Raw genomic sequence first — 57671 nt, 5'->3', positions numbered from 1 at the left:
CGCAGCAGGTGCAGCCTCGGATTTTTCTTCCTTCGGTGCTTCTGCCTTTGCCTCAGCCTTGGCCGGGGCGGCATCACCACCCTTGGCCGCAGCCGCTACATCTTCACCTTCTTCGGCAAGAATGGCGATCAGTGCGTTGACCTTGACCGCATCGGTTCCAGCTGGAACCACGATCTTGGCAACAACGCCTTCATCGACAGCTTCCACTTCCATGGTTGCCTTGTCGGTTTCGATTTCGGCAATCACGTCGCCGGGAGCAACCTTGTCGCCTTCCTTGACCAGCCACTTGGCGAGATTACCCTCTTCCATCGTGGGAGACAGGGCAGGCATTGTAATGTTGATAGGCATCGAAACGCCCTCCCCTTATTTGTAGCAGACGGTTTTGACGGCCTGTACGACTTCATCCACGTTCGGCAGAGCCAGCTTCTCGAGATTGGCCGCGTAAGGCATTGGAACATCCTTACCGGTAATCGACAGGATCGGCGCATCCAGATAGTCAAATGCAGCGCGCTGAACCTGGTTGGCAATGAAGTCACCAACCGATGACTGCGGGAAGCCTTCTTCAACGGTTACCAGACGGCCGGTCTTCTTGACGGATTCGATAACGGCAGGAAGGTCCATCGGACGGATGGTGCGCAGGTCGATAAGTTCAACGTCGATGCCGAGCTTTTCGAGTTCAGCAACAGCCTTGACCGCATAGGTCATGCCGATACCGAAGGAAACGATGGTCGCATCCTTACCCTGGCGGTGAATGCGTGCCTTGCCGATTGGCAGCACGAAATCATCCAGCTTCGGAACATCGAAGCTCTGACCGTACAGGATTTCGTTTTCAAGGAAGATGACCGGGTTTGGATCGCGGATAGCAGCCTTGAGCAGACCCTTGGCGTCAGCAGCCGTGTACGGCATGACGACCTTGAGGCCCGGAATATGGCTGTACCATGCGGCATAGCACTGCGAGTGCTGTGCACCAACGCGCGCAGCAGCGCCCGACGGACCACGGAACACCATTGGCGCGCCCATCTGGCCACCAGACATGTAGAGCGTCTTGGCAGCAGAGTTGACGATCTGGTCAATGGCCTGCATCGCGAAGTTGAAGGTCATGAACTCGACGATTGGCTTCAGGCCAGTCATCGCGGCACCAACACCGATACCGGCAAAGCCGTGTTCGGTGATTGGCGTATCGATAACGCGCCTTGCACCAAATTCCTGCAGAAGACCCTGGGTGATCTTGTAGGCGCCCTGGTATTCGGCAACTTCTTCACCCATGACGAAGACTTTTTCGTCAGAGCGCATTTCTTCGGCCATCGCGTCACGAAGAGCTTCGCGAACAGTGGTGGACACAAATTCTGTACCAGCCGGAATATCCGGATCAGCAGCAACTTCAATCTTCGGCGCGGCCGGAACCTTGGCAGCTTCCTTGGAAGCAGATGGCTCTTCGCTTGCTTCGCGTGCCTTGCCGCCAGCAGCGTCAGAGGCAGCAGCCTCAGCCTTCGGCTCTTCCTTCTTCGGTGCGGAAGAAGAAATGGCGTCAGCGCTTTCGCCATCCTGCAGCAGAACTGCAATGGCCGTGTTGACCTTGACGTTTTCAGTGCCGGCATCGATCAGGATCTTGCCGATAACACCTTCGTCAACGGCTTCCACTTCCATGGTCGCCTTGTCGGTCTCGATTTCAGCGATCACGTCACCGGAGGTAACCTTGTCGCCTTCTTTCTTGAGCCACTTGGAAAGCGTGCCTTCCTCCATGGTCGGGGAAAGTGCAGGCATAAGAATTTCAATAGGCATGGATTCTTTCTCCCCGGATCAGAGCAGAATATCGGTGTAGAGCTCGGATACATCCGGCTCCGGATCGTTCTGGGCGAAGTCGGCACTGTCGGCAACGACGTCACGGACATCCTTGTCGATAGCCTTGAGTTCGTCTTCGCTTGCCCAACCCTTTTCAAGGAGACGTGCCTTGACCTGTTCGATCGGATCCTGCTCGGAGCGCATCTTCTGCACTTCTTCCTTGGAGCGATACTTTGCAGGGTCAGACATCGAGTGACCACGGTAACGGTAGGTCAGCATTTCAAGAATGATCGGACCCTTGCCGGAACGGCAATGTTCAAGCGCTTCGTCAGCGGCAGCCTTCACGGCGCGAACGTCCATGCCGTCAACCTGGATACCAGGAATACCGAAGGATTCACCACGCAGCGAGTAGTTGGACTGTGCCGTTGCACGGGCAGTCGATGTACCCATGGCGTAGCGGTTGTTTTCCACGATGTAGACGATCGGGAGTTTCCACAGAGCTGCCATGTTGAAGCTCTCGTAAACCTGACCCTGGTTGGCAGCGCCGTCACCGAAATAGGTCACGGAAACATTGCCATTGCCACGGTAGTGGTTTGCAAATGCAAGGCCAGTGCCGAGCGAAACCTGCGCACCAACGATACCATGACCACCGTAGAAATGCTTTTCCTTGGAGAACATGTGCATGGAGCCGCCCTTACCCTTGGACAGACCACCACGACGGCCGGTGAGTTCGGCCATAACACCACGGGCACTCATGCCAGCTGCCAGCATGTGACCGTGGTCACGGTAAGCGGTGATAACCTGGTCGCCTTCCTGCTGGGACATCTGCATGCCGACAACGACAGCTTCCTGACCGATGTAAAGGTGACAGAAGCCGCCGATGAAGCCCATACCGTAAAGCTGGCCAGCCTTTTCTTCGAAACGGCGAATCAGCAACATTTCCTTGTAGGCATGAAGCTCTTCGTCTTTGCCGAATTCGGCTGCATTTTTTCCGGTGAAGTCCTTTGCGGCGGCTTTCGCCGTCGTCTTACGGCCGGATACGGACGCGGTTTTACGTGGCGCCATTGATCCCTCCCTGAGTTGCCGGTTGCTTGTTCATGTGGCGCGTACAATATGCAAGAAAGCGCGCCACAGCAATGCCATAAATGCATGGCTCGTATTCAAATTAAATAGCTGATTTTCAACAGGAAAAGTTGATTAACTTGAATTGAGTTAATCAAAAATATCCGTTCAGGATGACAATTTCGTCGGTGCGGGACACATTCAGTTGATAGCGCGCAATTTCGTCAATCATGTCCCGCTCGAGCGAACCATCGCTCAATGCTTCAACCTGACGTTCAAGGGCAACACGGGTTTCGGTCAGGCGTGAAAGCTCACCGCTTCTGGCCAGGCGCTGGCGTTCAAAACGCTCTGTCGCAATCAGTCCATATTCACCGTGGATGCAGTGATAGCCAAAATAAGAGAGAAAAGCGACTGTGATAGCGGGCACGACGAAACGCCCGAATTTTCTTTTCTTGTGATGTCGTGTCCACATTCCGGAAAAAGCCTTGAAACGCATTACCTTTTCGCAACAGTAACGCGGATTGCTTAACCATCCGTTGACCATAGAGCCGAGTTTGGCCTGATATTTTCAAGCCAGACGGGAACAAAAAAACCCGCACCAAGAGGCACGGGCTTTTTAAAATCATGTCACCAGACGCAGATATTAGCCGCGCAGGATCGAACGACCTGCGTAGGACGCCTGTGGACCGAGCATTTCTTCAATGCGGATCAACTGGTTGTACTTGGCAAGACGGTCGGAGCGCGACAGCGAACCGGTCTTGATCTGACCGCAGTTGGTGGCAACTGCGAGATCGGCAATGGTCGAATCTTCGGTTTCACCGGAGCGGTGAGACATCACAGCCGTGTAACCGGCCTTGTGTGCAGTCTCGACCGCGTCGAGCGTCTCGGACAGCGAACCGATCTGGTTGACCTTGACGAGGATCGAGTTGGCAACGCCCATCTTGATACCGTCACGCAGACGCGCAGAGTTGGTCACGAACAGATCGTCGCCAACCAGCTGAACCTTGGAGCCGATCTTGTCGGTGAGGTATTTCCAGCCATCCCAGTCGTCTTCGGCCATGCCATCTTCGATCGAGATGATCGGATATTTGGCAGCCAGTTCAGCGAGATAATCAGCCATGGCTTCCGGCTCGAGCGTGCGGCCTTCGCCTTCCATCTCGTATTTGCCGTTCTTGAAGAATTCGGTCGATGCGCAGTCAAGACCAAGGAAAACGTCGTCGCCCGGCGTATAGCCAGCCTTTTCAACCGACTTCATGATGAAATCGAGAGCTTCAGGCGCGCTCTTGAGGCCCGGTGCGAAACCGCCTTCGTCACCAACGTTGGTGTTGTGGCCCTGTGCTGCCAGTTCCTTTTTCAGAACGTGGAAGATTTCTGCGCCCATACGGACAGAATCACGAATGTTGTCGGCGCCAACTGGCAGAATCATGAATTCCTGGAAGTCGATCGGGTTGTCGGCATGTGCGCCGCCATTGATGATGTTCATCATTGGCACCGGCAGAACATGAGCGTTCGGGCCACCAACATAACGGTACAGCGGCAGGCCGGACGATTCGGCAGCAGCCTTGGCAATCGCCAGCGAAACGCCGAGAATGGCGTTGGCGCCGAGGCGCGACTTGTTCGGTGTGCCATCGAGAGCGATCATCATCTGGTCGATCTGGATCTGGTTTTCGGCGTCGAAACCGCCAATAGCATCAAAGATTTCGCCATTGACTGCATCAACAGCCTTTTCAACACCCTTGCCCAGGTAACGCTTGCCGCCATCACGCAGTTCTACAGCTTCGTGTGCACCTGTCGAGGCGCCCGACGGAACAGCAGCGCGGCCCATGGAGCCGTCTTCGAGGTAAACATCGACCTCAACGGTCGGGTTACCACGGCTGTCGAGAATTTCACGTGCAATGATATCGGTAATAGCGGTCATGGTCTCTCCCTTGGGAATGGAACAGTCGTTCTGAGCCTGTCTTAGCGGATGGGCAAGAAATTACAATGACGGCAATCCCGATGAGGGACGCCGCCACGCAATTAAGCTCAATTTTAAGTTAAAGTGCAGCAAAAGCTGGGCATATCAGGCCTTTGCGATAGCATCGAAGGCCAGAAGCTTTTCCAGCAGACGTGGCATATCCTTCAGATGCACCATGTTCGGGCCGTCGGACGGCGCATTATCTGGGTCTTCATGGGTTTCAATGAACACGCCGGCAACACCAACGGCAATCGCCGCACGCGCCAGTGTTTCCACGAATTCACGCTGGCCACCGGTGGAGCCACCCTGCCCGCCCGGCTGCTGCACGGAGTGAGTCGCATCAAAGATAACAGGTGCGCCAAGCGATGCCATGATTGGCAGCGAGCGCATGTCTGACACCAGCGTGTTGTAACCGAACGACGCACCGCGTTCACACAACATCACATTGGGGTTGCCGCTTTCATTCAGCTTGGACAGAACATTCTTCATGTCCCAAGGCGCCAGGAACTGGCCCTTCTTGACGTTGACGACACGGCCGGTCTTGGCGGCCGCCACCAGCAGGTCCGTCTGGCGGCTAAGGAAAGCAGGTATCTGCAGCACATCGACAACAGGTGCCACGATGGCGCATTGTTCTTCGGTGTGGATATCGGTCAAAACAGGAAAGCCGAATTCTTTTTTCAAGTCGGCAAACACTTCGAGTGCCTTATCAAGGCCGATGCCGCGCTTGCCCGACAGTGATGTGCGGTTGGCCTTGTCGAAGGACGACTTGTAGACAAGACCGAGACCGAGCTTGGCGCACAGTTCTTTCAGCGTACCGGCAATCATGAAGGCATGATCGCGGCTTTCCATTTGGCACGGACCGGCAATCAGCGAGAATTGTTTGGTGTTGCAAAACACCACCTGTCCCGCGCCTTCACCAGCGACCACGTCCAGTTTGTTTTTCATGACAGACATTACTCCTCGAACGCAAAAAATGCGCCTTGTCCAGAAGCAGGCGCTACCGTTATGCGGCCGCCCGTGCGTGTAGATGCCACGCCATTAGCAGCAAGAAGCGCCTCTGTCACGGCAAGATCGGCAACTGTGTAGACGATACCGGCACCGTATAATTCATGGGGAATGACAACATCCTCCATTCCCGGCAGCGCCTGTGCCACTTCAGTGGTAAGAATGGTGATGCGGGCATTGCGTGTTTCAAACGTCACGCCGTCAGCAAGCAGCTGTGGAGGTTTGCCGAAAACCGCCGTAATCAACTCAGCGTAATCTGCTGGCCGTTTGGCAGACAGGATGATCGTACCAATGCCGCTCACGCCATTGGCATGTTTTTCAAGGGCGGAACGATCGACCGGCAACGCCACCAACCGTTGGCAGGAAAACAGGAAAAATGCCCGCATGCGCGCCTCGGCGGCAAAAGACAGCAGGAAACGTCCCTCACCCGTCGTGCCGTCAGGCTTTTTCATCGGTCGTGAAAATTGCAGCATGCCGCCAGCCGACATGTGGCGAGCCTCAAAACGGGCGTGGTCACTCACCGCATCGGAGGTCTTGGCAACAATGGCGCTGAAACCTTCTGCACCACGGGCGGCGCGAAACAGCTGGTCGCGCCGGGTAAAACTGTTGGTCGCATCAATAGAGGATTTGTAGACCGCCTTGTCGCCGATCGCCAGCGGCTCAAGATAGGTACCATCAGAGAAAAACACACAGGCATTTTCGGTGCCGAACGGATGTCGGGCATCCGCAGCAACGGTAAAACCAAGCGACACCAAACGGTCGCGCGTCGACTCCAGGCCGGAAACCGGCAACACCAGATGGTCGACAGACTGCGTAATCGCAGAATCAGCAGAAAACACGGCATCTCCTAAATTTAAAAAGGGAGAGATCAATTAACTGCCAAGATAGAATACCCATTGGCGACATTTGTATGAACACGTGCTGCGCGCATATCATCGCGTTTCGATTATTTGTGCAATGCAGGATTAACAAAATCCCCGACGCAGGCGCATCGGGGATCCAAAACTGTCAGATTTGTGCGGACTAATCAGCGTGCAGCCGACAGACCAACGATCAGACCGGTCAATGCGTTGACCAAAAGGAACTGGTTATCAACGCGTACCCAGCGCTCGTTTCTCTTTGGCTCGCGCAATTTGTAACGGCGGTATTCGCGCTGGTCGATGTAATGGTTGCGCTGTGCAGACGAGAGCCGCTCGCCACGCTTCCAGTTGCGCTTCTTGACGATGACCTTCTTTTCGACGTGCCGTTCAATGACCACACGCTCATTGCGGCCACGGTCATGACGTGGGCCATTGTCGTAACGGCTCTGTGCCTCTGCAGCCAAAGGCGCGGCCAATACAGTAGCAGCAAGAAGCGTAGCAAAAAGTTTTTTCATTGGGGTTTCCTCAGCGTTTCGATGGTTCGAACCTAAGACCCCAAGGATGAATGAAAACTGAATTTTAAATTACATTTTAGTAATGGTTATTAACACTTGAGAACCATTCCTCAAGCACTGATTGATGTGAAAACGCCCGGATTTCAAGGCCCGGGCGTGCCTATGACTTATTTCTTCAACTCAGCAGATTTGGCCCAAAGGTTGATATCCGCTTCTTTGGCGTGGCTGTCGATGAACGCCAGTTCTTCCGCCGTGAAATCCGGTTTGTCGAGCGCCTTGACGCAATCGATAACCTGTTCCGGCTTGCTGGCGCCAATCAGTGCCGAGGTGATGCGGCCGTTGCGCAGCACCCAGGCAATGGCCATTTGCGCCAGTGTCTGGCCACGCTTTTCAGCCAGCGAATTGAGCGCACGGATATTCTCGACATTCTTGTCGTTGAGGAACTTCGGGTTCAACGACTTGCCCTGTGCTGCACGGCTGCTGTCTGGAATGCCACCGAGATATTTGGTGGTCAGCATGCCCTGCGCCAGCGGCGAGAACACGATGGAGCCAATGCCCAGCTCTTCCAGCGTATCGACCAGACCATCCTCTTCAATCCAGCGGTTGAGCATAGAATAGCTCGGCTGGTGAATGATGCATGGCGTGCCGAGATCCTTCAGGATCGCAGCCGCTTCGCGGGTACGCTTGGAATTGTAGGACGAGATGCCAACATAGAGTGCACGGCCGGAGCGCACGATATGATCAAGCGCACCACAGGTTTCCTCAAGCGGTGTATCCGGGTCAAAACGGTGGGAATAGAAAATATCCACATAATCGAGACCCATTCGCTTCAGGCTCTGGTCGCAGGACGAAATCAGATATTTGCGGCTGCCCCACTCGCCGTAAGGACCCGGCCACATGTTGTAACCGGCCTTGGACGAGATAATCAGTTCATCACGGTAACCGGCAAAATCAGCTTTCAGGATTTCACCAAATGCCGTTTCGGCGCTGCCGGGAGGCGGGCCGTAATTGTTGGCCAGGTCAAAATGGGTAATGCCCAGATCGAACGCCGTGCGGCAGATATCCTGCTTGGTCGAATGTGGGGTATCGTTACCGAAATTATGCCACAGGCCGAGCGAAATGGCCGGTAATTTCAATCCGGTCTTGCCGCAATGATTGTATTTCATGGTTGCATAACGGTTTTCAGCCGGTTGCCAGGCCATGCGCCTCTCCTCCTCTAATGTTCGGTAATCGCCCCCTGTCCGGAAAATGGTAGGGGGCGTCATGAAAATGAACCGATACAAACGGGCACCGGTTCACCCAGTGCAGACTAGTCACAGGCCGTTTTCATTTCAACCTGTGGCGAAAAATTGCTTTCACACGTAGCTGGAATGGAGATCATAAATGCGGAATTGCGGGGTGGAATTATCCTCGCTTTTCCGGGTTGGCGTGAAGATGATCTTGCGCACTTCGCCGGCTGAGAGATCAAACACATTGTCAGAATAACGGCCCGGTACATCGCTTTCCAGCATCACGAACAACGCAAGACCACTGGCCCGCACGCTGATTTCCACCTGACCACTGGCCAGTGTCGCCGTTTCAATTTCCAGCCCGGCCGGTCTGAACTCCAGCATCTTGTAGGTGTCAGGCACGTGATGTCCCTCGCCCGTCATGCCGTTGGAGGCAATGAAGTCCCAGACCAGAATAGCATCGGCCGGAATATCGGACAGTTTCACCTCAAGCAGTGTCGCGGCAGCATCGGTGCCGCATTCACCATTGGCAGAGCGCAGTGGAATGCGTTCGCCATCCAGCCCCATGACATAGACATTCATGTCGATAGCGACATTCTCCGCGGTGTCATTGACCATCGAGAACGCAAGTGTCTGGCCATCATCTCCGGGAATGGCAGCCACCGATACAGGCTGGAAAAACCGTCGGGCCAGATAGTGCAGTGCCTTCCAGCTGCCACCATAATCAAGGCTCGACCATGAGGCCACCGGCCATGTGTCATTCAGTTGCCAGTACAATGTCCCCATGCAGTGAGGTTTCAGCGAACGCCAGAATTCAACGGCGGTCTTGATGGCAAGCGCCTGCTGCACCTGGCTGAGATAAACAAAGTTATCGAAACTCCCAGGGAAACGGAAGTAGCGGAACATGGTGCCGGCAATCCGTTCATTGCCACCGACATTCTTCTGGTGATGCTCAATGACAGGCGACGAGATATTCATGTCCTTGTCATCGGCGTAACTGCGGATGACATTCATCGACGTATAGGACTGGAAACCGAATTCCGAGCAGAAGCGCGGACGGATCGACCGGTAATTGTCGAAGGATTTGTTCTCGTGCCATACCGACCAGTAATGCATGTCGCCGGAACCATCGGCATGCCATGCATCGCCATAATCGAGATAGCCGGATGCCGGGCTGGATGGCCACCAGATTGCCTCCGGCGCAGCTTTCTTCAAGGCGGTCTCGATGGTGCGGTTCAGCCGGTCATAGGCAACCAGATAACGGTCACGGTTTTCCAGCGGCTCCTTGAACCAGGTCAGCGCACCGACCAGTTCATTGTCTCCACACCACAGAACAATGGAGGGATGGGATGACAGGCGGCGCACCTGATAATCGACTTCCTTGTCGACATTTTCGAGAAAATCGTCTGTGCATGGGTAAAGGTTGCAGGAGAACATGAAGTCCTGCCACACCATAAGTCCAAGCCGATCACACAGATCATAGAACCAGTCCGCCTCGTAAAATCCGCCGCCCCAGACACGGATCATATTCATGTTGGCCTCAACGGCCGAGCACAACAAATCCTCTGTCTTGTCCTGCGATGTCAGCGAAAACAGCGCGTCGGCCGGTATCCAGTTGGCACCACGGCAGAAAATCTCGCGGCCATTGATGCGGAAGGCAAACCGGCTGCCCGCCTCATCCTTGTCGGTCAGCAATTCCACTGTGCGCAAACCAATTTGCCTGACAATAGTCTCGTCGGGCAGTTCAACCTTCAACTCGTAAAGAGCCTGTTCGCCACTGCCCGCTGGCCACCACAGCTTGGGATTCTCGACATGGAACACATGCCGCACCACGGTCTCGCCGGCTGAAACGCCAATATCCAGACGCAACCTGTCATCACCCAGTGACAGATGCAGCGGCACGATGACCGGTTCTGCCGCAAACAATGTTACTGCCACATGTACCTCAACGCCGCTGTCGACATGCAACTGGTGTGTCACGACATGTTCGACCCGTGCGGTGTCCAGCTTTTTCAGCGCAATCGTGCCGTAGCAGCCCAAAGGCGCAATGGCCAGGTTCCAGTCCCAGCCGAAATGCGATTGCGGTTTGCGCAGCATGTTGCCGTTGGCAATCGGCGAATTGCCAGTGTGATACGGCACGTAAAACGGCTGTTTTGCCTGCCGTTCCTCACCTGCCCGGATGCTGGAATGGAAATGAATGCGAATGACATTTTCGCCCTGCTGCAGTGCCTTTGAGACATCCGGCCGATACCGGCGGAAACAATTGTCGGCACTCAGCACCGGCGCATCATTCAAAAACACCACGGCCACCGTATCGAGATTATCGATATCCAGATACCAGGATGCATCCACCTCATTGATGGTAAAACGACGCTCCAAAATCCAGTCCTGCTGCGCCACCCATTGCACGTCATTTTCGTTGCGGCCACGATACGGGTCCGGAATGAGATCGGCAGCAAGCAGTGCAGAATGGACGTCTCCCGGCAAGCTCATGATCGTCTTGTGGGCGCCATCAGCGGAGGTCAGAGACCACTCGCCGGAAAGATCGATCATGTTTGCGGATTGGTGCGAAGTCATGGGAAGTCCTGTACTAGAATCATCAACGGATGGCCCGGTGCCAGGTGACTAACAACAGATATGGACATCAAAGCCATCCTACGACGTCCTCCTCATCGTTGGCCAACCGGGCGGAAACGTTACAGATAAAAATGCAAACAGCAAGGACGGGTTCCGCCAACGACCGCGTCCACGAGCGAATATGTGTTGCAAATCAACAGCAACGGCGGACGATCATATCGGTTAGGCGACTGTATATATTTTCAAATTAAAAAAAATATTATACAGTATTTGCAACTGGCCCTGCGAAATATGGGCGGCTTCGGCAAAGCCGAATTTTTCGGGAACAAACAAACCTGTTTTACTTAGCGTCGCGAACCGGAAAATCGGATGATTTTCGGTTTGCCCGAATGCCATACGTCTGAAATGAGGCTTGGCAGTGCGTGATAACAGGCATGGAAATACGTCGCGCCTTGCTCCGCGTTCTCTACTGGAACCGGCTTCATGGCTTCACTCTCATTCAATACCTCTACGGCCACTGATTCCAAATGAACGACAGCGTGACACCACCGGCAGCTATCACACTGGCGCCAAATGAGAGACCCACTCTCAAAACCATCGCCCAGATGACCGGCCTCGGTATAACCACCGTGTCGCGAGCGCTGAAAGACGCGCCGGATATTGGCGCCGATACCAAGGAACGTGTTCGTCTTATTGCCGATCAGATCGGCTACCAGCCAAACCGTGCCGGCGTTCGCCTCAGAACCGGCAAAACCAACGTAATCGCTCTGGTGCTCAGCATCGAAGAAGAGCTGATGGGTTTCACCAGCCAGATGGTGTTCGGCATTTCTGAAGTGCTGGCGGGAACACAATATCATCTGGTGGTCATGCCGCATTCCCACAGCAAGGACCCGATGGGACCGATCCGTTACATTCTTGACACCGGCTCTGCCGATGGCGTGATCATTTCGCGTATCGAGCCGAAGGATGAGCGCGTGCGCTTGCTGACAGACCGCAAGATGCCCTTTTCCACCCACGGCAGAACGGACATGAATATCGTTCACCCCTACCACGACTTCGACAACGAGGCTTTCGCTTACGAAGCCGTCAAGAAGCTGGTCGAAAAGGGTCGCAAACGCATCTCCATCCTGTTGCCACCAAAAAAACTGTCGTTCCACGATCATGCGCGGGGCGGATTTGAGCGAGCAATCAAGGACTTCGGCATCAGCGAAGTGCCGATGGATCACGTGACCATCGAAACCAATCTTGAGGAAACCCGCAACCACGGCGAACAGCTAATGCGCTCAGCCACCCCGCCGGATGGTTTCATCTCGATCAGCGGCAGCTCCACCATCGCGCTGATTGCGGGTTTTGAAGCAGCCGGCAAAAAGCTCGGTGTCGACTTCGACATGATTTCAAAACAATCCGCCGAGTTCCTGAACTGGATACGTCCGGAAATCTACACCATCAATGAAGATGTGCGTGAGGCGGGCCGCGAGCTTGCCAAAGCGGTTCTGGCCAGCATTGCCGGCAATCCACCGGCCCAGCTGCAAAGTCTCAGCAAACCGGTTTGGTCGCGCGCTTTCCCAGACTGAAACCGCGACAGTTCAACATCTTCAAAATCGCAATAAAAATGGCCCGACAAGCGGGCCATTTTTCTATCTAAGCTCGATTTTCCAACAGGTCGTTCTCCTGGAAGCGATAATCGCACCCAGGAGAAATCATATTAGAATATGTCAGCACCGCTGCCCCATGGGCCATGGGGCTTATCCACGCCGTCGGTGCGCTCAAAGCCATGTGCGCCGAAGAAGTCGCGCTGTGCCTGGATGAGGTTTGCGCTGCCGCGGCCACGACGGTAAGCGTCGAAGTAACCAAGCGCCGATGCCAGTGCCGGAACCGGCAGACCAGACAGCGTTGCATAGGATACAACCGAACGCAGCGACTTGTCGGTGTCCTTGACCATCTGCGCGAAGGCAGGTGTCACGATGAGGTTTGCAACATCAGGATCCTTGGTGAAGGCCGATGTGATTTCATCGAGGAACTGTGAACGAATGATGCAACCTGCGCGCCAAATACGGGCGATGGTTGGCATTGGCAGGTTCCAGTTGAACTCCTTGGACGCCGCAGACATGATGGCAAAGCCCTGCGCGTAAGCACCGATCTTGGCGGCCAGAAGCGCGCTTTCCAGATCAGCGATGAACGCCTTTTTGTCAGCAGGTGCTGGCAGAACGTCCGGCAGGCCGAAAATCTTCTCGGCTGCAACGCGCTCGTCCTTCTGCGACGACAGGATACGCGCAGCAACAGCAGCTTCGATAGCCGTGGCAGCAACACCCATGTTCTGCGCTTCGATAACCGACCACTTGCCAGTACCCTTCTGGCCAGCCTTATCGAGGATAAGGTCTACCATCGGCGTGCCGGTGATCGGGTCTGCTGCGCGCAGCACTTTTTCAGTGATTTCGATGAGGTAGGAGTTCAGGCGGCCCTTGTTCCAGGTCGCGAACACGTCAGCGATTTCAGCTGCACTCATCTTGAGGCCATCGCGCAGGATGCCGTAGATTTCGGCAATCATCTGCATGTCGGCATATTCAATGCCATTGTGGATGGTCTTGACGAAGTGGCCTGCGCCATCATTGCCGAGCCATGCAACGCACGGATCATCATTGTACTTGGCGGAGATCGAGGTCAGAACCTTCTCAACGCGCTTCCAGCTGTCTTCCGTGCCGCCAACCATGATCGAAGGACCATGACGTGCGCCTTCTTCACCACCGGACACGCCCATGCCGATAAAGGTCAGGTCAGTGTCTTTCAGGGTGTCGAAGCGGCGAATCGTATCACGGAAATTGGCGTTACCGGCATCGATCATGATGTCGCCATTGGCCAGATGCGGCTTCAGGATTTCCATCTGCTGATCGACCGGGTCACCGGCCTTGATCATGATGATGATCGGACGCGGCGGACGAATAGCAGCGACGAATTCCTCGATTGTTTCGCAAGGAATGATCTGGCCCTGCAATTCGCCGGCTTCAGCGTAAAATTTTCGTGTTGCCTCCGGGGTGCGGTTGAATACGGCAATCTTGTTGCCCTTTTCTGCAATGTTCAGGGCAAGGTTAGAGCCCATGACACCGAGACCGATCAAACCGATTTCTGCCTGTTCCACGGATGTGCCTCCATCTTTCGTTCAATGGCGCATGTTGTGGCACTGTAAATGGAAAACGGCAAGGCTGGACATGAACGAAACGATTATATTTTGATGACGAAAATCATCTTTGCGTTCAAATAAGGCAGGCAAATTTTACTTCGCCGGGTGGTCGTCTCCGTCATCCAGCGCCCGCCAACCGGCCCCATCCATGTCTTCATACTGGCCGCTTTTCAGCGACCAGAGAAACGCGAAAAGTCCCAAACCGCCGAGAAACAAGGCAACTGGAATAAGAAACGAAAGCATGTTCATGCGAAACGCGCTCCTTTTTCCGCGCCATTAGCATCGTCCGTTTTGATATTGCGATTGCTGCTGGCAATATCGGCCTGTGCAGTATTTGCAAGGCTGTTAAGACGTAATGCGTTGGCTACCACGATAATAGATGAGGTCGACATGGCAATGGCGGCAATCATCGGCGTGGCGTAACCGGCAAGCGCAATTGGTACCGCAATGATGTTGTAGCCGATGGCCAGTGCAAAGTTCTCGCGGATCAGCCGTCCGGCCTTGCGCGATGCCTCGACCGCAAACGGCACCGCACTCAGATTGTCCTGCATAAACACGAAATCTGCGGCCTGTCGGCCAATATCCGCCGCCGTTGCCGGCGCAATCGACACATGGGCTGCGGCAAGTGCCGGGGCATCGTTGATGCCATCGCCCACCATCAGCACCTTCCGGCCCTGTTCGGCAAGCTCGGTGCAGCGGGCGGCTTTCTCGGCTGGAGCAAGTCCAGCATTCCACTGCGTGATTCCGATCCGCCGCGCCAGTGTTTCAACCGCTGCCGGACGATCGCCTGAGACAATTTCGCTTTGCATGTGATCGCCAAGCAGTCTCGAAACGGCTTCCGCCGCGCCAGGACGAACGGTATCCTCAAAGCGGAACTGCGCCAGTTCACGGCCATCGAGCGACAGCACCACTTCAGACGATGCAAAGTCACTGTTCGAATCACCTGTCGTGTCAGGCAGCGCAAAACGTCTGCTGCCGAGACGATAGAGACCATCAGCGGTTTCCACCTCAACACCGGCACCGGGAATTTCACGACCACCGGCAAACACCGGCAACGGGCCATCCACCGAGCGGGCCAAAGCCTGCGACAGCGGGTGCCGCGAATTGACGGCAATGCCGGCGGCGGTCTTCATCAGCGAAGGTGTAATCTCACTGGCATTGACCAACTGTGGCCGACCAAGTGTCAGCGTACCGGTCTTGTCGAACAAAACCATATCTGCTTCGGCAAGGCGCTCCATCGCCGAACCATCCTTGACCATGATGCCATGTTTGAACAGCCGACCAGCCGCAACCACCTGCACGACCGGCACCGCAAGACCAAGCGCACAAGGGCATGTGATGATCAGAACGGCAATGGCAATCAGCATGGCCTGTTTCCAGTCGCCGCCGAACACGCCCCAACCAAAAAAGGCCGTCAGCGCCAGCAAATGCACGACCGGCGAATAATATTGGGCAGCCCGGTCAGCCAGACGGCGATAACGCGCCCGACCACCTTCGGCAGCCTCCATCAGGCCGATGATTTCCGACAGGAACGAATCCCGTGCCAGCGCGGTTGCCTCGATTACCAGTGCACCGGTCAGATTAAGCGTACCGGCCTGCACCGCGTCACCCTGACGGACTGTCAAAGGCGCGCTTTCGCCATTGACGATAGACACATCGAGATCGCTGGTACCGCTGAGGATACGGCCATCAACCGGCACGCGGTCGCCGGCAGCAATGGCAATGTAATGGCCCGGCACGATATCCGTCACTGGAAGATATTCACGCGAACCATCCTGCATCAGCACCGTGGCACCACGCGGTGACAGGCGTGCAAGCCCGGCAACGGCCGAGCGCGCCCGGTCGCGCATGACGTGGTCCAGCGTGCGGCCAATCAGCAGGAAGAACAGCAGCGATACGGTAGCGTCAAACCAGGCGTGTGCGCCGCTGTGAATGGTCTCCCAGACCGACACCGAATAGGAAAGCGTGATGGCCAGTGCAATCGGCACGTCCATATTGGTGCGGCCATGCTTCAAGGCATTATAGGCCGACTGGTAGAAAAAACGGCCGCCATAAATCAGCGCCGGGGCCGCAATCAGCCCCGAAATCCAGTGGAACATGTCGCGGGTCGAGGCATCGGCACCCGACCAGACAGAAATCGACAACAGCATGATGTTGACGGCTGCAAAACCGCAAAGGCCAACCGCGCGGATCAACTGGTTGCGCAGCTCATCAGAACTGTCTTGCAGCGATGTGAACAGATGCGTTTCATATCCGGTCGAGGCCACCGCCTGCGCTAGAATGACCGGATCGGTCTTCACGCCGTCAATTTCTTCCTTCCAGACGATGGAAACACGCTTTGAAGACAGGTTGACGCGTGCCTTTTCAACCTCGGCCAACTTTTTCAAAGCGCCTTCGACGGTCGTGATGCAGGCACCACAATAAACACCGGGAACGCCGAGATCGGTCTGGCGCAGCCCCTGCCCCAGGTCCCGGCTTGCCAGGAACAACTCTTCCGATGAAGGCAGGGTTCGGTTGAAACCGGCCTGCTCCAGCGCGCTTTCTGTACCCGGTGCACAGCAGCTCATTGCACGTCTCCCGCTACAGCAATGCGTTCACCCTCATGCACGATGACCTTGCCGTCTTTCATGGCAATCGCCTCAACGATCCAGTGACCGCCGGGAATGTCATGCTGGCCAGAGAATACACCGGTTTCCGCCTTTTGCAGTTCCATGTCGAAATTCTGTTTTTCACCGACCGGACGGCGGAAATGCAAGGTCACGCTGTCGGTATCGATGGCACCGCGTTCAGGATGCGAAATCTCGTAGCGGGCAATATCGTTCTTGACCTCAAGCTTGCCGATGATACCGGAGGCAGCACGCGCCTTGGCAGCCGCCGCCTTGCCGTTGAACTGCTGGCTTGCCACATAGGTATTGGGCACGACAAGACCGCTCCAGCTGGTCACCGCATTCCAGGCCATGGTGACGTTGACCGAGATGATAGTTCCGAAAAACAGAACCATGATTGCAAGCATATGCCAGCCGGTAAAAACGAAACCCTGTTGTTTTTGTTGTTCAGCACTCATTTTTTAGCTCCCGGAGCAATAAAGACGGCCTTGTAATGGGCAGTTTCGTGAATTTCATTGTCAATCGCAATGAAATCGAAGTCTTCTGAGGTTGAAGTGATCGCCTTGCCCGGCAGCGTCACAAACACTTTCAGCGTCGTGACTTCGTCCGGCTCGACCATAACGGTAAAGGAGCGCGATGGCGCATCCTGCACACCGTTGATCTTCATGACCGCTTCCGGCACGCCTTCGATCGACAGCGTGATCTGGCGTGGCTGCGGCACCATGTTCAACAGACGGACCGTGTAGCCGTTACGGATCGAACCATCCGATTCCAACACATATTGCGGGTTTCTGTCATGCAGCACGTTGACCGACAGACGATCACGGGTCGCCAGCGCAAACAGCATGGCCAGACCGACAGCCGACCAGATGCCCATGTAAAGAAGGGTCCGCAGCCGGAAGATGATACGCCAGTTGAAGTGCCTGATGGCATCCACGAACTTGCCATCCTGATCACGAATATTCGATGGCTTGATCGGATGCGTGCTGTTGCCGGTTGCCAGCTCCATATTGGCTTCATATTCGCTGAGTGTCGCATAGGCGATCAGCCCGCGAGGCTTGCCAATCTTGTCCATGACGCTGTCACAGGCATCGATGCACAATGCGCAGGTAATGCATTCCAGCTGCTGCCCGTCCCTGATATCGATGCCCATGGGACAGACGGCAACACAGGCATTGCAGTCCACACAATCTCCCACCGGTTCCCCGGCGGCAATCAGCTTTTTCGAATGGCGTGAGCGTGGTTCACCGCGCCAGTCATTATAGGTCACCACAAGCGAATGTTCGTCGAGCATTGCAGCCTGAATACGTGGCCACGGGCACATGTAGGTGCAGACCTGCTCGCGCATCAGGCCACCGAAAATATAGGTGGTGGCAGTCAGCGTAGCGACGGTCGAATAGGCGACCATGGCGGCTTGGCCCGTCATGAACTCCATCGCAAGTGTTGGCGCATCGGCAAAATAGAAAATCCAGGCACCACCGGTCGCAACACCGATGACAAGCCAGATCGAATGTTTGAGCAGGCGCTTGCGGATCTTGTCAAAGCTCCAGGGCGCAGCATCCAGCTTCATGCGGGCATTTCTGTCACCTTCGACCGCCCGCTCGACCACCAGAAAGAGGTCGACCCAGACGGTCTGGGGACAGGTGTAACCGCACCATGCACGCCCAACTGCCGACGTGATGAGGAACAGCCCGAATCCGGCCATGACCAGCAGGCCAGCCACATAAAAGAATTCCTGCGGCCATATCTCGATGAAGAAGAAGTAGAACCGGCGATTGGCAATATCGATCAGAACAGCTTGATCCGGTGCATAGGCACCACGGTCCCAGCGGATCCATGGCGTCAGATAATAGATGCCGAGCGTGATCAGCATCACGATCCATTTGAAACGGCGAAATTGCCCCTCAACCCGTTTCGGAAAGATCTTCTTGCGGGCTTCATACAGTGGCTGGCGAATTTTGGCGGAATTGACAGGTAAAGCGTCAAGCTGTTCGACATTCGCGGGCCGACTGCTATCCTGCTCGGCGTTGTAGAGGTTCATGGGGCAATATCCAGATTTCTGTATTTGCCTTTTCTCATTTCGCAGCCGTTTCATCCTTGACTTAAGTCAAGCATGGACAAAGTGGCGCATGTGGCAGGTTTGAACGTCGCCCCGCAGCAAGGAGACCGCAATGACCGATAGTATGACCGCAAAGATCGTGCATTTGACGATTAACCGCCCATGGACAGCCGTTTATGCGTTCGCGTCCGATCATTCAAAAATGCCATTATGGGCAGCGGGCCTGGCCAGCGGCCTTACGCCGCAGGGTGACGATTGGATTGCTTCCGGGCCACTCGGTGATGTCACGGTGCGATTCGCAAAACCAAATGATCTCGGCGTTATCGACCATGTCGTCACCATGCCGGATGGCCTGGAAGTCTATAATGCCCTCAGGGTTACGCCAAACGGCGACTGCTGCGAAATCGCCTTTACCGTCCTGCAGTTGCCCGGCATGAGTGATGACGACTTTAAAAATGATGCGGAACTCGTCTACAAGGATCTGATAACGCTAAAAAAATTACTGGAAACAACCTGATTGGAGACCTGCCGTGGCCGGTAAAAACAACACCATCAATTACGTCGAATTCAACGTCAGTGACATCGAAGCGTCCAAGGCCTTTTATGGCACCGTATTCGGCTGGCAGTTCAAGGATTACGGCCCGCAATATTGCGAGTTTTCCGATGGCAACATGACGGGCGGTTTTACCACAACGGCACCGGTCAAGGCGGACGGTGGCGCATTGGTCATTCTTTACGCCGATAATCTGGAACCAACGCTGGAAGCTATCAAAAAAGCTGGCGGCACCATTGTCGAGTATATTTTCGAGTTTCCCGGTGGTCGCCGTTTCCATTTCAGGGATCTGGACGGTTACGAACTGGCCGTCTGGACCGCAAACTAAAAAAGGGCCGCGAAAGCGGCCCTTTTGTCATTGTCTGGACGGGTGGTTATTCACCACCACCCAGCGAGTGCACGAACAGTGCCAGCTGCTTGACGGTGGCGTCGCCAAGGCGCTCGCCCCAGGCAGGCATCACGCCATGCTTTGGTGCGCGGACCTGTGCGGCAATGCCGTCTTCGCCCTCAACCTTCAGCCAGATGGCATCAGCAAGGTTTGGTGCGCCAAACTCGCGGTTGCCCTTGGCATCTTCCCCGTGACACGAAGCACAGTTGTCGGCAAAGATCTGCTTGCCCGGTTCAACCATGCTGGCATCACGCGGGGTGCCGGTCAGGCTGACGACATAGGCCGCAACCTGCTTGATTTCCTGCGACTGCAGCATGTCGGAATAGGCCGGCATTTCCGACAGGCGTGTATCGTCATCATCGGCAAAACGAATACCATGGGTAATCGTTGTGTAGATGTCGTCGGCGCTACCGCCCCACAGCCAGTCGTCGTCGTTGAGGTTGGGGAAGCCTGCGCCACCCGAAGCACCCGAACCATGGCACTGGATGCAGTTGACCTTGAACGCGGCAGAACCGCCGGCAACGGCAAACTGCAGCAGCTCATTGTCGGCCCGAATGTCGGCCAGCGACGATGCGGCAATCTTGTCGAGATAGACGCTCTGCGCCGTCTTGGCTTCCACCATTTCGCCGGCATAGTCAGCGCGGCTGCTCCAGCCAAGCAGACCCTTGGTGTTTTCAGTCAACAAAGGCCATGCCGGATAGGCAATCGTGTAACCGATTGCCCAGATGATCGTCAGGTAAAAGCACCATACCCACCAACGTGGCATGGGGTTGTTCAACTCACGAATACCGTCCCATTCGTGACCGGTGGTTTCCACGCCACTTATTTCGTCAATGTGTTTTTCCGACATATCCTAGTCCTCCTTGAGAGGAATATTGGCTGCGTCCTTGGCCTGCTTTCCGCCGCCGGGACGCAATGTGAAGAGGACGACCGCAAGAAAGAACAGTATCATGGCCAGCAAGCCCCAACTGTCCGCGAAGTGACGCATGGCTGTGTAGGTTTCCATGTCATCTCTCCTTAGCGGTAGCCAGCGGCATCGTCGTAGGTCGAGAAATCGACCAGCGTGCCGAGCATTTGCAGATAGGCAACCAGAGCATCCATTTCCGTCAGCTTGGCAGGGTCGCCGTCGAAGTCACCGAGCTTTGCCTTGGGATAGCGCGCTTCGATACCTGAAGTGTCCGCATTCGGATCAGCCTGGGCGGCAAGATCGGCAGCGGCGTTTTCGATCATCTCGTCACTGTATGGAACGCCCACGGCACGGTTGGCCTTGAGCTCCATTGAAACGTCGGTGATCTTGAGCGGTGTTTCCTTCAGGAAGGAATAGCTGGGCATCACCGATTCCGGCACGACAGAGCGTGGCTCGACCAGATGCTGCACATGCCATTCGTTTGAATAACGGTCACCGACGCGGGCCAGATCTGGCCCGGTGCGCTTGGAACCCCACTGGAACGGATGGTCGTACATCGATTCAGCGGCAAGGCTGTAGTGACCGTAACGCTCGACCTCGTCGCGGAACGGACGGATCATCTGGCTGTGGCAGGTGTAGCACCCTTCACGAATGTAGATGTTGCGTCCGGCCAGCTCGAGCGGCGAGTAAGGCCGCATGCCCTCCACCTTTTCAATGGTGTTTTCGAGGTAGAAAAGCGGTGCGATTTCAACGATACCGCCGATGGAGACCACAACGAGTGATCCCACCAGAAGCAATGTTGCATTACGCTCGATGACGCCGTGTTTATCAAGAATAGACATCGTCAAACTCCTTACTCAGCCGGTTGCAGCGCAGGCGCGGCATCCTGGCGAACACCCTCTTGGCGCTGATGGCCGAGAATGGTTCTGGTAATGTTGTAGGCCATGATGATTGCACCGCTGAGGAACAGCAGACCGCCACCGGCACGCAGCAGATAGTAGGGGAACATGGCCGCTACAGATTCTGCGAACGAGTAAACCAGGAAGCCCTGCGCATCATATTCGCGCCACATCAGAGCCTGCTGGATACCGGCAACCCACATGGCAGCGGCGTAGACAACGATACCCAATGTGGCCAGCCAGAAGTGCCAGTTGACCAGTTGCAGGCTGTACAGACGATCGCGGTTCCACAGCTTTGGCACCATGTAATAAAGGGCACCGAAGGTGATCATGCCGTTCCAGCCAAGCGCGCCGGAGTGAACGTGACCAATGGTCCAGTCAGTATAGTGGCTGAGCGAGTTGACGGCCTTGATCGACATGACCGGACCTTCAAATGTTGCCATGCCGTAGAAGGCAACCGCCATAACCATCATGCGAACGACCGGATCGGTACGGATCTTGTCCCATGCGCCTGACAGCGTCATCAGACCGTTGATCATGCCACCCCACGAAGGCATCCACAGCATGACAGAGAACACCATGCCCAGTGTCTGCGCCCAGTCCGGTAGCGCCGTATAGTGCAGGTGGTGCGGACCAGCCCAGATATACATGAAGATCAGGGCCCAGAAGTGGATGATCGACAGGCGGTAGGAATAGACCGGACGGTTAACCTGCTTGGGAATGTAATAATACATCATGCCCAAGAAGCCGGCGGTCAGGAAAAAGCCCACGGCGTTATGGCCGTACCACCACTGCGTCAACGCATCCTGCACGCCCGAGAAGGCCGAGTAGCTTTTGACACCGAGGAACGACACGGGCACCGCCAGATTGTTGACGATATGCAACATGGCGATGGTGACAATGAAGCCGAGGTAGAACCAGTTGGCCACGTAAATGTGGGGTTCCTTGCGCTTCAGGATCGTGCCCAGAAACGCAATGAGATAACAGACCCAGACAATTGTCAGCCAGATATCGACGTACCATTCCGGCTCGGCATACTCTTTGCCCTGCGTAATGCCGAGAAGGTAGCCGGTGGCGGCCATGACGATGAACAGGTTGTAGCCCCAGAAAACGAACCAGCCGAGGTTACCGCCAAACAGGCGTGCACGCGATGTGCGCTGAACCACATGGAAAGACGTCGCGATAAGCGCGTTACCACCAAAGGCAAAGATAACCGCCGAGGTGTGCAGCGGGCGTACACGACCGAAATTGAACCATGGCTCAATATTCAGGTCGGGAAATGCCAGCTGAAGCGCAACGATCAGACCGACGAGGAAACCGACTACGCCCCAGAACACGGTGGCAATGACACCGTATTTGATGACTTCATCGAAATACTCCGACTGCTGACGCTGCTTGGCGGCGGCATCGATCGGCGCAAAGGATGTGCGTCGCAGCAACACGACCGCGCCGATGAGCAGCACGAAAAACAGCACCCACATATGGGATGCAAACTGATTATCATGGGCGAATGCCGCCCCTAGCAACGCAATAAAGGCTCCCAGAGCCACTATCACGAATTCCAAAGTGTAGTTCATTGTTGGTTTCCCCCAACGTCCTGGCTGATCCGACGCGGCCAGACATCTGCCCTGTGCAGAGTCGTGCGGCATGTCGCGTCATGTGGAGAAGTGCCATTCGCGGGCCAAACTTACCTTGATCCAAATCAAGGCGGACGCGGCAGACTGTGGGAGAAATAGAAACGAACTGGAAATAGCGGCATTTTCGCAACTGGATGCGTCCTTCGGGACATCATGCCGCACGACAGGCGTGGCAGCGCAGCCAGTCTTGCGCTTGAAGGGCAAGAACGAGGTCATGACCATGGCACAGAAAGGCAATCTTTCAGGGCGACCTGAACAGGAAACCATCACCCCGTTATCGCGGGCGGAAAAGGATTTCCCCAAACTGGACTGGCTGCGCCGGGCGCACACGGAACAGCTGGCACTGTGCCGGGAACTCGAGGAGATCGCAGATTCCCTGCCCTCCAACGTCAACCGGCAAAAATGCATCTATGCCGCCAAGGCGCTTGGACCCGTTATCCGCGGCGCCCACCATTATGAGGAAACCGTACTGTTTCCCTGGATCGAACACCGCACCGGTCAGCGGGCTCGTTCTGAAACGCTGGAACGTCTGCGCTTTGAGCATTTCGAGGATGAATGTTTTGCAGAGGAACTGACCGATGCCCTGCTGAAGGTCGGCTCGGGCAATCCGGTCAACATGGAAGCGGTCGGCTACATGCTGCGCGGTTTTTTTGAGGCAACGCGTCGACACATAGCCTTTGAAAGCGACTGTCTTCTCGAAGAACTGGAAAACGAGCAGACGCATTGAAGCAAAAACTTAAGTACCCGATTCAAAATATGAGGAACCAGCCCTTACCCCTTCATTTTAAGGGGTAATCCAGCCGCGATGAAATAAACTTCATTGGCAACTTCGGCCACATTCTGATGCAGACGGCCGGCATGGTCACGAAATTCACGCGCCATGCGATTGTCAGGCACGATGCCAAGCCCAACTTCATTGGACACAAACACCAGCTGCGCCTTTGCCACCGCAATGTGACGGCAAAGAGCCTCGAATTCGGCGGGCATATCCCTATTGTCCATCATCAGGTTTGTGACCCACAATGTCAGGCAATCAATGAGAATGATCCGTTTGGGATCATCGATCTTCTGCAGCAACCCTACCAGATCAACCGGCTCCTCATGGCTGGTCCAGACAGCGCCACGCCGGGATTGGTGCTCACGAATGCGCGCTCGCATTTCATCATCCCAGGCCCGCCCGGTCGCCACATAATGGGCGTCGAGGCCGCTTGCTAGAACCAGTTTTTCGGAGAAGGAAGATTTGCCGGAACGCGCACCACCCAGCACAAGAACCGTTCGATTTTGGTGCGTCATAAAAATCCGCTCTGCAATGTATGAAATTATGTCCGGACCCCAATGCGCGTAGGCGCAGGGCCATTGCATCAAGTCATGAAAAGGGACGATTCGTAGATAGGAGGCGTCCCCCGGTCGATCATGCTCAACACTCCGGTTTGTCTGCCTGCTGTCATTTCCCCGGTTTGCACCATTACAAACCGCAAGGAAACTGAAGGCCAGCAGCAAAAGGTCCGGACAACCAAAATCTAGGATCAGGCTGGGCGCGTGTCAATGATATCTGGGAGTAGATAAAAATCAAAAAGCGCGCGAGCCATCAAGCTTGCACGCCTCCTGAAAACACCTCAAACAGAGGCAACGGCGACCGGTACGCAATACCTTTTCCGGAGCCGGACTGACGGTCTCGCCGTCTGCACGACTACAATTAACCAGACATTCTTACCGGAGAGTTAGCAAGCGACTCACATTCGAAAAAACTTTGTCGTTTTTTGCAATTTTTATCGCGAACCATCTCACCGACGAAATAGAAACCGTTTTTTCAGTCCGTTGAGATAGATGATGTCAGCACATTGCCTGACGGACCGCATGCGGCCATTATCGCCCGGTCTGAAGCGGCACGGATTCGATTGGCGGTCTCACAACATCATGACAATTATCGACTATACGGCTTTTGTAATCTTCATCCTCTCCTGGAGCAGTTACGCCTGGCTGACATCAGGCAAGCCGCGTTTTGCGCGCCTCAGCCTCAATCAGGCCATGGCCGAGCGCCGCCGCAAATGGATCTACAATTCGCTGCGCCGTGACCTGAAAATGATCGACACGCAGATCATGGCCGGCCTGCAGAATGGCACCGCCTTTTTTGCCTCGACCTCGATCTTTGCGATTGGTGGCTGTTTTGCGCTTCTGGGCGCGACAGATCAGGTTGAATCCGTGTTCAAGGACATGCCCTTTGTGCATTATGCCGGACGCACGGCCTTTGAACTGAAGGTCATCGGACTGACGACCATCTTCGGTTATGCCTTTTTCAAATTTGGCTGGTCCTACCGCCTGTTCAACTATTGCACCATTCTGTTTGGCGCCATTCCGATGGTCGAGGACAGTCTGGGTGACCGGCGCGCAGCAGAACAGGCAGCCGAAAACGTCATCCGCATGAACATCATCGCCGCCAAGAACTTCAATGATGGTCTACGCACCATTTTCCTGTCGATCGGTTACCTCGGCTGGTTCATCGGTCCTTACGTGTTCATTGGCGGCACGCTCTTCATCATCGTGGTGCTGACGCGCCGTCAATTTTTCTCCGAAGCACGTCTGGCGATCATGGAAGATGAACAGCCTTGAAATTGCCTCACTTTGAAGGCGTTGCGATAATCTTTGCAGAATGACAAAATCAGGGATGAGAGAATGACCGAAGCGATCACCGGGACAACGCCACCAGCCCCGAAAGGCCGGATCGGCGCACTCGATACATTGCGCGGTATCGCCCTGATTGCCATGGCATCCTACCACTTCACGTGGGATCTGGAGCTGTTCGGTTATCTCGAGCCGGGCACCGCGACCCAAGGCCTCTGGAAGATCTATGCGCGCGGCATTGCCAGCAGCTTCCTGTTTCTGGCCGGTTTCAGCCTGTATCTTGCCCACTCCAAAGGCATAAACTGGCCGTCTTTCCGCAAACGCTTTGCCATGATCGCTGCTGCTGCCGTGGTAATCACCGTCGCAACGGCCATTGCGACGCCAGATGGCATGATCTTTTTCGGCATATTGCATAATATTGCCGCCGCGAGCCTTGTTGGCCTGCTGTTTTTGCGACTGCCTGTCGTCGTCACCCTTGCCGTTGCCGCGGCTGCACTTGCCGCACCGTTTTATCTGACGGCGGATATTTTCAGCACGCCATGGCTGCTATGGGTCGGTCTTTCGCCTGTCATGCCACGCTCCAATGACTATGTGCCGCTGCTGCCGTGGCTTGCGCCGTTTCTGCTCGGCCTCAGCGCTGCAAAAATCGCCCTGCCCGCTGGCTGGCTTGATCGTTTTCGCACCCCAAGCCATCCGCGCAATCCGCTGGCCCTTGCCGGCAAACACAGCCTTGCCTTTTACCTGATCCACCAGCCCATTCTGGTTGGTATTGTTTATCTCGCATCGCTAGTTGCACCGCCCCCACCGGTCGACACGGTAGAGCAATACAAGAACCTCTGCATGCGCTCATGCGTCAACAGCGAAAACGGCACTGAGATTTGTGAAAGCTTCTGTGGCTGCAAGCTGGAAAAGCTACAGGCCGAAGGTATCTTCGACAATATGATGGCCAACAAGGTCAACGAGCAGGAACAGGTAAAGATGGGCGACATCTCATTTATGTGCGCCCAGGAAGTACAGCAATAAAAAAGCCGCTGTGACAAACAGCGGCTTCACACTATCCGAATTTCGAAACGGTCAGGTGCCGACACCAATTTCCGCAAGGCGGGTCAGACAGGCTTCTTCGACATTGTCGAGTTCCGCCAGCGTCTCTTCAATGTCCTTGCGCTTCTGGCGAAGCTCATTGCGCTTCTCATCAACCTTTTTCATCAGCATCTCGAGTTGGCCGGACTCGCCCGGCGGCTCTTTGTAGACCTGAATGATCTCGCGAATTTCTGCGATGGTGAAGCCGATACGACGGCCTCTGAGAATTTCCTGAATAAGCCTGCGGTCGGCCATTCTGAACAATCTGGTGCGACCACGACGTTCAGGATGAATGAGCCCCTCGTCTTCGTAAAAACGCAGCGTTCTTGTCGAAACACCAAATTCCCGTGTAAGCTCTGTGATGCTATAATATTTATTCACGTGCCGATCCGCTTCATGTCAGGCAATTGAGTATATTGACCTTAACGTAAAAGTCAATTTTACAATTGATCCTCACCTAACATAGTCGCCATGTCTCGCCTTAAGCACTAGAATACCAGCCCTTGCAAAAACAAGGGCTTAAAACCTTTAATTGCGCGAATACCCCCCTGCACGCGACCGTCGCTAATGTATTCCGTACCACCAGGCGGCCAGCCCCAGAAACGAGAAGAAGCCGACAATATCCGTCACCGCGGTCACAAAGACCGCTGAAGACACCGCAGGGTCGGCGCCAAACCGGTCCAGCACGATCGGAATGAGGATTCCGGCAAGTGCCGCCGCAAACATGTTGATCATCATGGCTGCGGCCAGAATTCCACCGATTTGGATATCGTGGAACCAAAGGGCAGCCAACGTACCGATGGTACAGCCAAACAGCAGGCCATTGAGAATACCAACGCCCGCCTCACGACGGATAATACGTCTGGCATTGTGAATATCGAGGTTTTTGGTGGCAAGCGCCCGCACCGACACCGTCATTGTCTGCGAACCGGCATTACCGCCCATACCCGCCACGATCGGCATCAGAATGGCAAGCGCTACGATCTCTTCAATGGTCGCGTCAAACAGGCCGATGACGGATGCCGCCATGGAGGCGGTAAACAGGTTGACGGCAAGCCACGGCATACGTGAGCGGGACGTACTGGCAACGGAGTCAGACAGTTCTTCGTCACCGACACCACCAAGGCGCAGCAAGTCTTCTTCCGCCTCTTCCTGGATAACGTCAACCACGTCATCGATCGTCAGCACGCCGACCAGACGGCCGTTTTCATCCACCACGGCAGCGGATAGAAGGTCGTACTGCTCAAACAGCTGCGCCGCTTCTTCCTGGTCCATCTCCGCCGCAATCGGGTGGTTGGTTTCATGCATGATCGTTTCGACCTTCACCTGCCGCTTAGACCGCAGCAGCTTGTCGAGATCAAGCGCGCCAACCAGCTTGAAAGTCGGGTCGATCACGAAAATCTGGGTGAAGCTTTCGGGAAGTTCCTCTTCCTCGCGCATGTAATCAATCGTTTGCCCAACCGTCCAGAATGGCGGCACGGCCACGAACTCGGTCTGCATACGACGACCGGCGGAGCTTTCCGGATAATCCAGCGCACGGCGAAGCCTGACACGCTCGGTAAACGTCAGCTTGGCGAGAATTTCTTCGCGGTCCGCGTGGTCAAGGTCTTCCAGAATGTAGACCGCGTCATCCGAATCCAGTTCACCGATACCGGCAGCAATCTGCTCATTCGGCATCTGCTCGACGATATCCAGACGAATGGCCTCATCGACCTCCGTCAAGGCGGTCATGTCGAAGTCGTCACCCAGCAACCGAACAAGCGCATGGCGCTGTTCCGGCAGGATTGATTCGAGTAGATCGCCCAATTCGGACTCGTGCAGCCTTGCGACATTTTTACGCAGGAACAGCAGGTCACGATCGGCGATTGCTGCACCAACCATGGTCAAAAAGTCGGAGCGAATAGAACCGTCATCCGAATAAATGTCAGAGGCTTTATTGGAAGGTGTCACATCCAGAGGCTCGTGACGATCGTCGTCAACATCAGTCATTGGCGCCCCCTGTTTTACGTGAATGTCCCGAATTACGGGCTGGCTGGAGAATGGCTCTTAAAACCGCATTGTCAACGATCAGGCAAGATGGATGCCAAGGAAAATTTAATCGGAGAGACAATATCATACGGTCATAAACAACCGCTTTAAACAGATTCCTGCGACGAAATCGCGACGCCGATGACCAAGAGTTGAAAAACTCAGACTAAGATACAAGTTGACATATGGTACACAGGGGGGAATCTGGAGAATACAACAAGACATTGCTAATGAGGCAATGCGACCAGAAGGCGCAGGAATTGCGCTGAAGCATGTCGCGCAAAAGTGTTCAGCGGTTTTGCGATAACGACATGCGAAAAAACTAAGAGCTAAAGAATAATTGTTTGGGAAAGACCACGTTCATGGGCAAGATGGATTTCATCGGCAAGGCATCCTCCGCAGCTGGCGGCTGGGGCGCGTTGAAAAGTGTTGGCAAGAGACTGCTGGAATCCGGCGCACCAATATCCGGCGCCCGTACCCTTCTCAAAGCCAACCAGCCCGATGGCTTTGACTGTCCAGGCTGCGCCTGGGGTGACCCGGAGCACGGTTCCTCCTTCGAATTCTGCGAAAACGGCGTGAAGGCCGTGGCATGGGAAGCAACTGAAAAGCGCGTCCCGCCCGACTTTTTCGCCAAACACACCGTCACTGAACTGCGTGGCTGGAGCGACTACGATCTTGAGCTTCAAGGCCGCCTCACCAACCCGATGCGTTATGACCGCGCCACCGACAAATATGTTGCCGTGTCCTGGGACGAAGCCTTTGCCGAAATTGGCTCGGTGCTGAAAAGCCTTCCGGACGCCAACCGCGCCGAATTCTACACATCCGGTCGCGCCTCCAACGAGGCAGCTTTCCTGTATCAGCTGATGGTTCGTCTCTACGGCACCAACAATTTCCCTGACTGTTCCAACATGTGCCATGAGGCCAGTGGCGTTGGCCTGAAGGCTTCCGTCGGCGTTGGCAAGGGCACAGTTCTGCTGGAAGACTTCGAACATGCCGATGCGATTTTCTGCATTGGCCAGAACCCCGGTACCAACCACCCGCGCATGCTGGGTGACCTGCGCCGCGCGGCGCTACGAGGTGCCCGCATCGTTGTCTTCAACCCGATCCGCGAAAAGGGCCTTGAGCGCTTTACCGACCCGCAGGACAAGGTTGAGATGATCACCGGCGGCAGCGCCAAGATCGCCACCAACTATTACCAGCCACGCCAGGGCGGCGACATGGCTGCCGTTCGCGGCATGAGCAAGGTGATTTTTGCCGCCGATGACGCAGCACGCGCCGCTGGTCAGCCCGCCATTATCGATTACGACTTCATCGCTGTACACGCTGTCGAGTTTGACGCCTACCGTGCCGCCGTGGATGCAACTAGCTGGGATGCCATTCTCGACCAGTCTGGCCTGACCCGCGAGCAGATCGAAGAAGCCGCAAACATCTATATGACGTCGAATGCCGTTATCGCCACCTGGGCGATGGGCATTACTCAGCACAAACATTCTGTCATCACCATCCGCGAAATTACCAACTTCATGCTGCTGCGCGGCAATATCGGTCGTCCCGGTGCGGGCCTTTGCCCGGTGCGCGGACACTCCAACGTGCAGGGCGACCGCACAGTTGGTATCGACGAAAAGGCACCACCTGCGCTGCTCGACGCGCTTGAGAAGGAACTGGGCGTGCCAATGCCGCGCAATCGTGGCCACAACACGGTTGAAGCCATTAGCGCCATGTTGGACGGCACTGCCGAAACCTTCATCGCGCTGGGCGGCAACTTCCTGCGCGCCACACCGGACAGCCCGCTGATCATCAAGGCGTTTGAAAAGCAACGGCTGACGGTCAACATCGCCACCAAGCTCAACCATTCGCATCTGGTGCCGGGTCAGGTCTCCTACGTTCTGCCGTGCCTTGGCCGCACGGAAATCGACCGCAACTCCAAGGGCGTCTCACAGATCATCACCGTGGAAGATTCCATGAGTATGGTTCACGGCTCCGGCGGCATCAACACACCAGCCTCGCCAGAGTTGAAGTCGGAAATTGCAATCGTTGCCGGCATTGCCGAAGCGACGCTTGGCAACGCCCATGTCAACTGGCGCGCCATGGCCGAAGATTACGACCTGATCCGTGACATGATCGAGCGTGTTCTGCCGGGCTTTGAGAACTACAATGAGCGCGTGCGCGTGCCGCGTGGTTTCCACCTGCGCAACGCCGCAGCAGAGCGCGAGTGGAACACACCAGCCAAGAAGGCAACCTTCTTTACCGGCGAATTGCCGGCAAAGACCGAGCACCAGCAGGCGCTTGGCGAAGAAGGCATCTTCGTGCTGCAGACATTCCGCAGCCATGACCAGTACAACACCACCATCTACGGCATGGATGACCGTTACCGTGGCGTTTACGGTGAACGCCAGGTCGTGTTCATGAACCCGAAGGACATGGAGAAGCTGGGCGCGAAGGCCAAGCAGCGCGTTGATGTTGTCGGTGAATATGGCGATGGCATTGAGCGAATTGCCGAAAACTTCCGCCTTGTGCCTTACAACATTCCAGAAGGCAGCATTGCCGGTTATTACCCGGAACTGAACGTGCTTGTGCCACTGCACAGCTACGGCGAAGGCAGCTTCACCCCAACCTCCAAGTCGGTGCTGGTGTCGGTTCGTCTGCGCATCGAGGCTGATACCGAGGCTGCATAATGTCTGAACATACTTCTGCCGAACGCTTCATGGCGATGGTGGAAAAGATCGTGGAAACGGCCCCGGATGGTTTGGACACCACCGGGGCCGCACTTCTGTGCGCTATTCACGTTGGGATCGGTTCCGACAGCCGCAGCCTGTCGAAAAAGCTCGGCATTGCCCATGCGCTGGTGTTGCGGGAAATCACCGCCATGTCTGGCCGCTTCCTTGCCGTGACAAAACGTGATGACCGCACACAAAGAACCTTTGTGGAATTATCAGCTGTTGGTAAGGAACTGACTGTGGTCGCCTATGCCACCTCTGGAACCTCGCATGACATCGCAAACATGACACCGCAAGCCTGACGCCTTCTGGGTTTCATCAGGCGCAAAACCGGAGCATACAGTGGCAATCAGGCCCATTCTGACCTACCCGCATGCCGGGCTTTCTACACCTTGCCAGCCGGTGACGGTGTTTGACGATGCGGTAAAAACGCTATGCGTCGACTTGCTCGACACCATGCGCGCCGCACCCGGCGTTGGCATAACGGCTGCCCATATCGGTGTATTTCAGCGGGTGTTCGTGCTGGAACTGTCGCCACAGGACGGCGTCAGAAATTACATCAACCCGGAAATCCTGTCGCAGTCCGCTCACACCATGCGCCACACCGAAGGCAGTGTCTCCATGCCCGGCTATACGGAGGAAGTGGAACGGCCAGCGGCCGTGCGCGTACGTTGTCAGGATATCACCGGGGCATTTCACGAAGAGGACGCAGAGGGATTTCATGCCATCTGCATCCAGCATGAAATCGATCAGCTTGATGGTATTTTCTGGCTGCAGAAACTGTCGCGCCTCAAGAGAGACCGTCTTGTGCGCAAGTGGCAAAAGGCCGCTCACGCACCAAAATCATAAGCAGAGACGATTATGCTTTAACTGTCAGGTCAAAGGACACAGCATCACGCAGCGTGTTGCTGACGGTGCAGATATCTTCCGCCATATGGCCGATGGCCTGACGCTCTTCGTCATTAAAATTACCTTTTATATCAAGCGCGATATGGAAGGTCTCGATGCGGGACGGTTCCGTCTTCGCCTTCTCGCCGGTTACTTCAGCCGTCACGTTCTCAAACCTGTCGAGGATGCCGAGCTTGCTGGCTGCGATGCGCGCGCTCAGCACCATGCAGGCCGCCAGCGATGAATAAAGCAGATCAATCGGATTGAAGCCCGGATCGGAAGCGCTGGTGGTGACGCCAAGCGTGCCGCCGGTTGGCGTTGTCAGGTCCGGCTGGCCCATTCTTGCCAGAACGGCCGTTGCGCCCGTGGGCCTTGTTTTCACTTTTACCTGGGTCATGTGTTGTCTCCGCCGGCCGATAGGATTTTTTTCAATTGTATTGTCCGCAATGGAACCAATGTGGTGATGAACGCATTTGATACGCAACGGTCAAGAACCGTTGGAAAATTAAAGGAGCTGGGACCAATGGTTACATCCACCCTCATCAGCATTTTGATCACGTTTCTTGTTATCGTGCTGATTCTATGGCTGGTCGCTCGCTTGCCAATTGCTGGCAGCGCGAAGCAGATCGTCCAGGTTATCGTCATCATTATCGGTATTATTTCTCTTCTGAAATATCTCGCCGTATTCTGATCGATCGCGACAGGAAACAAAAAGAACAGGCGGCAATAACACCGCCTGTTCTTTTTTTATTTAAACCGAATTTCAGATATTTGCCGCCCGCTTCCAACCCAGCGTCAGCAAGCCGGCGCCAATCAGCAGGCTTCCGCCTGTTCTATTGACCACCCTCTGCACCGATGGTTTGCGAATGGTGTTGCGCGCAGCAGAGGCCAGCAGCCCGTAGAGTGCCGCATTGATGATGGCGAGCACCAGGAACGTCGTTTCAAAGATCACCATTTGCGGCAGCCATGGCAGCGTCGGCACCAGAAACTGCGGCAGAAACGCCACGAAAAACACGATGCTTTTCGGGTTCAGCGCCGTGACGATATAGGTGTGCAGAAAGATCCGCATAGGCCTTTCCCGACCCGTCACATCGCCCTGTGAGGCATCGCCACCGATAACAGGCGCACGCCACAGCTTGATCCCAAGATAGATAAGATAAGCGGCCCCGATCCATTTCAGCACCGTAAACAGTGCTGCAGACGTGGCCAACAAGGCACCAAGCCCCAGCATCGAGGCGGTCATCGCCGTAAAATCACCCAGCGCCACACCGGCAACCGTTGCCGTACCTGCCTTGCGGCCATGGCCAAGCGCATAGGAAATGACGAGAAGAATGGTTGGCCCGGGAATGGCCAGCATGACAATTGACGCAGCAGCAAACGCAATCCAGTTTTCAAACGGCATGGCAAATCCTCGCTCCAGAGAAACGCCACCAAGCCACCATTTTAACTGAAGTTCAAGCGCCGTTTATTGGGCGCGCAGACCAAAGCCCTGCATCAGGCGGCGCGTGGCAAAGTCCGGATTGCCCGAGGTAAATATCGCCACATCAAAACCATCTGGATGTTCGGCCCCCTGAACCAGCGGCACCAGATGGCGTGCCCGCCGTGCAATGGCTTCTGCCGGGTCCAGCCAGTCGACTGGCCACGGTGCTAAGCGACGAAACAGATTAGACATGAATGGGTAATGGGTGCAGGCCAGCACGACGATATCGGTCTTGCGCTCCTCCTGCTCGACAAAACACGGTTCGATCTCAGCCATCACCGCCTCATCCGATACCGGCTCACCCCGGATCCAGTTTTCCGCCATGCGGGCCAGATTTTCAGAACCGACCAGCCGCACATGGCACTGGGTGGCAAAGGACTGGATGAGGTCACGCGTATAGGCACGTTTGACCGTGCCGGGCGTGGCAAGCACCGATACGAGACCGGAGCGTGTGCGCTCTGCTGCTGGCTTGATTGCCGGCACTGTACCGACAAAGGTCATGGCAGGAAATGCTTCACGCAGTGCTGCACCGGCCAGCGTAAAAGCGGTGTTGCAGGCAATGACGCAGACCTCGGGATCGTGCTCGACAAGCAACCGGGCAAACAACGCCAGAATGCGCTCTTTCAGCGCCTCTTCTTCCCAGCCGCCATAGGGAAAACCGGCATCGTCGGCAATATAGATGAACTCGCGCTCCGGCATCAGAACGCGAACTTCGCGCAAAACTGTCAGGCCACCAATTCCGGAATCAAAAACCAGAATTGGCTTCAGCTCATGCGTCTGTGCTGTCATCTTCCGAAACGCCCTTGCCGCCGGCATTGTTGTTGGGAGGCTGATAAAAAGCTCCACGCGGCGAGTTGCGCGTGTAACGGTCAAAGGTACCGAACACGCCACGCAGAACACTGATCTCCTGCGAGGTCAGCGCCCGTCTGGACAAAACGGCACGAAGATTTTCAGTCATGCGCTGCCTTTTACCTTCGGGGCGGAAATATCCGCGGGCATCCAGCGCTTCTTCCACCTGTTCATAAAGGCCATGCAGCTCTTCTTTTGTCGCCGGCCGCTGCTCGATCGGTTGGAAAAGCGTCGAAGACACGTCTTCCATACCAGACTTCATCCACTCATAGGACATCAGCAGCACCGCTTGCGCGATGTTCAGCGATGCAAAGGCTGGATTGACCGGGAATGTGACGATCTCGTCGGCAAGCGCCACTTCTTCATTGGTCAGGCCCCAGCGCTCGCGACCAAACAGAATGCCGGTTTTTTCGCCACCGACAAATTTGCCACGCAGCGTCGCCACGGCATCAACAGGTGCGCGCACCGGCTTGAAGCCGTAACGTTCACGGGCCGTGGTGGCATAAACGAAATTCAGGTCGGCAATCGCTTCTTCCAGCGTCGCAAACACCCGCGTGCTGTCAATTACATGGTCTGCCTTGGAGGCCGCAGCGCGTGCCTTCTCGCTTGGCCAGCCATCACGCGGGTTGACCAGACGCAGTTCCGCCAGGCCAAAATTGGCCATGGCACGGGCAACCATGCCGATGTTTTCGCCCAGTTGCGGTTCAACGAGGATGATTGCCGGGCCTTCTGCCACAAGTTCCAGCTCGCTATTGGTACCAGCCATATTCTTCTTCCAGATTACACGGGCGCTTCACTGGCACAAAATGCAGCGCAAATCAAAGTGTGCAGCGGAAAAAGGCCAATTGAAGACCGGCACTATTCACCCTTGATGATGCCATCCATCTCGACAACCAGCGAATCCGTGCCGTCGTCGCCAACTCGGTGAATGTCATCGATGACAGGCTTGCCGTTTTCTTCGATCACATCGAAATGAACTTCGTTGACCATGTTCTTCATGTCGTTTTCGTCCATGCAGGACCACAGCTTGAAACTGACCTTTACGTCATTGACGCCGCCATCCTTTGGCTGAGCCGGTGCGATCGCCAGTTCCTGTATTGGACAGCCATCCTGTGAACTGGTCACAACGTCGTAGCCAAAGGGGTCGCCCGGCTCGTTGTTTTCGGTGTCATAGGCCGGCTTCTTTGCTGCCTGATGGTAGGTTTCGACAAATTTCTTGCTGAACAGGCTGTTCAGCATGTCCTCGTCAAAAATGTATTTCCACTCCTCCTGCTCGCCGGACCAGTTCTTGACGGTGATATCCATCACCTGACGCACGGGTGCCGTCGCATCTGCTGCGAATGCGCAGTTGGAGGCCAGAAAAACGAGGGTGGCTGTGAAAAAAGTACGCATGAAGATGTCCGGTCGCAAATCGACAATGGAAGGAATGATTCGCCAGACTGTATTCCCATCCTGCCATTTGTCACCCACCCAACTTCATTTGGGCAGCCATGCAGAAAAACATGCTCCAAGCCTTTGCGGACGGCGCATGCGATGCTATAGCCGCACCGGATATTTTTCCGATACCGCGGACTTGTTCCGCCTCATTCATGGCGAGGAATTCATGGCAAAGATCAAGGTTGCAAATCCGGTTGTCGATCTCGACGGCGACGAAATGACCCGTATCATCTGGCAGCTTATCAAGGACAAGTTGATCCTGCCTTACCTCGATCTCGACATCGAATATTATGACCTCTCGGTCGAAAACCGTGACGCTACCAATGACCAGGTGACTGTTGATGCGGCTCACGCCATCAAGAAGCACGGCGTTGGCATCAAATGCGCAACCATTACACCAGATGAAGCCCGCGTTGAGGAATTTAGCCTCAAGCAGATGTGGAAGAGCCCGAACGGCACCATCCGCAACATTCTCGGCGGCGTTATCTTCCGCGAGCCAATCATCTGCAAAAACGTTCCACGTCTGGTTCCAGGCTGGACGAAGCCAATCGTTGTTGGCCGTCACGCATTCGGCGACCAGTACAAGGCAACCGACTTCAAATTCCCTGGCAAGGGCAAGCTGACGATCAAGTTCGTTGGTGAAGACGGCCAGGTTATCGAAAAAGACGTATTCGACGCACCAGGCGCCGGCGTTGCTCTGGCCATGTACAACCTGGATGAGTCGATCCGCGAGTTCGCACGCGCATCCATGAACTACGGCCTGATGCGCAAGTGGCCAGTTTATCTGTCCACCAAGAACACCATCCTCAAGGCTTATGACGGTCGCTTCAAGGACATCTTTGAAGAAGTTTACCAGGCCGAGTTCAAGGCGAAGTTCGACGAAGTCGGCATCATCTATGAACACCGCCTGATCGACGACATGGTTGCTTCCGCTCTGAAGTGGTCCGGCGGCTACGTTTGGGCATGCAAGAACTACGACGGCGACGTACAGTCCGACACCGTTGCACAGGGCTTCGGTTCGCTCGGCCTGATGACCTCCGTTCTGCTGTCGCCAGATGGCCGCACGGTTGAAGCTGAAGCTGCACACGGTACGGTTACCCGCCACTACCGCCAGCACCAGAAGGGCCAGGAAACCTCCACGAACTCGATCGCTTCGATCTTCGCATGGACACGTGGCCTCGCACACCGCGCCAAGCTGGACGACAATGCCGATCTGGCAAAGTTCGCTGCCACGCTGGAAACCGTTTGCGTTGACACCGTTGAAGCCGGCTTCATGACCAAGGACCTGGCACTGCTGATCGGTCCTGATCAGCCATGGCTGTCCACCACTGCCTTCCTCGATAAGATCGACGAAAACCTTCAGAAGGCTATGGCTGCCTGAGACAGCCAAACCTGAAGAGAACTTCGAGAACCCGGCTTTCGCGCCGGGTTTTCTTTTGGCTACGAGAGCAATGTCTTGATTACATCACAGGTCAGGCGCAGAATTTGCCAAAATGGAGGAGACGTTATGAGTGACCTGACATTTTATACCAACCCCATGTCTCGCGGTCGCATTGCCCGCTGGATGCTGGAAGAGGTTGGCGTGCCCTACCGCACCGAAATTCTGGCTTTCAGTACCGACATGAAATCACACGCCTACAAGGCGATAAACCCGATGGGCAAGGTGCCAGCCATCAAACATGGTGATACCATCGTCACCGAATGCGCGGCGATCTGCGCCTATCTTGCCGATGCTTTTCCCGGCGCAAATCTTGCCCCACCCACCAAACAGCGCGGCCTCTATTACCGCTGGCTGTTCTTCACGGCAGGTCCGCTGGAAATGGCAGGTTGCTTCAAGGCGCTCGGTGTTGAAGTGCCGCCAGACAAATACCGGATGGTTGGCTGCGGCGCTTATGCCGATGTCATGAACACACTGGAACTGGCTGTCAGCGAAAACCGCTTTGTGGCTGGCGATCAGTTTACAGCCGCCGACGTTTATGTCGCCTCACATATCGGCTGGGGCATGCAGGTCGGCACAGTCGAAAAACGTCCACATTTTGTGGAATATCTCAGCCATATCAGCGAACGCCCGGCATTCAAGCGTGCCTTGCAACTGGATGAGGAAGCCTCGAAAGAATTGCAGCCCACCGGCTGACATGGCTTAGCGGACGGCGATCAGAAAATAGAAAAAGGCGGGTCAAACCCGCCTCTTTCATTAAATGCGTCAATCGCAATCAGCAGGCCTTAGCCAGCGAGTGCCGCAGCAACAGCCTCGATGGCTTCAGAAGCCTTGGCACCATCAGGGCCACCGGCCTGCGCCATGTCAGGACGGCCACCGCCACCCTTGCCGCCGAGAGCAGCAGAAGCAACACGCACCAGATCAACGGCGCTGAAGCGCGAAGTCAGGTCTTCGGTGACCGACACAACGGCACTTGCCTTACCATCTTCGGAGACGGCAATCAGCAGCACAACGCCGGAACCAATGCTTGCCTTGGCATCATCAGCAAGGCCTTTAAGGTCCTTGGCTTCAATACCGGATAGCGACTTGGCCAGCAGCTTTACGCCGCCAATCTCCTGCACATCGCTTGCTGCGCCGTCAGCGGAACCGCCGCCCATGGCCAGCTTGCGACGGGCATCCGTCAGTTCCTTTTCAAGCTTCTTGCGCTCATCCAGCAGGCTTTCAACGCGCGACAACACTTCGCCCGGCTGAACCTTCAGCGAAGAAGCCAATGCCTTCACACGTTCGTCCTGCTCGGCGAGGTAGGCGAGAGCGCCCTGGCCGGTGACAGCTTCAACACGACGAACGCCAGCACCAACCGCGCTTTCGCCCAACACGCGCACCAGACCGATTTCACCGGTTGCCGACACATGCGTGCCGCCGCAAAGTTCTACCGAGTACGGACGGTTGGCCTTGGCGCCGTGAATGCCAGTGCCCATCGACACAACGCGCACTTCGTCACCATACTTCTCACCGAACAGCGCCATGGCACCTTCGGCAATCGCATCGTCAACGCTCATCAGACGCGTGGTAACAGGCGCATTCTGCAGAATGATCTCGTTGGCCATCTGCTCAACAATCTTCAATTCCTCTGCCGTCATTGGCTTTGGATGTGAGACGTCGAAGCGCAGACGCTCAGGTGCAACCAGCGAACCCTTCTGGGCCACATGCGTGCCGAGGATTTCGCGCAGCGCCTCATGCAACAGGTGGGTTGCCGAGTGATTTGCGCGCAGACGTGAGCGGCGGTCATGATCAACCGTCAACTGAACAGCGTCGCCGACCTTGAGGCCGCCCTTTTCAACCGTGCCGATGTGAACGAACAGGCCTTCGCCCTTCTTCTGGGTATCGGACACAGCAAATGCGCCATTGTCAGATGAGATGATACCGGTATCGCCCATCTGGCCACCGGACTCGCCGTAGAACGGGGTCTGGTTGACGACAACCTGCACGGTCTCGCCTGCAGCAGCCGCATCAACAGCTTTGCCGTCCTTGACGATGGCCTGAACAACGCCTTCTGCCGTTTCGGTGTCGTAACCGAGGAATTCGGATGCACCGAGCTTTTCCTTCAGTTCAAACCACACGGTTTCCGTTGCCTTGTCGCCGGAGCCGGCCCAGTGCGAACGTGCTTCGGCCTTCTGGCGCTCCATGGCATCGGTAAAGCCGGAGATATCGACGCCGATTTCACGGGCACGCAAAGCGTCCTGCGTCAGGTCGAGCGGGAAGCCGTAGGTGTCGTAAAGCTTGAATGCTGTTTCGCCGTCCAGCATGTCGCCCTTGTGCAGTGTCGAAGTTGCGTCGGACAGCAGCGAAAGGCCACGCTCCAGCGTCTTGCGGAAACGGGTTTCTTCCAGCTTCAGCGTCTCGGAAATCAGCGGTTCTGCACGCACCAGTTCCGGATAGGCACGACCCATCTGCTGAACGAGCGTTGGCAGCAGCTTCCAGATCAATGGCTCTTTCGAACCCAGCAATTCGGCATGGCGCATGGCGCGACGCATGATACGGCGCAGCACGTAACCACGGCCTTCATTGGATGGTAGAACACCGTCGGCAATCAGGAAGGCGGATGAACGCAGGTGGTCAGCAATAACGCGGTGGCTGGCACGCTTTTCGCCTTCAGCAGCAACACCGGTTGCTTCAACCGAAGCAGAGATCAGCGCACGGAACAGGTCCGTGTCGTAGTTGTCGTGCTTGCCTTGCAGCAGCGCGGAAATACGCTCAAGACCCATGCCGGTATCGATCGATGGACGCGGCAGATTGATGCGCTCTTCCTTCGTCACCTGCTCATACTGCATGAAGACGAGGTTCCAGATTTCGATGAAACGGTCACCATCTTCATCGGCAGAGCCGGGAGGGCCACCCCAGATATGATCGCCGTGGTCATAGAAAATTTCCGAACATGGACCGCAAGGACCGGTGTCACCCATGGCCCAGAAGTTGTCGCTGGTTGGGATACGGATAATGCGATCATCCGAGAAACCGGCAATCTTCTTCCACAGGTTAAAGGCTTCATCGTCAGTGTGGTAGACAGTTACCAGAAGACGGTTCTTGTCGATGCCGTATTCCTTGGTGATCAGGTTCCAGGCGTGCGTGATCGCCTCTTCCTTGAAGTAGTCACCAAAGGAGAAGTTACCCAGCATTTCAAAGAATGTGTGGTGACGGGCGGTGTAACCGACATTGTCGAGATCATTGTGCTTGCCGCCGGCGCGTACGCATTTCTGCGACGATGCAGCCGTGGAGTACGGACGGCTTTCCAGACCGGTGAACACGTTCTTGAACTGAACCATGCCCGCATTGGTAAACATGAGGGTCGGGTCATTGCGCGGCACCAGAGGGCTGGAGGCTACGATTTCATGACCATTTTTCTTGAAGTAGTCGAGAAAGGTCGACCGGATTTCATTTACGCCGCTCATGCCCACACACCGCTCATACTGAGTCCTTCATTGCCGTTTGCAATACGGCTAACCATCAAAACCACTGGCTTTTATCGTTCACGTCTGGCCCTGTCCAGCCATGCGGGCCGCAACCTTGGCACAAAAAAGGCCGCATGAACGGTGTCACGCGGCCTTTTGTTTCAATTCATACAGCGCCGTTTCAATTGAGAGACGGAGCCCCGCCCAATCATGCGTCAGGACCGTCGCCGTCTTCAGAGCCTTCCGGACCGCCATTTTGCAGGAAGCGGTCTGCAATCAGACCGGCATTCTGGCGGAGTGACAGCTCAATTTCATTGGCAAGTGCCGGGTTTTCACGCAGGAAGGTTTTTGCGTTTTCACGCCCCTGCCCCAGTCGCTGGCTGTTATAGGAGAACCAGGCTCCCGACTTCTCAACGATGCCGGCCTTGACGCCCAGATCGACCAACTCACCGGTCTTGGAAACGCCTTCGCCATACATGATATCGAATTCGACCTGCTTGAACGGAGGTGCCATCTTGTTCTTGACGACCTTGACGCGTGTCTGGTTGCCAACAACTTCTTCACGTTCCTTGACGGCGCCGATGCGGCGAATGTCGAGACGAACGGAGGCATAGAACTTCAGCGCGTTACCGCCGGTTGTCGTTTCCGGCGAACCGAACATCACACCGATCTTCATACGGATCTGGTTGATGAAGATGACCATGCAGTTCGAACGAGAGATCGATGCGGTCAGTTTGCGCAGCGCCTGGCTCATCAAACGAGCCTGAAGGCCCGGCAGGCTGTCGCCCATTTCACCTTCAATTTCCGCACGCGGCGTCAGGGCCGCAACGGAGTCGATAACCAGAACATCCACCGCGCCGGAGCGAACCAGCGTATCGGTGATTTCAAGTGCCTGCTCACCTGTATCAGGCTGAGAGATCAGCAGGTTCTGCAGATCGACGCCAAGCTTGCGGGCATAGACCGGATCAAGCGCGTGTTCCGCATCCACGAAGGCGCAAATGCCACCCTTTTTCTGGGCTTCTGCAATTGTCTGCAGCGCAAGCGTCGTCTTACCCGAGCTTTCAGGGCCGTAAATTTCAATGATACGACCTTTGGGAAGTCCACCAATCCCAAGGGCAATATCCAAACTAAGAGATCCCGTCGAAACCGTTTCAATTTCAACGACGTTTTCATTGGAGCCGAGCTTCATGATCGATCCCTTGCCGAACGAACGTTCGATCTGGGAGAGCGCTGCTTCCAGTGCCTTGCTTTTATCCACCGATTTATCCTCTACAAGACGCAAAGAATTTTGTGCCATCTGATCCACCTTTAGGTTATTGAAGCCCCACAGGCAATGAAGCGTTCCGTGAAGATTTTGTACCTTGTTTGTTCTCATTCGACAAGAGCAGATCATCATATTGAAAACAATAATGGATAAGTGGTTTGTTCTATTTTTGTTTTTCTTCGTGGAAGCCACGGCAAAAAAGATGAAAAACCACAGGTCAAACCGCAAAAGGGTCGAATCGCACCCCTGCATCAGACCGGTGGAATACGGGAACGGACGATGAAAAAAATACTCGTGCTCGGTGGTGCGCACATAGATCGCCGAGGTCTGATTACAGGTGAAACCTCACCGGCTGCCAGCAACCCCGGACGCTGGATGGAAGAGGCAGGCGGTGGTGGTTTTAATGCTGCCCGCAACCTTTCCCGCCTCGGTTATGACGTTCGGATCATCTCACCGCGCGGCGGCGATGCCACCGGCGAAGCAGTGGCGGCAGCGGCCATTGAAGCCGATGTCGAAGACACGCCTTTCGTGTTTCTGGATCGCAAAACACCCAGCTATACCGCAATCCTTGAGCGCGACGGCAACCTGATCATCGCGCTGGCGGACATGGATCTCTATGACCTGTTTTCACCACGCCGCCTGCGCGTGCGGGCTGTCAGGGATGCCATCGCAGCGACCGACGCCATTCTGTGCGACGCCAATCTGCCGAAGGATACACTTGCGGCACTCGGCAAAGCGGCGAAGGAACACGGCAAGCTTCTGGCTGCCATTGCGATTTCGCCAGCCAAGGTCGTCAAGTTGCAAGGCGCGCTTGAGAATATCGACATTCTCTTCATGAACGAGGCCGAAGCCCGCACCATTACCGGCCACAGCCCGGAAAAATCCGCCGACTGGCCAGCCCTGCTGCGTGCAGCCGGTGTGAGGGGTGGCGTGGTAACGCGCGGCTCCAATGAAGTGATTGCCTTTGTCGGCGAAAGCACTGCATCGCTGCAGCCACCGGTCCTGAAAGAGGTACGTGATGTCACAGGGGCTGGTGATGCTCTTGCATCCGGTTTTCTGGCGAGCCATCTTCATGGCCAGAACATTGGCGAAAGCCTGCGTTGGGGCACGGCAGCGGCGGCCATTACCGTCCTTTCACCCTTCGCCACATCGCATGAAATGTCACAAGACAACATTGACCTGATGTTACGTCTTGTGCCCGAAGCACAAACCCTGTCATGAGACACTGATAACAGAAATTGGAAATACCCGATGACAAAGCCAATCTCCCCTCTCCTACCGATTGTCTATTCCGAAGAAGTTGCTGCTGCCAAACAGCGCGGCGCACCAATCGTTGCCCTTGAATCGACCATCATCACCCATGGCATGCCTTACCCTGGCAACATTGAAATGGCGCAGGGCGTGGAAGAGCTGATCCGCCAGGAAGGTGCCGTACCGGCCACCATCGCTGTTATCGATGGCGTTCTGCATATCGGCCTTGAAAAGCACCAGCTGGAAACCTTGGCCCAGACCACAGGTGCCATGAAAGTCTCGCGCGCCGATATCGCCTTTGCGATTGCCGAGCGTCGCACCGGTGCAACCACCGTTGCCGCTACCATGATTGCCGCTGCACGCGCCGGCATCAAGGTCTTCGCAACCGGTGGCATTGGTGGCGTACACCGCGGCGCCGAAGAGAGCTTCGACATCTCTGCTGACCTGACTGAACTTGCCAAGACCGGCGTGATCGTCATTTGCGCTGGCGCCAAGGCCATTCTCGACATTCCAAAGACGCTGGAAGTTCTGGAAACCGGCGGCGTTCCTGTCGTGACCTATGAAGCCACTGAGTTCCCGGCCTTCTGGTCGCGTTCGTCTGGCCTGCAAAGCCCGCTGACACTGAACAGCCCGGCTGCCATTGCCAACTTCCAGACGACCCGCGAACAGCTTGGCATCGACGGCGGCATGTTGATCGCCAACCCGGTTCCGGAAGAAGATGAAATTCCGCGCGAAGAGATGGAAATCTACATCAGCCGCGCCATTGCCAATGCAGAGCGTGAGGAAATCACCGGCAAGGCCGTAACGCCTTACCTGTTGGACAACATCTTCCGTCTGACCAGCGGCCGCAGCCTCAAGACCAACATTGCCCTGGTGCGCAACAATGCACGCCTGGCCGCTGAAATCGCGGTTGCCCTCAACGGCTGATTTGTTCGATATTTCAGGCATGAAAAAGCCCGGTTCCTTTCGGAGCCGGGCTTTTTATTGTCTTCAGAACAACATCAGTTCTGTGCGACCGGACGAACCAGCGGCGTGACACGGCGGATGGTAACACGGCGGTTCTGCTGTTCTGCAGAAAGGGTGCGTACCTTCAGGTAACGTTCGCCATAGCCCTGCGTTGCCAGGTTTTCCGGCGGAATGCCGTAAACGTCGGTCAGGATATTTGCGACCGATTCAGCGCGACGGTCCGACAGGATCAGGTTGCTTTCGTCAGAACCGACGGCATCCGTATGACCTTCAATGAGGAAGGTTTCGGCCGGGTTCTGGTCCAGCGTCTTGTTGATGGCGTCTGCCACCTTGCGAAGTGTGCGTGCCTGGTTCATCGGAATATCGGCACTGCCCGTCGCAAAGGTCACCGTATCGAGGTCGATACGACGCACTTTGTCACGAATACGCGCAGAGTACTTCACCTCATCCAGCGAGTAGACACGCTCGACAGGTTCGACGGGCGGCTGTTCCAGGAACGAGTAATAGTCACGGTCCGGATCGCTGGTCGTGTCGATGATGTAGTCCTGAACCGGAATGCGCAGGCGCATCGGTGGCAGGTCGAGGCCCGGATCGCGATAAGCGTATTCGCGGTCAGGACGGTCCATCAGTTCCGGTGCGTAGAACAGCACATATTCACGGCCACGATTGTCGATTCGCGAACGCTGGATGATGTCGCCGTAACGGTTACGGATCGTCACAACCTGCGTGCCGTCGTTACGCTCCACAGTTTCGCGGATACGGCCACCTGGCAGACGCTCGTAATACGGCTCTTCACCTTCACGCACGAAGCGGCTGGTATCGTCGCCACGCACGATGATGCGGTCACCTAACTGCAGGATGATACGGGCGCCATCATCATTGTTGTTACGACGGCCACCATCGCGTGGCTGCCACTCACGCACGCCTTCCGGACGTTCAAAACGTGGTGGACGGGCTATGCGCTCACCCTGTTGGGCGGTTGCGGCTTCCATCTTGACCGGTGGCGGTGGTGCCTTGCCATCTGGCCGCATGGCCTGTGCTTCGGCATCCGAGGTCGGAACCTTCACTTCACCGGCCTGCTCACGTTCCTTGCGGCGTTCGTCACGAGACTTTCTGTCGCCAGAACGTTCCGCTTCCTTGTCGCTGTCGAGAACGGCAGCACCCTTGTCGACCGGCAGAATAACCGTTTCGTCGGTCTTGGACGGGTCCGCAGCAATGGCCTTGGCCTGGTCCAGCTGTTCCTTGGTCATGGAAGGAGCTTCTTCCTGCGGAGCAGCGACCTGATCCGGCACGGCTTCACCGGCCGGGGCCTGGCCACTTGCAGCACCGTCCTGTGGTGGTGGCGGTGCATCAGGGGCTGGCGGCGCATCTGGTGCTGGTGCCGGGGTGGGTGCAGGTGCAGTAGCGTCCGGTGCAGGTGCCGCAGCATCTGGCGCAGGTGCCGGTGTCGGCACAGGTGCTGGCTCTTCAGCGGCGGGACGTGTAGCAGGTTTTTCACGGTTCGGGCGTGGGCGCTGCTTTGACTGGTCATCACCCGGCTGGCGGCCCGGCTGCGGGTCTGCCTGCTGTTCAGGCACTGGAGCCTTCTCAGGCGCTGGTGATTCCTGCGGTACTGGAGCTTCCTTCGGCTCAGGTGCTGGTGCTTCAGCGGCTGGCTCGCGTTTTGGTCGGCGCTTCGGCTCAGGGGCCTGCTCGGCGGCAGGAGGAGCAGCCTCAGGTGCGGGTGCTGGCTCAGCCGCAGGCGGCGCAGGTTCTGGTGCCGGTGGCGGAGGTGGTGCCTCAGCGGCGGGTGGTGGTGGTGGTGCTGGCTCCGGCGCAGGCTCGGCCGCAGGTGGTGCGGGTTCCGGTGCCGGTGGTGGCGCTGCGTTCTGCGCGGCAAGCGCTGCATCAAGCTCTGCCTGCGCGGCCCCTACGGCCGACTGTGCGGCAGAAGTGTCACCACCGCTAGCCTGGGCATCAGCCAGTGCCTGCTGCGCTGCCTGCAATTGCTGGCGCGCACCTTCAACGCTGACCTGTACGCGAATAACATCCCGGCTCTCAGCTTGGAAAGAAACGGTGGGCCTCAATGTCATGGCGCCGGCTGGTTGAGCCGTCATGACAATGGACATAAGGGGAAGAACAACCCCGGCCCTCAACATGGTTTTATTCAACATCGTGTTTCCTCATGTGCCTGAATGCTTCGTTGTCATCTGCGTCATTCAGGGCTTTTTTGTGCCCGGTCAGCGCAACGCGCCAACCATGACATTGTTCCAATCATGGACGGAGAAGCCTGTACGCAGAATGAACGGACAACAACCATACCGAAGCTGTTTGACAGATCGTGGAATTGAGGTTGCATTTTATTTGCAACGGTATGAGTATCCGGCCAGCGAGGTGCAATGACCCCACGCAACAGACATTGGCACGGATAAAAACAACAGCCTGCCAGTGAAAACCAAAAGAGAGGATCGCAATGCGTATTTCTACACGTCTTCTTGCCGCCGCTTCTATCGCGGCAGTATCTTTGTTTTCCGGCGCAGCCTTTGCGCAAGACAAGCTCGTTATCGGCACGGAAGGCGCTTACCCTCCCTTCAACAACCTTGAAGCGGACGGCACACTGACCGGTTTCGATATCGATATCGCCAAGGCGCTCTGCGAAGAGATGAAAACCGAATGCACCTTCGTAACCAACGACTGGGATGGCATTATTCCGGCTCTGCAGGCCAAGAAGTTCGATGCAATCGTTGCGTCCATGTCGATTACACCTGAGCGTCTGGAAAAGGTCGACTTCTCCAAGAAGTACTACAACACACCTCCGGCCATTGCCGTTCCGAAGGATTCGCCAATCAAGACGCTTGAAGACCTCAAGGGCAAGAGCCTCGGCGCGCAGGGTTCCACAACCCACGCCAACTACGCCGAAAAGCATCTGGCTGATTCTGACCTCAAGCTTTACCCAACCGCTGACGAATATAAGCTCGACATCACCAACGGCCGTATTGATGGCGTTATCGACGACATCGTCGTTCTGTCGGAATGGGTCAAGTCTGACGCTGGCGCTTGCTGCAAGATCCTGACACCACTGAAGGTCGATCCTGAAATCAATGGTAATGGTGCCGGTATTGCTGTGCGCAAGGGCGACACTGCACTTGCTGACAAGCTGTCTGGCGCTATCGCCGCCATCCGTGCGAACGGCAAATACAAGGAAATCAACGACAAGTACTTCGATTTCGACGTTTACGGCGAATAATCAGTGCTGATCTGTTGAAAGTTGATGGCGGATGGCTTGCCCTTCCGCCATTTTTGTTTGAAAAACATGGATAGATTCAAAAAAAGCGGCAAAGACCGCAGGGGAAGTTGGCATGAGCGGATTGTTTTCCGCGGTAGGCTCTTTTTGGGCCTACATTACGCATCTATTTGATCCATTCTGCGGCCCTGTTGGTGTCTTCTCGTTTCTGGATCAGTCCAGCATCATTTCCTGTGGCCCGACAGGCTGGGGTGACGAAGTTGCCTTTGGCGTCAAGGTCACCATCACACTGGCACTGGCAACTTTGCCGGTCGGTTTGATCATCGGCTTCATGATCGCACTTGCAGCCCAGTCCAGCGAAAAGTCGCTGCGGATCGCTGCCGGTATCTACACCACGATCTTCCGCGGCCTGCCTGAGCTTTTGACGCTGTTCATCGTGTATTACGGCATACAGATGCTGCTGCAATCGGTGGCCGGTTCGCTTGGTTTCAGCGGACCGATCGAAATCAACGCCTTTGTAGCGGGCATGATTGCACTGGCCGTGGTGTTTTCGTCCTATTCCTCAGAAGTGCTGTTATCCGCTTTCAAGGCCATACCCAAAGGCCAGTATGAAGCGGGCGATTCCCTAGGTCTTCGACGCAGCCGCACCATGCTGCTGATCGTACTGCCGCAACTGGTCAGAATTGCCCTGCCCGGCATGACGAACCTGTGGATGATCCTGTTGAAGGACACGTCTTACGTGTCGATCATCGGCCTGACCGACATCCTGCGCCAGACCGGCGTTGCGGCCCGCGTCAGCAAGGAAGCCTTCTTCTTCTACGGACTTGCCTGCTTGCTCTTTCTGGTTCTCGCCATGCTGTCGTCGATTGGTCTCGGTTACATTGATCGCTGGTCACGCAAATCGGAGGCCAAACGATGAGCCATGCCGAACACCTGATTGCAGCCCGCCCTGCGCCGCCTGCCAAAAAAAAGCCGATGACACTGGCCCGCGCCAGCGGTTACGTCATCATTGGCATCTGGTGCCTTGTGGCTCTTGGCCTCGTCTACACCATCATCAACGGTTGGGACTGGGCCAAGGTTGAACGTTACGGACCGCGTTATCTCGACGGCCTGAGAACAACGATCATTCTCGTCACGGTCTCTATCATTCTCGGCGCTATCCTGTCGCTGCCGATTGCCTTTGCGCGCATGTCAAAAAACCCGTTCTTGGCGGCACCGGCCTATGCCTATGTCTACGTGTTTCGGGGCACACCGCTGCTGGCGCAGCTGTTCCTGATCTATTACGGCCTTGGCACATTCCGCACAGAACTTGAAAGCATTGGCCTGTGGTGGTTCTTCCGGGAAGCCTGGTATTGCGGCCTGCTCTCCATGACGCTCAACACAGCGGCCTATCAGGCTGAAATCCTGCGCGGTGCCATTGCCAGCGTGCCGATCGGTCAGCGCGAAGGCGCCTTTGCGCTTGGCCTGCCGAAATCGATCATCTTCCGCAAGATTACCATGCCGCAGGCACTCATTGTTGCCCTGCGCCCCTATGGCAATGAAATCATTCTGCTGATCAAGGGTTCGGCTGTTGTCTCCGTCGTGACCGTATTTGACCTGATGGGCCAGACACGTTACGCCTTTTCCCGCACCTTCGATTACCAGACCTATCTTTGGGCCGCGATTTTCTACCTGACAATCGTCGAGACACTGCGCCACGTCTGGGCATGGCTTGAAGCCCGCCTGACGCGCCACCTGAAGCGCTGACCCTGCTAGCAGCACTCCACGACGAGAGCTGCTAACACACTGAAAAATAATTTCTTTTTAGCCAGATAAATACAATTTCAAGATTCGGTTAACCATGTCATGCTCCCATGGTGATGTTGAACACAGGTTCACCACCGCCAAAAAAACGGGAACAGGTATCATGAACACAGACATGGAAATGATGCTGAAAGGTTACGGCCTCACCACTGCCCAGATCTTCTACCGCATGCCCGATCACCCCGCTTTGCTCCAGACCTATGTCTGGCAGCATTACGATCTGGCACCGGACTTTCCGGAAATGAACGGCTTTCTGAAGTTCTGGCGTGAAAAGCTCGATGGTCCCCTGCATTCGGTAAAATATGTGCATCGGCAACTGATTTCGGCCAGCGAATGGCGCGCACTGAAGGGCGAGTTCATTATCCACTGAATAACGGCTATTCGAGATAAACATTGCACGTGCCCGGCGGGCAGCTTACAGCAAGGCTGAACACCAAAAATTCAGCCAAGGGTACTGCAATGACCGGAAAACAACAGAAGATCGACGAAGAGGCCCTTGCCGAAGCCTATAACCGCGCACTGGCCCATGAGAAGGCTGGCGAGATCGATGCTGCCGTAGCAGCCTACCAGGAAGTTCTGGGCCTTGATCCGGAAGATCATGGTGGTGCGGCTGTTCGCCTTGCTTCACTTGGTCGTGGCGAGACACCGCCAAAGGCTCCCGATGCCTATGTCGAAACACTTTTTGACCAGCACGCCGAAGCCTTTGAAGACATTCTGGTCGAGCAGTTGGGTTATGCCGTTCCGATGATCGTGCGCCAGCGCCTGCAGTCTCTCAACCTTGGCCCATTCAAGCGCCTGCTCGATCTCGGCTGCGGCACCGGCCTGACGGGTGCCGCCCTGCGGGACATGGTGGAAGACAGCACCGGTATCGACATTTCCGAGAACATGGTTGAAATCGCTCATGAAAAGGAAATCTACGAAACGCTTTACGTAGCGGAAGTCGAGGATTTCCTTGAGGACAATGACGATGACGCTTTCGACCTGATCACCGCCACCGATGTGCTGCCGTACCTTGGTGCGCTTGAGCCGCTGTTTTTCGGTGCGGCCGAAAACTTGGCTCCGGGCGGCATCTTTGTGTTCTCGTCTGAAACACTGCCAGATGATGTTCTGGCTGGACGTGCCTACATGGTTGGTCCGCACCAGCGTTTTGCCCATGCAGAAAGCTACGTGAAGGAACGTCTCGAGGCGACTGGTTTCGAAATTCTCGAAGTCACCGACATCAATGTGCGTATGCAGGATGGCAACCCGACACCGGGCCATCTGGTGGTGGCAAAGCTCAAGGCTTAAACCTCAAAAAAGGCGCGGCAAAAATCGCGCCTTTTTCTTTGCCTATGTTTCGCGATTTGCGAGCGTGTCACGACATGTCGCATGGCATGATGTCCTGAAAAGCGGCATGATGCCTCAATGGTCGATATGCGGCCTTGAGGTGAACAGGCAATGCTCGACAAAAACGCATCCGCACAAGACATCATTCGCCACCTTCAAACCATGACATCGCAGGATGCCATTGATAGCATGCGCCGCTTTTCCATTGTCACCGATACCGCACTTGGCATCAGCAATCCCGACCTGCAAAAGCTGGCCCGGCAGGTCGGCAACAACCACCAGCGCGCCTTGCAATTATGGAATAGTGACATTCGTGAAGCGCGGTTGATGGCGATCTATACCGCCGACCCAACCTTGTTGACACGGAACGAATGTCTGGCCTGGGCGGGCGATTTCAGTTCCTGGGAAATTGTCGATGCCGCTGCCGATCTCTTCACGCAGACGCCATTCTGGAAAGACCTGATCGACACATTCAGCGCTGACGACAGGGAATTTGTCCGGCGCACCGCCTTTGCGATGATTGCCGGCGCAACGGTTCACCTAAAAAAAGAACCGGACGAAACCATGCTCGGATTTTTGCCGCTCATCAAGACATATGCAAATGACGACAGGAATTTTGTGTGCAAGGCAGTGAACTGGGCGCTGCGCAATATCGGCAAACGCAGCACCAATTGCCACGCCCCCGCACTGGCATTGGCGCAGGTTTTGGCAGACAGCGAAAACAAAACGGAAAGATGGGTTGGCAAGGATGCCGTCAAACAATTGACGGGCGAAAAACTGCTCGCCCGTCTGAAGTAGTCTTATTCTTCACCCGACGACTTGGTGTTGTCGAGCAGCATGTAATCTAGCGGCAGTTCAGTCGTGTACTTGATCTGCTCCATGGCGAAGGCAGACGACACGTCGCGGATTTCGATCTTGGCAATCATGCGCTTGTAGAAAGCATCGTAAGCACCGATGTCAGGCACCACCACGCGCAGCAGGTAATCCACGTCACCGCTCATGCGGTAGAATTCGACAACCTCAGGGAATTCGGAAACCACTTCCGAGAAACGCTTCAGCCACTCAATGGAGTGGGATGCCGTGCGAATGGAGACAAAAACTGTAACCTTGGTGTTGACTTTGGCCGGGTCCAGAAGAGCGACACGACGGCGAATGACACCATCTTCTTCCATCTTCTGGATACGCCGCCAACAGGGCGTCGTGGAAAGGCCGACTTTCTTGGCAAGGTCAGCAACAGCCAGGGTTGAATCCTCCTGAAGTATGCGCAGGATTTTGCGGTCTAATCGATCCAATTCCATTCCTCCTGAATTATTTTCCTTTAGATACACGATTCAAAAGAAAAAAACAGAAAAATTTTTCACTTAATTAGCATTTCAACAGACTGTCGCAAAACTGGCAACAGGTCCTCTTCAAACCATGGATTTTTCCGTATCCAGGCTGTATTGCGCCAGCTTGGATGCGGCATTGGCAGCATACGAATGCCCTCATTCCTGAAAAATGTCGTGCGCCAGTCGCGTACCGTTTCCGTGACATTGCCACTGCGCGTTTTGCCCATGTGCCAGGCCTGCGCATAGCCGCCAATCGCCAGAACCAGCTCTATCTGTGGCATGGCATCCATCACCCGCTGACGCCAGAACGGTGCGCATTCCTTGCGCGGTGGCAGGTCGCTACCCTTGGCATCGTAACCGGGAAAACAGAACCCCATCGGCACGATGGTGAACAGATCGCGATTGTAAAACTGGTCGCGGTCGACAGACAGCCAGTTGCGCAGCCGGTCACCAGACGCGTCATTGAACGGCAGACCGCTTTCATGCACCCGAAGCCCCGGCGCTTGACCCGCAATCAAGATACGCGCCTTGGAGGAAATCACCGCCACCGGACGCGGCTCATGCGGCAAGCGATAGGCCTCACCGCGCGCCGGCGTGTCACGACAGATCCGACAGGCGGCAATCTCGGCTCTTAATATATCCAGATCCTTGTCCCTGATATCAGGCACTCACACTCACTCCCAGCCAACCAGATGGCGCACCGCCGCAAGGAAACCGGACAATGGTACGTCCATTTCCGCCGTCTTGCGCAACTTGCGCCAATCGGCCGGCGCTTCAAACACCCCTGCCCAAAGGCCAAGCCCACCGGCCTTTGCTTCCCTTTCCTCGTCCGAAAACAGAAAATATTCTGTCCGCACAGCCAGTCCCCGGCGCACCATTTCAGCCGCCACATCCTGCCCATTCATGAAACAACGAACAAGCAAACGCTGATATCGATCCGTGTCATTGCCACGGCATTCCAGTCCGGCAGAAACCAGGCCGGCCAGCGCCTGTTTGGCGGCCTGCCCGCAAGGCCAGTCAGAACCATTGCGCTGGCATTGCTGGTCAAGTTCAGGCGCATCGATACCCAGCAGACGGAAACGTTTTCCGTTCAGCGCCAGCGTATCACCATCAATGACATAATAGGTTCCTGCATGCCGCTGCATGTTGTCGCTGTCCAGCTTGGCAGCGATCAGAATTCCCAGCAGAAAAATGGCAATCAGCACAATTCCGTCGCGCAAAAAAGCCAACCGCCTGCCCTTGTTTTGTCTCATATGCCAACAAATCCTTTTCACAAATGGCAAACAAATAGTTTCACGGCAGCATCTTCTTAAGATTTCGCGGTTAGTGTTTCAGCCATTCGTGTCATTCCTGTTGTATCAATGAGTAAAAGCGTCAGCACATCAACAGACAAGAACATTGTCGACCGCTCCAAAACGCACCGTAACAAGGCGGTTGCGAAGGCAGTGAAGTTGACACGCGAACGCTTGCAATATGGTCAGGGCGGAAACAACACCTTTGACCGTGACATGCTGGAAATGCATATAAGCACAGCACTGCACGGCGCAACGATCATGCCGCTTTTCATTGTGTTGGTCACAGGTTTGGGTGTGTATTTAACACGCGAAGCCAATCTTGTGGCTTGGGCCATCTGTGCGCTTGGCATTCACGCCGTGTCGCTGATTGCTGCCAAACGGGCCAACAAGCAGGAACTGACGGCCATCTCCACCACCCGGTGGCACAATATCTTCCTGGCAATCCAGATTATTACCGGCTGCGTCTGGGCCTACATCGCCGCCTATGAAGCGCCGCCTGCGGTACAACCCGCCTATTTCCTGTTCTTCAAGGGCGCGACCCTGCTGATTGCGCTGGCAATCATCTCCATGTCGAATGCCATGCTGCCGCGTGCGGCAATGATGACATTCCTGCCGGTTCTGACCGCACTGATTATCGTGGCGGCCACATCGCGCTCTGTTACCGGAATCAGCGTTGCGGCAATGTTCATCGTTGCCATGCTGTTTTTCCATTACCTTACCGACCGGCTAGCCAAGTCCAACATCAAGCTTTTGTCCTTCCAATCGGAAAAGGACGATCTGATTGCCGAGCTTGAAGTGGCAAAGTCCATGTCAGACGAGGCCCGCCGCCGCGCTGAAGAGGCAAACCTTGCCAAGTCGCGCTTCCTGGCTTCCATGTCGCATGAGCTGCGCACCCCGCTCAACGCCATTCTCGGTTTCTCCGAAGTGATGGCAACGGAGGTTCTGGGGCCACTCAACAACCCGCTCTACAAGGAATATTCGGGCGACATTCACAGGTCCGGCAAACATCTGCTCGACCTGATCAATGAAATCCTCGACCTGTCGCGCATCGAAGCCGGTCGTTACGACCTGCATGAAGAAACCATGTCGCTGCTGGATCTGGCAGAAGATTGCATCGGCATGATCCAGCTTCGTGCCCGCGCCAAGAACATTTCTATTGCCCAGCAGTTTGAAAGCAGCCTGCCACTGGTCTGGGCCGATGAAAAGGCCATCCGTCAGGTCGTTCTGAACCTGATGTCCAACGCCGTGAAGTTTACCCCGCAGGGCGGTGAAATCATGATGAAGGTTGGCTGGACGGCCGGTGGCGGCCAATACATTTCCATCAAGGACAATGGCCCCGGTATTCCCGAGGAAGAAATCCCGGTCGTGCTGTCAGCATTCGGTCAGGGATCGATTGCCATTAAAAGTGCCGAACAGGGAACCGGTCTTGGCCTGCCTATCGTGCAGGCCATTCTGGCCAAACATGATGGCCAGTTCATTCTGAAATCGAAACTGCGTGAGGGAACGGAAGTCATCGCCATTCTTCCGGCCAAACGCGTGCTGCAGAGCCTGCCTGCCGTCGAAGACACGCAGGCAGTCCAGCCGCGCAAACGCTCATTCGCCTAAGATCGTCAGCCCGGAAACAGGTTGACGACCAGTGCGTAAACGACAAATCCGGCATTGATCAGGATAAGGCAGAAGACCGCAAGTGAACCGAGGTCCTTTGCGTGGCGACCGACCGATGAAATCTCCGGCGAGATACGGTCTACCAGTTCCTCGATTGCGGTATTGATGGCCTCAAACGCCACCATCAGCAACATCAGAATGACAAAAATCAGATAGTGCACGAAGGGTGCACCAATCACTGCAAACAGCACCAGACCTGCAAACAGCAGCAGAACCTCGTGGCGGAATGCAGCCTCCTGCCACAGGCGTTGAAGCCCCTGAACGGAGTAGCGCAGGGCAGCAAACAAATGCCTGATACCCTTTTCCTTCACGAAAGCTGCCGGCTTGTCGTTTGATTGTGGTTTTGTCATTCAGCGGTCTTCACTTCAGCTGCGGTTGGAAACGCCAGCGGCATCAAATGTTGCCATGCCGGAGTGGCAGGCGGCAGCGGCCTTGACGATGCCGGCAGCAAGTGCAGCACCGGTACCCTCACCCAGCCGCATGCCAAGTGCCAGAAGCGGTGTCTTGCCCAGCTTTTCAACGGCAGCAAGATGGCCCGGTTCACCCGACACATGGCCAATCAGGCAGTGGTCGAGAGCAGATGGGTTCATGGCCTTGAGAAGGGCCGCAGATGCTGTTGCGACATAACCATCGATCAGCACGGGGATCTTCTCCATGCGTGCCGCCAGAATGGCACCAGCCATCGCCGCAATTTCACGACCACCAAGACGGCGCATGATTTCAAGCGGGTCAGACAGATGGTCCTTGTGGAACTCAACGGCGGCTTTGACGGCAGCAATCTTGCGCGCCATCACATCGCCTTCGGACCCGGTGCCGGGACCGGTCCAGTCTTCAGCCGTGCCGCCGTAAAGCGCCAGGTTGATAGCTGCCGCAATCGTGGTGTTGCCAATGCCCATTTCACCAATGCACAGCAAGTCGGTGCCACCGGCAATCGCTTCCATGCCAAAGGCCATGGTGGCGGCGCAGTCACGCTCGGAAAGAGCCGCTTCGCAGGTAATGTCACCGGTAGGATAATCCAGCGCCAGATCGAAGATCTTCAAGCCAAGGTCATTGCTGACACAAATCTGGTTGATCGCCGCACCACCGGCTGCAAAATTCTCGACCATCTGCTGGGTCACGGAGGAAGGATAAGGCGTGACACCATGTTTGGTAACGCCGTGGTTGCCAGCAAAGATCGCCACCAGCGGACGAGTGACGGACGGTGCCCGTCCCGTCCATGCGGCAAGCCACATGGCAATTTCTTCCAGCCGACCGAGAGAACCCGCCGGTTTGGTCAGCTTGGCGTTACGCTCCTTGGCGTCAACCAGCGCATGGGTCGAGGGACCGGGCAGATCGCGCAGCAGCGTACGAAAATCGTCGAAAGGCAGGCCGCTCATGCTCATGATATCAATCTTCCTCGTTCATTCCGGAAACTTGTAATTTTCCGGCAAATCAGTCTTTGTTGCCCCTCTCATAGTCGGGGAATGTTTCAGGAACAACCGGAAATCGCCCCTTTTGAATTCCGTCAGGACAGGAACTGCATCATGGACATCAACGCGTTCATAACCGATCTGGCAAGAGCCGTTGGTTTTCTCGGACGCTTTCCGGTGCCGCAGCACTTCTTTGAAGGTTACGACGGCAAGATGGTCCGCCTGTCTCGCACCTTCGCCTTTGCAGGTCTGCTGATTGCCCTGCCCGCCGCTCTCGTTTTGTTGATCTTGCTGTCGCTGGATGCCAGACCGCTTCTCGCCAGCATGATAACACTGACAGTTATGGTTTTTTCAACAGGCGCTCTGCATGAGGATGGTTTTGCCGATACAGCCGATGGTCTCGGCAGCGGCCGCACCGGCGACCGTATCATCGAGATCATGAAAGACAGCCGCCTTGGCACCTACGGTTCCGTTGCGCTGTTCTTTTCCTTTGGCCTGCGTGCGGCTGCACTGACGACACTTTGTGAAACGCTGACGCCCGTCAGTGCCGCTGCGGTCTTTCTGGGTGCTGAAGCGCTCAGCCGCGGCCTGATGGTTTGGCATTGGACGGCAACACCCTCTGCGCGCCAGCAAGGGCTTGCATCATCGGCCGGCCAGCCGGACAGCACTGCCCGCAACACCGCCGTCATTTCCGGCGTTATAATCGCCTCGGTTCTGGCACTGCCATTCTTCTCCATATTTGCACTTGCGCTGGCATTTGCTGCCGTGGCGCTTGCCATCACAATTTTTAATGGTTTCGTGGTGAAAAAGATCAACGGCCATACCGGTGACACCATTGGCGCGACACAACAAATCTCGGTGATTGTCTGGCTATGCACCCTTGCCCTGACGAGCTGAAACACAAATATTGTGAGTGAGCATTTATGGAATATGTGAAAG

At 55.6% G+C, this 57671-nt stretch carries 57 protein-coding genes (1 of these 57 running past the window's edge); 22 read left to right on the top strand and 35 right to left on the bottom strand.

Annotated elements, in window-relative coordinates; genetic code table 11:
- From IB237_RS11365 to IB237_RS11320, 10 genes are all read right to left on the bottom strand, one after another.
- Positions 1-348, bottom strand: the beginning of a protein-coding gene (locus IB237_RS11365) for a pyruvate dehydrogenase complex dihydrolipoamide acetyltransferase (protein WP_192488720.1). 969 nt of this gene lie to the left of the window's left edge; the window shows 348 of its 1317 coding nt (coding positions 1-348); it begins with the start codon at positions 346-348; its stop codon lies beyond the left edge, outside the window.
- Positions 349-363: 15 nt separating this feature from the next.
- The gene (locus IB237_RS11360) at positions 364-1782 is read right to left on the bottom strand and encodes a pyruvate dehydrogenase complex E1 component subunit beta (protein WP_192488719.1); all 1419 of its coding nucleotides are present in this window, start codon (positions 1780-1782) and stop codon (positions 364-366) included.
- Between the two features lie 18 nt (positions 1783-1800).
- Positions 1801-2847, bottom strand: a complete 1047-nt coding sequence (pdhA, locus tag IB237_RS11355; RefSeq protein WP_192488718.1) for a pyruvate dehydrogenase (acetyl-transferring) E1 component subunit alpha — start codon at positions 2845-2847, stop codon at positions 1801-1803.
- 151 nt (positions 2848-2998) lie between these two features.
- Positions 2999-3316, bottom strand: coding sequence for a septum formation initiator family protein (locus IB237_RS11350; RefSeq protein ID WP_192488887.1), 318 nt, complete (start codon positions 3314-3316; stop codon positions 2999-3001).
- A gap of 171 nt (positions 3317-3487) precedes the next feature.
- A complete protein-coding gene (eno, locus tag IB237_RS11345) occupies positions 3488-4762 on the bottom strand; it encodes a phosphopyruvate hydratase (RefSeq protein ID WP_192488717.1) in 1275 nt (424 codons plus the stop codon).
- A gap of 144 nt (positions 4763-4906) precedes the next feature.
- On the bottom strand, positions 4907-5755 hold the full coding sequence (kdsA, locus tag IB237_RS11340; RefSeq protein WP_192488716.1) for a 3-deoxy-8-phosphooctulonate synthase: 849 nt from the start codon (positions 5753-5755) through the stop codon (positions 4907-4909).
- On the bottom strand, positions 5755-6645 hold the full coding sequence (locus IB237_RS11335; protein WP_371815286.1) for a VOC family protein: 891 nt from the start codon (positions 6643-6645) through the stop codon (positions 5755-5757). The genes kdsA and IB237_RS11335 overlap by 1 nt, the downstream gene beginning before the upstream one ends.
- Positions 6646-6833: 188 nt before the next feature.
- On the bottom strand, positions 6834-7181 hold the full coding sequence (locus IB237_RS11330; protein ID WP_192488715.1) for an RcnB family protein: 348 nt from the start codon (positions 7179-7181) through the stop codon (positions 6834-6836).
- 167 nt (positions 7182-7348) lie between these two features.
- On the bottom strand, positions 7349-8383 hold the full coding sequence (gene mgrA, locus IB237_RS11325; protein WP_192488714.1) for an L-glyceraldehyde 3-phosphate reductase: 1035 nt from the start codon (positions 8381-8383) through the stop codon (positions 7349-7351).
- 153 nt (positions 8384-8536) lie between these two features.
- A complete protein-coding gene (locus IB237_RS11320) occupies positions 8537-10987 on the bottom strand; it encodes a glycoside hydrolase family 2 protein (protein WP_192488713.1) in 2451 nt (816 codons plus the stop codon).
- Between the two features lie 527 nt (positions 10988-11514).
- On the opposite strand from IB237_RS11320, the gene IB237_RS11315 reads away from it, so the two are divergent.
- Complete coding sequence (locus IB237_RS11315) at positions 11515-12561, top strand: LacI family transcriptional regulator (protein WP_192488712.1); 1047 nt, start codon at positions 11515-11517, stop codon at positions 12559-12561.
- 131 nt (positions 12562-12692) lie between these two features.
- On the opposite strand, the gene gndA is transcribed toward IB237_RS11315, so the two are convergent.
- The 5 genes from gndA to ccoG form a co-directional block, all read right to left on the bottom strand.
- Complete coding sequence (gene gndA / locus IB237_RS11310; RefSeq protein ID WP_192488711.1) at positions 12693-14123, bottom strand: NADP-dependent phosphogluconate dehydrogenase; 1431 nt, start codon at positions 14121-14123, stop codon at positions 12693-12695.
- Positions 14124-14258: 135 nt separating this feature from the next.
- Positions 14259-14414: a cbb3-type cytochrome oxidase assembly protein CcoS gene (gene ccoS / locus IB237_RS11305; RefSeq protein ID WP_192488710.1), complete on the bottom strand. Its 156-nt coding sequence runs from the start codon at positions 14412-14414 to the stop codon at positions 14259-14261.
- A complete protein-coding gene (locus tag IB237_RS11300; protein WP_192488709.1) occupies positions 14411-16732 on the bottom strand; it encodes a cation-translocating P-type ATPase in 2322 nt (773 codons plus the stop codon). The genes ccoS and IB237_RS11300 overlap by 4 nt, the downstream gene beginning before the upstream one ends.
- A complete protein-coding gene (locus IB237_RS11295; protein ID WP_192488708.1) occupies positions 16729-17229 on the bottom strand; it encodes a FixH family protein in 501 nt (166 codons plus the stop codon). The genes IB237_RS11300 and IB237_RS11295 overlap by 4 nt, the downstream gene beginning before the upstream one ends.
- On the bottom strand, positions 17226-18812 hold the full coding sequence (gene ccoG / locus IB237_RS11290) for a cytochrome c oxidase accessory protein CcoG (protein ID WP_192488707.1): 1587 nt from the start codon (positions 18810-18812) through the stop codon (positions 17226-17228). The genes IB237_RS11295 and ccoG overlap by 4 nt, the downstream gene beginning before the upstream one ends.
- A 130-nt stretch (positions 18813-18942) precedes the next feature.
- On the opposite strand from ccoG, the gene IB237_RS11285 reads away from it, so the two are divergent.
- The gene (locus IB237_RS11285; protein WP_192488706.1) at positions 18943-19347 is read left to right on the top strand and encodes an SRPBCC family protein; all 405 of its coding nucleotides are present in this window, start codon (positions 18943-18945) and stop codon (positions 19345-19347) included.
- A 13-nt stretch (positions 19348-19360) separates the two neighbouring features.
- Positions 19361-19711 carry a VOC family protein gene (locus IB237_RS11280; RefSeq protein WP_192488705.1) on the top strand — a complete coding sequence of 117 codons (351 nt, stop codon included), beginning with the start codon at positions 19361-19363 and terminating at the stop codon, positions 19709-19711.
- Positions 19712-19757: 46 nt separating this feature from the next.
- Here the strand turns inward: IB237_RS11280 and ccoP are convergent, their stop codons facing one another.
- Genes ccoP through ccoN form a run of 4 tightly spaced genes read right to left on the bottom strand, consistent with a single transcriptional unit; the run spans position 19758 to position 23154 of the window.
- Positions 19758-20621 (bottom strand): cytochrome-c oxidase, cbb3-type subunit III, encoded by an 864-nt coding sequence (gene ccoP, locus IB237_RS11275; protein ID WP_192488704.1) that lies wholly within the window; start codon positions 20619-20621, stop codon positions 19758-19760.
- A gap of 3 nt (positions 20622-20624) precedes the next feature.
- Entirely contained in the window at positions 20625-20777 is a 153-nt protein-coding gene (locus tag IB237_RS11270; RefSeq protein WP_192488703.1) for a cbb3-type cytochrome c oxidase subunit 3, read from the bottom strand.
- Between the two features lie 11 nt (positions 20778-20788).
- Positions 20789-21520 carry a cytochrome-c oxidase, cbb3-type subunit II gene (gene ccoO / locus IB237_RS11265; protein WP_192488702.1) on the bottom strand — a complete coding sequence of 244 codons (732 nt, stop codon included), beginning with the start codon at positions 21518-21520 and terminating at the stop codon, positions 20789-20791.
- A gap of 11 nt (positions 21521-21531) precedes the next feature.
- Entirely contained in the window at positions 21532-23154 is a 1623-nt protein-coding gene (ccoN, locus tag IB237_RS11260; protein ID WP_192488701.1) for a cytochrome-c oxidase, cbb3-type subunit I, read from the bottom strand.
- A 70-nt stretch (positions 23155-23224) separates the two neighbouring features.
- Between ccoN and IB237_RS11255 the strand changes: the two genes are divergently transcribed.
- Positions 23225-23941 carry a hemerythrin domain-containing protein gene (locus IB237_RS11255; protein ID WP_246787797.1) on the top strand — a complete coding sequence of 239 codons (717 nt, stop codon included), beginning with the start codon at positions 23225-23227 and terminating at the stop codon, positions 23939-23941.
- A 44-nt stretch (positions 23942-23985) separates the two neighbouring features.
- Here IB237_RS11255 and cobU read toward each other — a convergent pair whose 3' ends face one another.
- A complete protein-coding gene (gene cobU / locus IB237_RS11250) occupies positions 23986-24507 on the bottom strand; it encodes a bifunctional adenosylcobinamide kinase/adenosylcobinamide-phosphate guanylyltransferase (protein WP_192488700.1) in 522 nt (173 codons plus the stop codon).
- A gap of 624 nt (positions 24508-25131) precedes the next feature.
- On the opposite strand from cobU, the gene IB237_RS11245 reads away from it, so the two are divergent.
- Together IB237_RS11245 and IB237_RS11240 are read left to right on the top strand one after the other, a co-directional pair.
- Positions 25132-25824 carry a DUF599 domain-containing protein gene (locus IB237_RS11245; protein ID WP_192488699.1) on the top strand — a complete coding sequence of 231 codons (693 nt, stop codon included), beginning with the start codon at positions 25132-25134 and terminating at the stop codon, positions 25822-25824.
- A gap of 63 nt (positions 25825-25887) precedes the next feature.
- Positions 25888-26859, top strand: a complete 972-nt coding sequence (locus IB237_RS11240; RefSeq protein ID WP_192488698.1) for a DUF1624 domain-containing protein — start codon at positions 25888-25890, stop codon at positions 26857-26859.
- 51 nt (positions 26860-26910) lie between these two features.
- Here the strand turns inward: IB237_RS11240 and IB237_RS11235 are convergent, their stop codons facing one another.
- Both IB237_RS11235 and mgtE read right to left on the bottom strand, forming a co-directional pair.
- Positions 26911-27297 (bottom strand): MerR family DNA-binding transcriptional regulator, encoded by a 387-nt coding sequence (locus tag IB237_RS11235; protein WP_192488697.1) that lies wholly within the window; start codon positions 27295-27297, stop codon positions 26911-26913.
- A gap of 183 nt (positions 27298-27480) precedes the next feature.
- A complete protein-coding gene (gene mgtE, locus IB237_RS11230) occupies positions 27481-28905 on the bottom strand; it encodes a magnesium transporter (RefSeq protein WP_192488696.1) in 1425 nt (474 codons plus the stop codon).
- A 401-nt stretch (positions 28906-29306) separates the two neighbouring features.
- Here mgtE and IB237_RS11225 point away from each other — a divergent pair, with 401 nt between their 5' ends.
- Genes IB237_RS11225 through IB237_RS11215 form a run of 3 tightly spaced genes read left to right on the top strand, consistent with a single transcriptional unit; the run spans position 29307 to position 32510 of the window.
- Positions 29307-31619, top strand: coding sequence for an FdhF/YdeP family oxidoreductase (locus tag IB237_RS11225; protein ID WP_192488695.1), 2313 nt, complete (start codon positions 29307-29309; stop codon positions 31617-31619).
- Entirely contained in the window at positions 31619-31963 is a 345-nt protein-coding gene (locus IB237_RS11220; protein WP_192488694.1) for a hypothetical protein, read from the top strand. The genes IB237_RS11225 and IB237_RS11220 overlap by 1 nt, the downstream gene beginning before the upstream one ends.
- A 40-nt stretch (positions 31964-32003) precedes the next feature.
- Positions 32004-32510 carry a peptide deformylase gene (locus tag IB237_RS11215; RefSeq protein WP_192488693.1) on the top strand — a complete coding sequence of 169 codons (507 nt, stop codon included), beginning with the start codon at positions 32004-32006 and terminating at the stop codon, positions 32508-32510.
- Positions 32511-32520: 10 nt separating this feature from the next.
- Here the strand turns inward: IB237_RS11215 and IB237_RS11210 are convergent, their stop codons facing one another.
- Positions 32521-32946, bottom strand: coding sequence for an OsmC family protein (locus IB237_RS11210; protein ID WP_192488692.1), 426 nt, complete (start codon positions 32944-32946; stop codon positions 32521-32523).
- Positions 32947-33072: 126 nt separating this feature from the next.
- Here IB237_RS11210 and IB237_RS11205 point away from each other — a divergent pair, with 126 nt between their 5' ends.
- Entirely contained in the window at positions 33073-33240 is a 168-nt protein-coding gene (locus IB237_RS11205; RefSeq protein WP_192488691.1) for a Thivi_2564 family membrane protein, read from the top strand.
- Between the two features lie 72 nt (positions 33241-33312).
- Here IB237_RS11205 and IB237_RS11200 read toward each other — a convergent pair whose 3' ends face one another.
- The 4 genes from IB237_RS11200 to IB237_RS11185 form a co-directional block, all read right to left on the bottom strand.
- A complete protein-coding gene (locus IB237_RS11200; protein ID WP_192488690.1) occupies positions 33313-33951 on the bottom strand; it encodes a LysE family translocator in 639 nt (212 codons plus the stop codon).
- Between the two features lie 63 nt (positions 33952-34014).
- Positions 34015-34818 (bottom strand): glutamate racemase, encoded by an 804-nt coding sequence (murI, locus tag IB237_RS11195; RefSeq protein WP_192488689.1) that lies wholly within the window; start codon positions 34816-34818, stop codon positions 34015-34017.
- A complete protein-coding gene (locus IB237_RS11190; protein WP_192488688.1) occupies positions 34799-35644 on the bottom strand; it encodes an RNA methyltransferase in 846 nt (281 codons plus the stop codon). The genes murI and IB237_RS11190 overlap by 20 nt, the downstream gene beginning before the upstream one ends.
- Before the next feature lie 92 nt (positions 35645-35736).
- Positions 35737-36270: a hypothetical protein gene (locus tag IB237_RS11185; protein WP_192488687.1), complete on the bottom strand. Its 534-nt coding sequence runs from the start codon at positions 36268-36270 to the stop codon at positions 35737-35739.
- Between the two features lie 211 nt (positions 36271-36481).
- Here IB237_RS11185 and IB237_RS11180 point away from each other — a divergent pair, with 211 nt between their 5' ends.
- Both IB237_RS11180 and IB237_RS11175 read left to right on the top strand, forming a co-directional pair.
- Positions 36482-37696: an NADP-dependent isocitrate dehydrogenase gene (locus IB237_RS11180; RefSeq protein ID WP_192488686.1), complete on the top strand. Its 1215-nt coding sequence runs from the start codon at positions 36482-36484 to the stop codon at positions 37694-37696.
- Between the two features lie 126 nt (positions 37697-37822).
- Positions 37823-38449 carry a glutathione S-transferase family protein gene (locus tag IB237_RS11175; RefSeq protein ID WP_192488685.1) on the top strand — a complete coding sequence of 209 codons (627 nt, stop codon included), beginning with the start codon at positions 37823-37825 and terminating at the stop codon, positions 38447-38449.
- A gap of 89 nt (positions 38450-38538) precedes the next feature.
- Here IB237_RS11175 and alaS read toward each other — a convergent pair whose 3' ends face one another.
- Complete coding sequence (gene alaS / locus IB237_RS11170; protein ID WP_192488684.1) at positions 38539-41202, bottom strand: alanine--tRNA ligase; 2664 nt, start codon at positions 41200-41202, stop codon at positions 38539-38541.
- A gap of 208 nt (positions 41203-41410) precedes the next feature.
- A complete protein-coding gene (gene recA, locus IB237_RS11165; RefSeq protein ID WP_192488683.1) occupies positions 41411-42499 on the bottom strand; it encodes a recombinase RecA in 1089 nt (362 codons plus the stop codon).
- 246 nt (positions 42500-42745) lie between these two features.
- Between recA and IB237_RS11160 the strand changes: the two genes are divergently transcribed.
- Positions 42746-43687 carry a carbohydrate kinase family protein gene (locus tag IB237_RS11160; RefSeq protein WP_192488682.1) on the top strand — a complete coding sequence of 314 codons (942 nt, stop codon included), beginning with the start codon at positions 42746-42748 and terminating at the stop codon, positions 43685-43687.
- A gap of 30 nt (positions 43688-43717) precedes the next feature.
- Positions 43718-44644 (top strand): pseudouridine-5'-phosphate glycosidase, encoded by a 927-nt coding sequence (locus tag IB237_RS11155; RefSeq protein ID WP_192488681.1) that lies wholly within the window; start codon positions 43718-43720, stop codon positions 44642-44644.
- Between the two features lie 74 nt (positions 44645-44718).
- Here the strand turns inward: IB237_RS11155 and IB237_RS11150 are convergent, their stop codons facing one another.
- Entirely contained in the window at positions 44719-46836 is a 2118-nt protein-coding gene (locus IB237_RS11150; protein ID WP_192488680.1) for an OmpA family protein, read from the bottom strand.
- Positions 46837-47135: 299 nt separating this feature from the next.
- Between IB237_RS11150 and IB237_RS11145 the strand changes: the two genes are divergently transcribed.
- The 6 genes from IB237_RS11145 (at position 47136) to IB237_RS11120 (ending at position 51833) form a co-directional block, all read left to right on the top strand.
- Complete coding sequence (locus IB237_RS11145; RefSeq protein ID WP_192488679.1) at positions 47136-47909, top strand: ABC transporter substrate-binding protein; 774 nt, start codon at positions 47136-47138, stop codon at positions 47907-47909.
- Positions 47910-48021: 112 nt separating this feature from the next.
- The gene (locus tag IB237_RS11140; RefSeq protein WP_192488678.1) at positions 48022-48825 is read left to right on the top strand and encodes an ABC transporter permease; all 804 of its coding nucleotides are present in this window, start codon (positions 48022-48024) and stop codon (positions 48823-48825) included.
- Complete coding sequence (locus tag IB237_RS11135) at positions 48822-49652, top strand: ABC transporter permease (protein ID WP_192488677.1); 831 nt, start codon at positions 48822-48824, stop codon at positions 49650-49652. The genes IB237_RS11140 and IB237_RS11135 overlap by 4 nt, the downstream gene beginning before the upstream one ends.
- Positions 49653-49812: 160 nt before the next feature.
- Entirely contained in the window at positions 49813-50079 is a 267-nt protein-coding gene (locus tag IB237_RS11130; RefSeq protein ID WP_192488676.1) for an usg protein, read from the top strand.
- Between the two features lie 89 nt (positions 50080-50168).
- Positions 50169-50996, top strand: a complete 828-nt coding sequence (locus IB237_RS11125; RefSeq protein WP_192488675.1) for a class I SAM-dependent methyltransferase — start codon at positions 50169-50171, stop codon at positions 50994-50996.
- A gap of 150 nt (positions 50997-51146) precedes the next feature.
- Positions 51147-51833 carry a DNA alkylation repair protein gene (locus IB237_RS11120; protein WP_192488674.1) on the top strand — a complete coding sequence of 229 codons (687 nt, stop codon included), beginning with the start codon at positions 51147-51149 and terminating at the stop codon, positions 51831-51833.
- A gap of 2 nt (positions 51834-51835) precedes the next feature.
- Here IB237_RS11120 and IB237_RS11115 read toward each other — a convergent pair whose 3' ends face one another.
- From IB237_RS11115 to IB237_RS11105, 3 genes are all read right to left on the bottom strand, one after another.
- Entirely contained in the window at positions 51836-52327 is a 492-nt protein-coding gene (locus tag IB237_RS11115) for an Lrp/AsnC family transcriptional regulator (protein ID WP_192488673.1), read from the bottom strand.
- 65 nt (positions 52328-52392) lie between these two features.
- Complete coding sequence (locus IB237_RS11110) at positions 52393-53031, bottom strand: uracil-DNA glycosylase family protein (protein ID WP_371815284.1); 639 nt, start codon at positions 53029-53031, stop codon at positions 52393-52395.
- Positions 53032-53037: 6 nt separating this feature from the next.
- Complete coding sequence (locus tag IB237_RS11105) at positions 53038-53616, bottom strand: thermonuclease family protein (protein ID WP_192488672.1); 579 nt, start codon at positions 53614-53616, stop codon at positions 53038-53040.
- A 108-nt stretch (positions 53617-53724) separates the two neighbouring features.
- Between IB237_RS11105 and IB237_RS11100 the strand changes: the two genes are divergently transcribed.
- On the top strand, positions 53725-55263 hold the full coding sequence (locus IB237_RS11100) for a HAMP domain-containing sensor histidine kinase (protein ID WP_192488671.1): 1539 nt from the start codon (positions 53725-53727) through the stop codon (positions 55261-55263).
- A 5-nt stretch (positions 55264-55268) separates the two neighbouring features.
- Here the strand turns inward: IB237_RS11100 and IB237_RS11095 are convergent, their stop codons facing one another.
- Both IB237_RS11095 and cobT read right to left on the bottom strand, forming a co-directional pair.
- On the bottom strand, positions 55269-55673 hold the full coding sequence (locus IB237_RS11095) for a diacylglycerol kinase (protein WP_192488670.1): 405 nt from the start codon (positions 55671-55673) through the stop codon (positions 55269-55271).
- A 15-nt stretch (positions 55674-55688) separates the two neighbouring features.
- On the bottom strand, positions 55689-56705 hold the full coding sequence (gene cobT / locus IB237_RS11090) for a nicotinate-nucleotide--dimethylbenzimidazole phosphoribosyltransferase (RefSeq protein WP_192488669.1): 1017 nt from the start codon (positions 56703-56705) through the stop codon (positions 55689-55691).
- Positions 56706-56846: 141 nt separating this feature from the next.
- Between cobT and IB237_RS11085 the strand changes: the two genes are divergently transcribed.
- Positions 56847-57629: an adenosylcobinamide-GDP ribazoletransferase gene (locus IB237_RS11085; RefSeq protein ID WP_192488668.1), complete on the top strand. Its 783-nt coding sequence runs from the start codon at positions 56847-56849 to the stop codon at positions 57627-57629.
- Positions 57630-57671 lie beyond the last annotated feature (42 nt).

Source organism: Agrobacterium sp. AGB01, assembly GCF_014851585.1.
In the GTDB taxonomy this organism is placed as follows: domain Bacteria; phylum Pseudomonadota; class Alphaproteobacteria; order Rhizobiales; family Rhizobiaceae; genus Agrobacterium.
Note: the sequence above shows the minus strand (reverse complement) of the source record. Positions and strands in the feature narration are given on the sequence as shown.

Bases quoted from the DNA above. Each gene is read 5' to 3' on its own strand.
- IB237_RS11360 (WP_192488719.1), bottom strand. From the start codon at position 1,782: ATGCCTATTGAAATTCTTATGCCTGCACTTTCCCCGACCATGGAGGAA.
- pdhA (WP_192488718.1), bottom strand. From the start codon at position 2,847: ATGGCGCCACGTAAAACCGCGTCCGTATCCGGCCGTAAGACGACGGCG.
- IB237_RS11350 (WP_192488887.1), bottom strand. From the start codon at position 3,316: ATGTGGACACGACATCACAAGAAAAGAAAATTCGGGCGTTTCGTCGTG.
- eno (WP_192488717.1), bottom strand. From the start codon at position 4,762: ATGACCGCTATTACCGATATCATTGCACGTGAAATTCTCGACAGCCGT.
- kdsA (WP_192488716.1), bottom strand. From the start codon at position 5,755: ATGTCTGTCATGAAAAACAAACTGGACGTGGTCGCTGGTGAAGGCGCG.
- IB237_RS11330 (WP_192488715.1), bottom strand. From the start codon at position 7,181: ATGAAAAAACTTTTTGCTACGCTTCTTGCTGCTACTGTATTGGCCGCG.
- mgrA (WP_192488714.1), bottom strand. From the start codon at position 8,383: ATGGCCTGGCAACCGGCTGAAAACCGTTATGCAACCATGAAATACAAT.
- IB237_RS11320 (WP_192488713.1), bottom strand. From the start codon at position 10,987: ATGACTTCGCACCAATCCGCAAACATGATCGATCTTTCCGGCGAGTGG.
- IB237_RS11315 (WP_192488712.1), top strand. From the start codon at position 11,515: ATGAACGACAGCGTGACACCACCGGCAGCTATCACACTGGCGCCAAAT.
- ccoS (WP_192488710.1), bottom strand. From the start codon at position 14,414: ATGAACATGCTTTCGTTTCTTATTCCAGTTGCCTTGTTTCTCGGCGGT.
- IB237_RS11300 (WP_192488709.1), bottom strand. From the start codon at position 16,732: ATGAGCTGCTGTGCACCGGGTACAGAAAGCGCGCTGGAGCAGGCCGGT.
- IB237_RS11295 (WP_192488708.1), bottom strand. From the start codon at position 17,229: ATGAGTGCTGAACAACAAAAACAACAGGGTTTCGTTTTTACCGGCTGG.
- ccoG (WP_192488707.1), bottom strand. From the start codon at position 18,812: ATGAACCTCTACAACGCCGAGCAGGATAGCAGTCGGCCCGCGAATGTC.
- IB237_RS11285 (WP_192488706.1), top strand. From the start codon at position 18,943: ATGACCGATAGTATGACCGCAAAGATCGTGCATTTGACGATTAACCGC.
- ccoP (WP_192488704.1), bottom strand. From the start codon at position 20,621: ATGTCGGAAAAACACATTGACGAAATAAGTGGCGTGGAAACCACCGGT.
- IB237_RS11270 (WP_192488703.1), bottom strand. From the start codon at position 20,777: ATGGAAACCTACACAGCCATGCGTCACTTCGCGGACAGTTGGGGCTTG.
- ccoO (WP_192488702.1), bottom strand. From the start codon at position 21,520: ATGTCTATTCTTGATAAACACGGCGTCATCGAGCGTAATGCAACATTG.
- ccoN (WP_192488701.1), bottom strand. From the start codon at position 23,154: ATGAACTACACTTTGGAATTCGTGATAGTGGCTCTGGGAGCCTTTATT.
- IB237_RS11255 (WP_246787797.1), top strand. From the start codon at position 23,225: ATGTCGCGTCATGTGGAGAAGTGCCATTCGCGGGCCAAACTTACCTTG.
- cobU (WP_192488700.1), bottom strand. From the start codon at position 24,507: ATGACGCACCAAAATCGAACGGTTCTTGTGCTGGGTGGTGCGCGTTCC.
- IB237_RS11245 (WP_192488699.1), top strand. From the start codon at position 25,132: ATGACAATTATCGACTATACGGCTTTTGTAATCTTCATCCTCTCCTGG.
- IB237_RS11240 (WP_192488698.1), top strand. From the start codon at position 25,888: ATGACCGAAGCGATCACCGGGACAACGCCACCAGCCCCGAAAGGCCGG.
- mgtE (WP_192488696.1), bottom strand. From the start codon at position 28,905: ATGACTGATGTTGACGACGATCGTCACGAGCCTCTGGATGTGACACCT.
- IB237_RS11225 (WP_192488695.1), top strand. From the start codon at position 29,307: ATGGGCAAGATGGATTTCATCGGCAAGGCATCCTCCGCAGCTGGCGGC.
- IB237_RS11220 (WP_192488694.1), top strand. From the start codon at position 31,619: ATGTCTGAACATACTTCTGCCGAACGCTTCATGGCGATGGTGGAAAAG.
- IB237_RS11210 (WP_192488692.1), bottom strand. From the start codon at position 32,946: ATGACCCAGGTAAAAGTGAAAACAAGGCCCACGGGCGCAACGGCCGTT.
- IB237_RS11205 (WP_192488691.1), top strand. From the start codon at position 33,073: ATGGTTACATCCACCCTCATCAGCATTTTGATCACGTTTCTTGTTATC.
- IB237_RS11200 (WP_192488690.1), bottom strand. From the start codon at position 33,951: ATGCCGTTTGAAAACTGGATTGCGTTTGCTGCTGCGTCAATTGTCATG.
- murI (WP_192488689.1), bottom strand. From the start codon at position 34,818: ATGACAGCACAGACGCATGAGCTGAAGCCAATTCTGGTTTTTGATTCC.
- IB237_RS11190 (WP_192488688.1), bottom strand. From the start codon at position 35,644: ATGGCTGGTACCAATAGCGAGCTGGAACTTGTGGCAGAAGGCCCGGCA.
- IB237_RS11185 (WP_192488687.1), bottom strand. From the start codon at position 36,270: ATGCGTACTTTTTTCACAGCCACCCTCGTTTTTCTGGCCTCCAACTGC.
- IB237_RS11180 (WP_192488686.1), top strand. From the start codon at position 36,482: ATGGCAAAGATCAAGGTTGCAAATCCGGTTGTCGATCTCGACGGCGAC.
- IB237_RS11175 (WP_192488685.1), top strand. From the start codon at position 37,823: ATGAGTGACCTGACATTTTATACCAACCCCATGTCTCGCGGTCGCATT.
- alaS (WP_192488684.1), bottom strand. From the start codon at position 41,202: ATGAGCGGCGTAAATGAAATCCGGTCGACCTTTCTCGACTACTTCAAG.
- recA (WP_192488683.1), bottom strand. From the start codon at position 42,499: ATGGCACAAAATTCTTTGCGTCTTGTAGAGGATAAATCGGTGGATAAA.
- IB237_RS11160 (WP_192488682.1), top strand. From the start codon at position 42,746: ATGAAAAAAATACTCGTGCTCGGTGGTGCGCACATAGATCGCCGAGGT.
- IB237_RS11155 (WP_192488681.1), top strand. From the start codon at position 43,718: ATGACAAAGCCAATCTCCCCTCTCCTACCGATTGTCTATTCCGAAGAA.
- IB237_RS11150 (WP_192488680.1), bottom strand. From the start codon at position 46,836: ATGTTGAATAAAACCATGTTGAGGGCCGGGGTTGTTCTTCCCCTTATG.
- IB237_RS11145 (WP_192488679.1), top strand. From the start codon at position 47,136: ATGCGTATTTCTACACGTCTTCTTGCCGCCGCTTCTATCGCGGCAGTA.
- IB237_RS11140 (WP_192488678.1), top strand. From the start codon at position 48,022: ATGAGCGGATTGTTTTCCGCGGTAGGCTCTTTTTGGGCCTACATTACG.
- IB237_RS11135 (WP_192488677.1), top strand. From the start codon at position 48,822: ATGAGCCATGCCGAACACCTGATTGCAGCCCGCCCTGCGCCGCCTGCC.
- IB237_RS11130 (WP_192488676.1), top strand. From the start codon at position 49,813: ATGAACACAGACATGGAAATGATGCTGAAAGGTTACGGCCTCACCACT.
- IB237_RS11125 (WP_192488675.1), top strand. From the start codon at position 50,169: ATGACCGGAAAACAACAGAAGATCGACGAAGAGGCCCTTGCCGAAGCC.
- IB237_RS11120 (WP_192488674.1), top strand. From the start codon at position 51,147: ATGCTCGACAAAAACGCATCCGCACAAGACATCATTCGCCACCTTCAA.
- IB237_RS11105 (WP_192488672.1), bottom strand. From the start codon at position 53,616: ATGAGACAAAACAAGGGCAGGCGGTTGGCTTTTTTGCGCGACGGAATT.
- IB237_RS11100 (WP_192488671.1), top strand. From the start codon at position 53,725: ATGAGTAAAAGCGTCAGCACATCAACAGACAAGAACATTGTCGACCGC.
- IB237_RS11095 (WP_192488670.1), bottom strand. From the start codon at position 55,673: ATGACAAAACCACAATCAAACGACAAGCCGGCAGCTTTCGTGAAGGAA.
- cobT (WP_192488669.1), bottom strand. From the start codon at position 56,705: ATGAGCATGAGCGGCCTGCCTTTCGACGATTTTCGTACGCTGCTGCGC.
- IB237_RS11085 (WP_192488668.1), top strand. From the start codon at position 56,847: ATGGACATCAACGCGTTCATAACCGATCTGGCAAGAGCCGTTGGTTTT.